This window comes from Vibrio methylphosphonaticus, from assembly GCF_023634655.1.
In the GTDB taxonomy this organism is placed as follows: Bacteria; Pseudomonadota; Gammaproteobacteria; order Enterobacterales; family Vibrionaceae; genus Vibrio; species Vibrio methylphosphonaticus.
In genome coordinates this window covers 57,672-115,342 of record NZ_JAMKMS010000008.1, presented here as the reverse complement: position 1 = coordinate 115,342, position 57,671 = coordinate 57,672, and the positions used below count along the sequence as shown (strand labels likewise).

57 protein-coding genes and 2 pseudogenes (2 of these 59 cut by a window edge) are annotated in these 57,671 nt (G+C 44.1%); 19 read left to right on the top strand and 40 right to left on the bottom strand.

What is annotated here, in order from left to right; translation table 11 throughout:
- The 3 genes from guaD to M9196_RS11395 all read left to right on the top strand — a co-directional run.
- Positions 1-720, top strand: the 3' portion of a protein-coding gene (gene guaD / locus M9196_RS11405) for a guanine deaminase (protein ID WP_250617673.1). The gene continues 633 nt to the left of window position 1, outside the view; 720 of the gene's 1,353 nt are visible here — the last part of the coding sequence; its start codon lies beyond the left edge, outside the window; it ends in the stop codon at positions 718-720.
- Between the two features lie 286 nt (positions 721-1,006).
- A complete protein-coding gene (locus M9196_RS11400; RefSeq protein ID WP_250617672.1) occupies positions 1,007-1,369 on the top strand; it encodes a YgiW/YdeI family stress tolerance OB fold protein in 363 nt (120 codons plus the stop codon).
- A 373-nt stretch (positions 1,370-1,742) separates the two neighbouring features.
- On the top strand, positions 1,743-1,925 hold the full coding sequence (locus M9196_RS11395; RefSeq protein ID WP_250617671.1) for a hypothetical protein: 183 nt from the start codon (positions 1,743-1,745) through the stop codon (positions 1,923-1,925).
- A gap of 253 nt (positions 1,926-2,178) precedes the next feature.
- On the opposite strand, the gene M9196_RS11390 is transcribed toward M9196_RS11395, so the two are convergent.
- From M9196_RS11390 to puuE, 5 genes are all read right to left on the bottom strand, one after another.
- The gene (locus M9196_RS11390) at positions 2,179-3,414 is read right to left on the bottom strand and encodes a urate hydroxylase PuuD (RefSeq protein WP_250617670.1); all 1,236 of its coding nucleotides are present in this window, start codon (positions 3,412-3,414) and stop codon (positions 2,179-2,181) included.
- Positions 3,415-3,484: 70 nt separating this feature from the next.
- Entirely contained in the window at positions 3,485-4,012 is a 528-nt protein-coding gene (locus M9196_RS11385; RefSeq protein WP_250617669.1) for an ureidoglycolate lyase, read from the bottom strand.
- A 17-nt stretch (positions 4,013-4,029) separates the two neighbouring features.
- Positions 4,030-5,016: an allantoicase gene (gene alc / locus M9196_RS11380; RefSeq protein WP_250617668.1), complete on the bottom strand. Its 987-nt coding sequence runs from the start codon at positions 5,014-5,016 to the stop codon at positions 4,030-4,032.
- 110 nt (positions 5,017-5,126) lie between these two features.
- The gene (uraD, locus tag M9196_RS11375; protein ID WP_250617667.1) at positions 5,127-5,642 is read right to left on the bottom strand and encodes a 2-oxo-4-hydroxy-4-carboxy-5-ureidoimidazoline decarboxylase; all 516 of its coding nucleotides are present in this window, start codon (positions 5,640-5,642) and stop codon (positions 5,127-5,129) included.
- A gap of 71 nt (positions 5,643-5,713) precedes the next feature.
- Complete coding sequence (gene puuE, locus M9196_RS11370) at positions 5,714-6,634, bottom strand: allantoinase PuuE (RefSeq protein ID WP_250617666.1); 921 nt, start codon at positions 6,632-6,634, stop codon at positions 5,714-5,716.
- Between the two features lie 469 nt (positions 6,635-7,103).
- Between puuE and uraH the strand changes: the two genes are divergently transcribed.
- Together uraH and M9196_RS11360 are read left to right on the top strand one after the other, a co-directional pair.
- Positions 7,104-7,457, top strand: coding sequence for a hydroxyisourate hydrolase (gene uraH, locus M9196_RS11365; protein ID WP_250617665.1), 354 nt, complete (start codon positions 7,104-7,106; stop codon positions 7,455-7,457).
- Between the two features lie 188 nt (positions 7,458-7,645).
- Positions 7,646-8,986: an NCS2 family permease gene (locus M9196_RS11360; RefSeq protein WP_250617664.1), complete on the top strand. Its 1,341-nt coding sequence runs from the start codon at positions 7,646-7,648 to the stop codon at positions 8,984-8,986.
- 312 nt (positions 8,987-9,298) lie between these two features.
- On the opposite strand, the gene M9196_RS11355 is transcribed toward M9196_RS11360, so the two are convergent.
- Positions 9,299-10,234, bottom strand: a complete 936-nt coding sequence (locus tag M9196_RS11355; protein WP_250617663.1) for a LysR family transcriptional regulator — start codon at positions 10,232-10,234, stop codon at positions 9,299-9,301.
- A gap of 201 nt (positions 10,235-10,435) precedes the next feature.
- Here M9196_RS11355 and M9196_RS11350 point away from each other — a divergent pair, with 201 nt between their 5' ends.
- Positions 10,436-10,726 carry a putative quinol monooxygenase gene (locus M9196_RS11350; protein ID WP_250617662.1) on the top strand — a complete coding sequence of 97 codons (291 nt, stop codon included), beginning with the start codon at positions 10,436-10,438 and terminating at the stop codon, positions 10,724-10,726.
- Between the two features lie 72 nt (positions 10,727-10,798).
- Positions 10,799-11,455, top strand: coding sequence for a nitroreductase family protein (locus M9196_RS11345; RefSeq protein ID WP_250617661.1), 657 nt, complete (start codon positions 10,799-10,801; stop codon positions 11,453-11,455).
- Positions 11,456-11,511: 56 nt separating this feature from the next.
- On the opposite strand, the gene M9196_RS11340 is transcribed toward M9196_RS11345, so the two are convergent.
- Both M9196_RS11340 and M9196_RS11335 read right to left on the bottom strand, forming a co-directional pair.
- Positions 11,512-12,510, bottom strand: a complete 999-nt coding sequence (locus tag M9196_RS11340; RefSeq protein WP_250617755.1) for a LacI family DNA-binding transcriptional regulator — start codon at positions 12,508-12,510, stop codon at positions 11,512-11,514.
- 150 nt (positions 12,511-12,660) lie between these two features.
- Entirely contained in the window at positions 12,661-14,100 is a 1,440-nt protein-coding gene (locus M9196_RS11335; RefSeq protein ID WP_250617660.1) for a 6-phospho-beta-glucosidase, read from the bottom strand.
- A gap of 415 nt (positions 14,101-14,515) precedes the next feature.
- Between M9196_RS11335 and M9196_RS11330 the strand changes: the two genes are divergently transcribed.
- A complete protein-coding gene (locus M9196_RS11330; protein WP_250617659.1) occupies positions 14,516-14,884 on the top strand; it encodes a SpoIIAA family protein in 369 nt (122 codons plus the stop codon).
- 91 nt (positions 14,885-14,975) lie between these two features.
- Here the strand turns inward: M9196_RS11330 and M9196_RS11325 are convergent, their stop codons facing one another.
- From M9196_RS11325 to M9196_RS11290, 8 genes are all read right to left on the bottom strand, one after another.
- Positions 14,976-15,470, bottom strand: coding sequence for a YcxB family protein (locus M9196_RS11325; RefSeq protein ID WP_250617658.1), 495 nt, complete (start codon positions 15,468-15,470; stop codon positions 14,976-14,978).
- A 394-nt stretch (positions 15,471-15,864) separates the two neighbouring features.
- Complete coding sequence (locus M9196_RS11320; protein ID WP_250617657.1) at positions 15,865-17,295, bottom strand: aspartate kinase; 1,431 nt, start codon at positions 17,293-17,295, stop codon at positions 15,865-15,867.
- Positions 17,296-17,390: 95 nt separating this feature from the next.
- Positions 17,391-17,777 carry an ectoine synthase gene (locus M9196_RS11315; RefSeq protein ID WP_250617656.1) on the bottom strand — a complete coding sequence of 129 codons (387 nt, stop codon included), beginning with the start codon at positions 17,775-17,777 and terminating at the stop codon, positions 17,391-17,393.
- 14 nt (positions 17,778-17,791) lie between these two features.
- The gene (gene ectB, locus M9196_RS11310) at positions 17,792-19,057 is read right to left on the bottom strand and encodes a diaminobutyrate--2-oxoglutarate transaminase (protein WP_250617655.1); all 1,266 of its coding nucleotides are present in this window, start codon (positions 19,055-19,057) and stop codon (positions 17,792-17,794) included.
- Between the two features lie 10 nt (positions 19,058-19,067).
- Positions 19,068-19,622: a diaminobutyrate acetyltransferase gene (gene ectA, locus M9196_RS11305; protein ID WP_250617654.1), complete on the bottom strand. Its 555-nt coding sequence runs from the start codon at positions 19,620-19,622 to the stop codon at positions 19,068-19,070.
- Between the two features lie 476 nt (positions 19,623-20,098).
- Positions 20,099-21,211, bottom strand: coding sequence for an NADH:flavin oxidoreductase (locus M9196_RS11300; protein ID WP_250617653.1), 1,113 nt, complete (start codon positions 21,209-21,211; stop codon positions 20,099-20,101).
- Between the two features lie 281 nt (positions 21,212-21,492).
- Positions 21,493-22,071 (bottom strand): hypothetical protein, encoded by a 579-nt coding sequence (locus M9196_RS11295; RefSeq protein WP_250617652.1) that lies wholly within the window; start codon positions 22,069-22,071, stop codon positions 21,493-21,495.
- 163 nt (positions 22,072-22,234) lie between these two features.
- Entirely contained in the window at positions 22,235-23,134 is a 900-nt protein-coding gene (locus M9196_RS11290) for a LysR family transcriptional regulator (protein ID WP_250617651.1), read from the bottom strand.
- 126 nt (positions 23,135-23,260) lie between these two features.
- Here M9196_RS11290 and M9196_RS11285 point away from each other — a divergent pair, with 126 nt between their 5' ends.
- Entirely contained in the window at positions 23,261-24,325 is a 1,065-nt protein-coding gene (locus M9196_RS11285) for an HlyD family secretion protein (RefSeq protein ID WP_250617650.1), read from the top strand.
- Positions 24,326-24,328: 3 nt separating this feature from the next.
- On the top strand, positions 24,329-25,891 hold the full coding sequence (locus tag M9196_RS11280; RefSeq protein WP_250617649.1) for a DHA2 family efflux MFS transporter permease subunit: 1,563 nt from the start codon (positions 24,329-24,331) through the stop codon (positions 25,889-25,891).
- Between the two features lie 98 nt (positions 25,892-25,989).
- On the opposite strand, the gene M9196_RS11275 is transcribed toward M9196_RS11280, so the two are convergent.
- Both M9196_RS11275 and M9196_RS11270 read right to left on the bottom strand, forming a co-directional pair.
- Entirely contained in the window at positions 25,990-26,376 is a 387-nt protein-coding gene (locus tag M9196_RS11275; RefSeq protein WP_250617648.1) for a hypothetical protein, read from the bottom strand.
- Between the two features lie 92 nt (positions 26,377-26,468).
- Positions 26,469-26,897, bottom strand: a complete 429-nt coding sequence (locus tag M9196_RS11270; RefSeq protein ID WP_250617647.1) for a MarR family winged helix-turn-helix transcriptional regulator — start codon at positions 26,895-26,897, stop codon at positions 26,469-26,471.
- 99 nt (positions 26,898-26,996) lie between these two features.
- Here M9196_RS11270 and M9196_RS11265 point away from each other — a divergent pair, with 99 nt between their 5' ends.
- Together M9196_RS11265 and M9196_RS11260 are read left to right on the top strand one after the other, a co-directional pair.
- Positions 26,997-27,488 (top strand): DUF2798 domain-containing protein, encoded by a 492-nt coding sequence (locus M9196_RS11265; protein ID WP_250617646.1) that lies wholly within the window; start codon positions 26,997-26,999, stop codon positions 27,486-27,488.
- Positions 27,489-27,532: 44 nt separating this feature from the next.
- Positions 27,533-27,844: a DUF3861 domain-containing protein gene (locus M9196_RS11260; RefSeq protein WP_250617645.1), complete on the top strand. Its 312-nt coding sequence runs from the start codon at positions 27,533-27,535 to the stop codon at positions 27,842-27,844.
- A 133-nt stretch (positions 27,845-27,977) separates the two neighbouring features.
- On the opposite strand, the gene M9196_RS11255 is transcribed toward M9196_RS11260, so the two are convergent.
- From M9196_RS11255 to M9196_RS11225, 7 genes are all read right to left on the bottom strand, one after another.
- The gene (locus tag M9196_RS11255; RefSeq protein ID WP_250617644.1) at positions 27,978-29,414 is read right to left on the bottom strand and encodes a glutathione synthetase; all 1,437 of its coding nucleotides are present in this window, start codon (positions 29,412-29,414) and stop codon (positions 27,978-27,980) included.
- 179 nt (positions 29,415-29,593) lie between these two features.
- Entirely contained in the window at positions 29,594-30,646 is a 1,053-nt protein-coding gene (locus M9196_RS11250) for a permease (protein WP_250617643.1), read from the bottom strand.
- A 314-nt stretch (positions 30,647-30,960) separates the two neighbouring features.
- Positions 30,961-32,253, bottom strand: a complete 1,293-nt coding sequence (locus M9196_RS11245) for an alpha/beta fold hydrolase (protein ID WP_250617642.1) — start codon at positions 32,251-32,253, stop codon at positions 30,961-30,963.
- Positions 32,254-32,590: 337 nt separating this feature from the next.
- A complete protein-coding gene (locus M9196_RS11240; RefSeq protein WP_250617641.1) occupies positions 32,591-33,208 on the bottom strand; it encodes a glutathione S-transferase family protein in 618 nt (205 codons plus the stop codon).
- 89 nt (positions 33,209-33,297) lie between these two features.
- Positions 33,298-34,329 carry an NADP-dependent oxidoreductase gene (locus M9196_RS11235; RefSeq protein WP_250617640.1) on the bottom strand — a complete coding sequence of 344 codons (1,032 nt, stop codon included), beginning with the start codon at positions 34,327-34,329 and terminating at the stop codon, positions 33,298-33,300.
- 145 nt (positions 34,330-34,474) lie between these two features.
- The gene (locus tag M9196_RS11230) at positions 34,475-35,056 is read right to left on the bottom strand and encodes a TetR/AcrR family transcriptional regulator (protein WP_250617639.1); all 582 of its coding nucleotides are present in this window, start codon (positions 35,054-35,056) and stop codon (positions 34,475-34,477) included.
- Positions 35,057-35,262: 206 nt separating this feature from the next.
- The gene (locus tag M9196_RS11225; protein WP_250617638.1) at positions 35,263-36,657 is read right to left on the bottom strand and encodes a hypothetical protein; all 1,395 of its coding nucleotides are present in this window, start codon (positions 36,655-36,657) and stop codon (positions 35,263-35,265) included.
- 729 nt (positions 36,658-37,386) lie between these two features.
- Between M9196_RS11225 and cspE the strand changes: the two genes are divergently transcribed.
- Positions 37,387-37,599: a transcription antiterminator/RNA stability regulator CspE gene (gene cspE, locus M9196_RS11220; protein ID WP_102468934.1), complete on the top strand. Its 213-nt coding sequence runs from the start codon at positions 37,387-37,389 to the stop codon at positions 37,597-37,599.
- 267 nt (positions 37,600-37,866) lie between these two features.
- Here the strand turns inward: cspE and M9196_RS11215 are convergent, their stop codons facing one another.
- The 7 genes from M9196_RS11215 to gcl all read right to left on the bottom strand — a co-directional run bounded on the left by M9196_RS11215 (position 37,867) and on the right by gcl (position 44,110).
- The gene (locus M9196_RS11215) at positions 37,867-38,124 is read right to left on the bottom strand and encodes a YdcH family protein (RefSeq protein WP_250617637.1); all 258 of its coding nucleotides are present in this window, start codon (positions 38,122-38,124) and stop codon (positions 37,867-37,869) included.
- Between the two features lie 100 nt (positions 38,125-38,224).
- Complete coding sequence (locus M9196_RS11210; protein ID WP_250617754.1) at positions 38,225-38,986, bottom strand: regulatory protein RecX; 762 nt, start codon at positions 38,984-38,986, stop codon at positions 38,225-38,227.
- A gap of 229 nt (positions 38,987-39,215) precedes the next feature.
- Positions 39,216-39,368 carry a hypothetical protein gene (locus M9196_RS11205; protein ID WP_250617636.1) on the bottom strand — a complete coding sequence of 51 codons (153 nt, stop codon included), beginning with the start codon at positions 39,366-39,368 and terminating at the stop codon, positions 39,216-39,218.
- A gap of 221 nt (positions 39,369-39,589) precedes the next feature.
- Positions 39,590-40,216 carry a TetR/AcrR family transcriptional regulator gene (locus tag M9196_RS11200; RefSeq protein ID WP_250617635.1) on the bottom strand — a complete coding sequence of 209 codons (627 nt, stop codon included), beginning with the start codon at positions 40,214-40,216 and terminating at the stop codon, positions 39,590-39,592.
- A 354-nt stretch (positions 40,217-40,570) separates the two neighbouring features.
- Positions 40,571-41,467, bottom strand: a complete 897-nt coding sequence (locus M9196_RS11195; protein ID WP_250617634.1) for a 2-hydroxy-3-oxopropionate reductase — start codon at positions 41,465-41,467, stop codon at positions 40,571-40,573.
- A 35-nt stretch (positions 41,468-41,502) separates the two neighbouring features.
- Positions 41,503-42,279: a hydroxypyruvate isomerase gene (gene hyi / locus M9196_RS11190; protein ID WP_250617633.1), complete on the bottom strand. Its 777-nt coding sequence runs from the start codon at positions 42,277-42,279 to the stop codon at positions 41,503-41,505.
- 55 nt (positions 42,280-42,334) lie between these two features.
- A complete protein-coding gene (gene gcl / locus M9196_RS11185) occupies positions 42,335-44,110 on the bottom strand; it encodes a glyoxylate carboligase (protein WP_250617632.1) in 1,776 nt (591 codons plus the stop codon).
- Positions 44,111-44,423: 313 nt separating this feature from the next.
- Between gcl and aceB the strand changes: the two genes are divergently transcribed.
- The 3 genes and pseudogenes from aceB (at position 44,424) to M9196_RS11170 (ending at position 47,840) form a co-directional block, all read left to right on the top strand.
- Positions 44,424-46,040: a malate synthase A gene (aceB, locus tag M9196_RS11180; protein WP_250617631.1), complete on the top strand. Its 1,617-nt coding sequence runs from the start codon at positions 44,424-44,426 to the stop codon at positions 46,038-46,040.
- Between the two features lie 167 nt (positions 46,041-46,207).
- The gene (locus tag M9196_RS11175; protein WP_250617630.1) at positions 46,208-46,645 is read left to right on the top strand and encodes a GlcG/HbpS family heme-binding protein; all 438 of its coding nucleotides are present in this window, start codon (positions 46,208-46,210) and stop codon (positions 46,643-46,645) included.
- Positions 46,646-46,880: 235 nt separating this feature from the next.
- Positions 46,881-47,840 (top strand): annotated as a pseudogene (locus M9196_RS11170) (FtsW/RodA/SpoVE family cell cycle protein).
- 112 nt (positions 47,841-47,952) lie between these two features.
- Here M9196_RS11170 and M9196_RS23715 read toward each other — a convergent pair.
- The 4 genes and pseudogenes from M9196_RS23715 to M9196_RS11155 form a co-directional block, all read right to left on the bottom strand.
- On the bottom strand, positions 47,953-48,747 hold the full coding sequence (locus M9196_RS23715; RefSeq protein ID WP_406707679.1) for a methyl-accepting chemotaxis protein: 795 nt from the start codon (positions 48,745-48,747) through the stop codon (positions 47,953-47,955).
- 21 nt (positions 48,748-48,768) lie between these two features.
- A pseudogene (locus M9196_RS23710) lies at positions 48,769-49,896 on the bottom strand (FIST signal transduction protein); the annotation flags it as partial.
- A 797-nt stretch (positions 49,897-50,693) separates the two neighbouring features.
- Positions 50,694-51,350: a Qnr family pentapeptide repeat protein gene (locus M9196_RS11160; RefSeq protein ID WP_250617628.1), complete on the bottom strand. Its 657-nt coding sequence runs from the start codon at positions 51,348-51,350 to the stop codon at positions 50,694-50,696.
- 193 nt (positions 51,351-51,543) lie between these two features.
- Complete coding sequence (locus tag M9196_RS11155) at positions 51,544-52,104, bottom strand: HdeD family acid-resistance protein (protein ID WP_250617627.1); 561 nt, start codon at positions 52,102-52,104, stop codon at positions 51,544-51,546.
- Between the two features lie 382 nt (positions 52,105-52,486).
- Here M9196_RS11155 and M9196_RS11150 point away from each other — a divergent pair, with 382 nt between their 5' ends.
- On the top strand, positions 52,487-52,861 hold the full coding sequence (locus M9196_RS11150) for a hypothetical protein (protein WP_250617626.1): 375 nt from the start codon (positions 52,487-52,489) through the stop codon (positions 52,859-52,861).
- 193 nt (positions 52,862-53,054) lie between these two features.
- Here M9196_RS11150 and phnE (M9196_RS11145) read toward each other — a convergent pair whose 3' ends face one another.
- From phnE (M9196_RS11145) to phnC, 4 genes are all read right to left on the bottom strand, one after another.
- A complete protein-coding gene (phnE, locus tag M9196_RS11145; protein WP_250617625.1) occupies positions 53,055-53,942 on the bottom strand; it encodes a phosphonate ABC transporter, permease protein PhnE in 888 nt (295 codons plus the stop codon).
- Positions 53,939-54,859, bottom strand: coding sequence for a phosphonate ABC transporter, permease protein PhnE (gene phnE, locus M9196_RS11140; RefSeq protein ID WP_250617624.1), 921 nt, complete (start codon positions 54,857-54,859; stop codon positions 53,939-53,941). Before phnE (M9196_RS11140) ends, phnE (M9196_RS11145) begins: the two co-directional genes overlap by 4 nt.
- Positions 54,860-54,925: 66 nt before the next feature.
- Positions 54,926-55,849 (bottom strand): phosphonate ABC transporter substrate-binding protein, encoded by a 924-nt coding sequence (phnD, locus tag M9196_RS11135; RefSeq protein WP_250617623.1) that lies wholly within the window; start codon positions 55,847-55,849, stop codon positions 54,926-54,928.
- A gap of 66 nt (positions 55,850-55,915) precedes the next feature.
- On the bottom strand, positions 55,916-56,755 hold the full coding sequence (gene phnC / locus M9196_RS11130) for a phosphonate ABC transporter ATP-binding protein (RefSeq protein WP_250617622.1): 840 nt from the start codon (positions 56,753-56,755) through the stop codon (positions 55,916-55,918).
- 271 nt (positions 56,756-57,026) lie between these two features.
- On the opposite strand from phnC, the gene M9196_RS11125 reads away from it, so the two are divergent.
- Both M9196_RS11125 and M9196_RS11120 read left to right on the top strand, forming a co-directional pair.
- Entirely contained in the window at positions 57,027-57,410 is a 384-nt protein-coding gene (locus M9196_RS11125; RefSeq protein WP_250617621.1) for a MarR family winged helix-turn-helix transcriptional regulator, read from the top strand.
- A 103-nt stretch (positions 57,411-57,513) separates the two neighbouring features.
- Positions 57,514-57,671, top strand: partial view of a multidrug effflux MFS transporter gene (locus tag M9196_RS11120; RefSeq protein ID WP_455153103.1) — the start only. 1,060 nt of this gene lie beyond the right edge of the window; 158 of the gene's 1,218 nt are visible here — the first part of the coding sequence; its start codon is at positions 57,514-57,516; its stop codon lies beyond the right edge, outside the window.

Below are 57,671 nucleotides of genomic sequence, written 5' to 3'. Positions count from 1 at the left end.
CCAGAGCAATTAGAGACCGTCGGTCAACTATTAGAAGAATACCCCGATGTGTACTTACACACCCACCTGTCAGAGAACAAAAAAGAAATCGAGTGGGTTCTGGATTTATTCCCTGAGCGGGACAGCTACTTAGATGTCTATGACCACTACGGTTTGCTTCATAAACGCTCGGTATTTGCCCATGGTATTCATCTCTCAGACTGCGAATGTGAGCGCCTTGCGGAAAGTGAATCTGCCATCGCTTTTTGCCCAACCTCCAATCTATTTCTGGGTTCAGGATTGTTTAAATTAACCAAACTCGAAGAGAAAGGCGTGCGCGTTGGGATGGGAACAGATGTCGGAGCGGGTACCAGCTTTTCTATCCTTCAAACAATGAGTGAAGCCTACAAAATCATGCAGTTACAGCAAGAAAAGCTTCATCCATTCAAATCACTCTACTTGGCGACACTTGGCGGCGCGAAAGCCCTGCATTTAGAAGATAAAATTGGCAACCTTGCCGTAGGCAAAGAAGCGGACTTTGTCGTGCTTGACCTGCATGCTACGCAGCTCATGCGCTTTAGAATGCAACAAACCACAACGCTGGAAGAAAAGCTATTTGTTTTGATGAGCCTGGGGGATGATCGTACCGTCTGTGAAACCTACATTTACGGCAATAAGGCCTATGACGCTAAGCAGCCACAATCCAAAACGCCTGAGCAAGCCGTCGTCAACCTTGTATAGAACGCTTTGTTAGAACAACAACAGCAAATAAAAAGTCGCCTCTAAATGGCGATTTTTTCATTATGAACGAATTCTGAATATTCACTTCAGTTCTCATTAATTGCGCCGGGTGCATAGTAGCACCATCAACGAAACGCTAAGGCAGCGATTTACTTGTTCAATCGACCATTTCAAAGTGAATGGCTCACTAGAAACCATCAAGACGCTGCCGACTAATCGCACTATCAGCGAATAGCGCTATAAACAAATAGCACTATCAACGCATAACGTAATTTTTGAGGCTGACATGAAAAACATCATCATCGCAACAACTCTTATCCTAACCTCTGGTTTCGCGGCGGCTAACTCAGTGCCAGCCAATGGTGGCTTCAATGGCCCAACAGCGGGCATGCAAACCACCGTTGCACAAGCACTCAAAGCCAATGACGATGCGCCTGTACAAATCACAGGTAGCATTACACAAGCTCTCGGGGATGAGGACTACCAATTTACCGATGGAGCCAACACCATCGTGGTCGAAATTGATGATCGTGTATGGCAAGGTGTTGATGTCACACCCAATGACACCGTCACCATTACCGGTAGTTTAGATAAAGATGCATGGGAAGACGCAACCATCGACGTTAAACGTATTGTCATTGCGGGCTAATTAATTCGAATCTGTGCGCAAAAACATGAACAAAGACTCCGTATAGCGGGGTCTTTTTTACGTCTGGTTAACAAAAACCATCCAAGTGTTTTCGCCTCTACCCGAATAAATTCGATGCCAGTCAAAAAATCCAATTTTTTTCTTGCCACAGGATTCGCCTACTCAAATTGACGAACCAGGTCACTAATTCAAAATAAAGCGAAAAATAAATATTTAACGCTATAAAAACCGCGTTTATAGCGCGATCTATCCATTTTGTTCGATTAACCCTATAGGGTTAATCCGTTATCTTTATTGATCCAGATCAAATCAATTATCCATAAAAACAGTAATGTTAATGACATGTTGTTAAGGTTAACAAAAAGGATTTGGCATGGAACTTAAACAAGACCCAAGGTGTTATACGGACGTTTGTATTAACGGAAAATGGTTTCATCACGATCACTGCACTACTCGAGCTTATATGCTCAAAGGTGGCAGCTCAGCGTGTATTGAGCTAGAAAAAATGCCTAAGACTGAGAATGAGTTGGTCGACTTACTTAATGACCTTTTCTAAATTACTGCTTCTAATCATCGCCGCTTAATCGCGGCGTATTCCCCCTCCCTTTCCTAAGCTCTCCTTCTACCATTCACACTAATAACCTAGTGTAAAAAAGCACCAGAACCCGCCGATTCTGATGCCCTTTATGCCGTCTGCGAGATGTATTCAGTCGCAAACTTGTACGCCTATTGCTGCGCTAGCTTGTTGCTGCAGTAGCCTGTTATTTCACTAACCTACTACTGCACTAACCTACGGCTGTACTCGCCTATTACTGTATTTGCGCGCCCTGCTCTACCCATTCACCAATTAGAACCCGTTCATCATCAGTCATCTTAGTCAGGTTACCCAAAGGCATGACTTTAGTTGTCACTGACTGAGCGACAATCCGAGATGCATTGATTTTAATTTCCTGAGGCGTATCAAGCATAACGCCCCCCGGTGCAGTTTGAAACGCGGCATGTGTCGGTGTTGCCGAATGGCACACAGTACAACGCACTTGAATCACTTGGTTAATTTTAGCAAATGAAGAGGTCGCATCATCCTTTTCAACGTCTACATTCACTGTCGCATGGCTTTCGGTATGGGCCACCTGCGGCGATGCGGGTTGATTAGCATATGGAGAGGTCACAAATGCCAATGTAATCATGCCTAGTGCGGCGACAGGGATTGTCCAAGCGAACTTTTGGCTACCATGGCGAGTGTTAAAGTAATGGCGAACCAAAATGCTGAATACCGATAAACCCGCCAATATTAACCAGTTATAGTGTGAGCCATAAGTACTTGGGAAATGGTTGCTGATCATAATAAACAGCACCGGTAGCGTCAGGTAGTTATTGTGTCTAGAACGCAGTAACCCCTTGGCTGGCAAGCGCGGATCTGGCTCGGTATTCTCTTCAATTGCCTTCACCAAATTGCGCTGTGCTGGCATGATAACAAAGAACACATTACCCACCATGATGGTGCCAATAATCGCACCGACATGAATGTAAGCGCCTCGTCCACTAAAGACTTGAGTTAACCCATATGCTGCTGCGACCAAACCAAGAAATAGCACAACACCTAAAATGACCGGTGTTTTCCCCAAGAACGAGTCACAAAGAAAACTGTACACCAGCCAACCCACCGCTAAAGAACCAATGCCAATCGCGATGGCGGTAGTCGAGTCAATACCTGAGCCAGGAGCCACAAGATACAGGTCTGCGTTTAGGTAATACACCACGCCGAGTAAGCAGACCCCTGTAATCCAAGTAAAGTACGCTTCCCATTTAAACCAATGCAAGTTATCGGGCATTTTAGGCGGAGCCAATTTGTATTTCTCGAGGTGATAAATGCCACCACCGTGAATCGCCCAAAGATCGCCAGAAAGCCCGTCTTTTGGGTTACTGCGGTTGAGATTGTTTTCCAACCAAACAAAGTAAAACGATGCGCCGATCCAAGCGACACCAACGACCATATGAACCCATCGAATTAATAAGTTCAACCATTCTGTCATGTGCGGATCCATAACATACTCCTTCTTCGCAGCCTCAATCTATGCGCTGCATTCATTCCTTTTAACCCGGCTTATCGTCGTGCTAACGCATTGTTGGGATATCATCAAGATGAAGCGAAACAAGATGTTCATCAAAAAACACTTCATCGCAGTTATGCCCATCACCCGCTCTGTCGACGACTAAGAATTGATCGTTCTCTGTCAATGTTAGAACGGGGTGGTGCCACACCCCTTTATGATAATTAACACCTTGTCGCCCATTGCTAATGAATGCTCGACATTGCGTCAGTGACGGTGTGTCCCCTTTCTTTGCTACGACAATAAGATACGGCTGACCAAGTAATGGGATAAACGCTTGCGAGCCCAGAGGGTGCCTTTCTAGCATCTCTATCGTCAGTGGGTATTTCAACGGCATGGCCTGAAATATACTGATAATCGCTTTTCCTTGCTGTTGTTCAACATCAGCTTCAGCAAGGTGATGATAGCGACGTGTTGACCCGTTATTGATCATAAAATACTCTCTATTTTCAGTCTCAATAACGTCACCAAAATCAGCAAAACGCTCTTGGGTGAGAGGCTCAATCGCTAAACGGCGGATTCCATTACTCATTATACATTCCTCATGCTTCAGTCTGCTTTGGTACCAAACAAACGAAGACGACTGACCCCTCCGTCAGGGAATATATTCAACCTAACGTGTGTCACCGGTCCAATCTCATTCACTTGCGACACAAACTCCTGAATGTCATGAGCGTTGAGTTTTTGTGCTGGCAGTAGTTCTTGCCAAAAAAGGCTCTGTGTCGCAACTTGATCGTCCGTCCCCCCTTTTACATAAGCCGCTTGAATAGAACAGCTATCAGGGTAGTTACCTTTAAAGTGTGCAGTATCCACCACCACTCGCCCAATATTTCCAACATGACCTAATGCTACAATTACCCAGTCATTACCCGGCGTACGACGACGCGCTGTTTCCCAACCATCACCCATGTTTTCACCGCGCCCTGGACCCAAAATATTGGACTTATTACCATAGTGCTCATCACTACAAACTAAAGCTCTTCCACCATGTTCTACCGCGGCGAGATCAACACTCTGTTGCGGATCAATCGCTTCCCAGTCAACACTAGGTTGGCCATAAACACGTAATCGCGCGACACCACCATCAGGGTAGATATTTAAACGAACGTGAGTAAACACTTTGTCACTGGTGATTTCATTAAGATGGTGTTGATCGCCAGATAAAGCTTGTGATGGCAAGATTTCTTCCCAGTGAGTCAATTCGGTCGGGTCTTCATTTGGGCTATAGATCGCATCAACCGATGCAGAAGGAGGGAAATTACCGGTGAAAAATGAGGTATCGATATCCAAACCCGCAATGGTGCCAGCTAATCCCAGCTTCACAACACAATAGTCGTAACCTTCACTGCGTTTACGACGGCTCTCCCAGCCATCCATCCATTTGCCATTATCGTCATAGAGATCGTCTTTCCATTCCGGCGGAGCTCTGTGCAATAAGCGCGATTTATCTGCAAAAAAATCATCGGTGGCAAAAAGCGCCTCAGCACCGAGTTTTTCATCGGCTAAGTTGATGTACTGTTCAAAATTTAAGGACATATCCGGTCATCCAATTCAATTAATCAATAAATAATAAAATGAGTGTCAGGTGATAGTGGATTAGGCCACTTTCACCTCACCATTAGCAGAAATAGCTGTCTTCCTATGACTTACATATCTCTGAGGCGAAAAAGTGCTATCTTGTTGATTTCATTAATCGCCGTAGCAAACTCAGTTTCACTATCATTGCCTAATCGCATCTCGAACGATTCAAGAATTTGGTAACGATTGGCCCCTTTTACCGCCATGATAAAGGGAAATGTGAAGCGACTTTTGTAGCTATCGTTATAGGTGGTAAATTGTGCAAATTCTTCCTTCGAGCACTGGTCGATACCCGCACCTGCTTGCTCTGAAGTCGAAGCTGCCGTGAGTACTCCGTCTATTGCTGCTTTACCCGCTAAGTCTGGGTGAGCATTGATAAGCGCGAGTTGTTGTTCATAAGGCGCCGCCAATAACACCGACGCCATTTTTTCATGCAGTGACTCAATATGGTTATCTTGCTCGGCAAGCCCTTGTTCAAAAACCGACTCCGCGACCCAAGAGCTGTGCTCATAGATATCGGCAAACCGTGCGACAAAGTCGGTTTTATTGAGTTGCGTCGGTTTGCCAAATTTAAACGGTGTCATATCTATGCTTCCTTGCGTCGAGTTGAACATCTAGTAGTGAAGGATTATCGAGTTTATACGTATCAGTAGTATTACTTTGAGTCAGCCTGATACGGGTGCGTTTTATGCCAATGATTGGCAATATCTATGCGTCGACATAACCAAACCTTATCGTGCTGCTGAACGTATTCTATGAATCGCTTGAGAGAGGCGATTCGTCCAGGCTTTCCAATTAAACGGCAATGTAAACCCACAGACATCATTTTAGGCGCACTCTCGCCTTCGGCATAAAGTGTATCGAAGGTGTCTTTTAGGTATTGAAAGAATTGCTCGCCTGAATTGAATCCCTGCGCGGTGGCAAAACGCATATCGTTAACATCGAGAGTATAGGGAATCACCAACTGAGGTTGCCCTGCTTCTGTATGCCAGTATGGAAGGTCATCATCATAAGCATCTGAATCATAAGCAAAGCCACCCTCTTCAGCGACAAGTCGACGTGTATTAGGTCCCGTTCTCCCGGTATACCAACCCAGCGGTCTCTCCCCAGTCACTTGTTGAATAATATCAATCGCTTTCCTCATATGGTCGCGCTCTTCGGATTCATCCATATATTGGTAATCAATCCAGCGATATCCATGACTGCATATCTCGTGACCAGCCTCTTTCATCGCAATAGCAACCTCGGGGTAGCGCTCAACGGCCATAGCGACGGCAAATACCGTCAATGGAATATCGTATTGTTTGAATAAGCGTAAGATTCGCCAAACACCCGCGCGACTGCCATATTCATATATTGATTCCATGCTCATATGGCGTTCACCAGAAATCGCCTGAGCACCTGGAATTTCAGACAGAAATGCTTCGGATTCATCATCGCCATGTAATAAGCATCGCTCTCCCCCTTCCTCATAATTCAATACAAAAGAAACCGCAATACGCGCTTCATTTGGCCATTTTGGGTGAGGGGGCGTTGGTCCATATCCGATAAGATTTCGAGAATAATCCTGACTCATCCAATCGCTCCTGCTAGTTCTTAAGTCCTGCAAATTTCGCCGTATAAAACCACAATGGCCAATTCACTCAATACATTTATTGTATACAATTTTTTATTTTAATGTAAAGATTTTGTTTATAAAGTTAATTTTTCTAATCATTACATTATAATTCAACAGCTTGAGAGCATAAATAACTGCTAATCACTCGTAAAAACAACAAATCACTTTAAAAATTCCGCCAGACAAAGCAACACTTTTTTAACATCAGGCTTTACTAATTGTAGATATTGTGTACATATTGTTATCAAGAGTATAAATATTCGCGATGTCGATGGTGCGCTATTGACACACGAATATTGAATACAACCATACCGTAGTTAAACATTTGGCCGCTTTTGACATGTTAAAAGACGGCAACACATACATTATCAATACAACATAGCGCGACTAAACGCGCCTCATTACGGACTTAATGCGAGTACACCTTATGGGAAAATTAACCACGCACGTTCTCGACACCGCAAACGGTGTACCGGGTGCTAATATTCGGGTAGTGCTATACCGCTTGGATGGTGATACACCCATTCAAATTCTCCAAGCTGAAACCAATTCCGATGGCAGAACCAACACGCCCTTACTGGAAGGATCAGCATTTGTAGCGGGTCGATATCAGCTCATCTTTCACGTGGCTTCCTACTTCGAACAGCAGGGCATTGAGCTCGATGATGTTCCATTTTTGGATGACGTGGTAATCCGTTTTGGGCTAAATGACGAAGCATCGCACTATCACGTGCCACTGCTTGTTTCTCCGTACAGTTTTTCAACTTACAGGGGCAGTTAAATCACCGATAATTAACGTTCTACATAAGAGAATCATTATTACGATCATTTAGTTGTGATCGCGCCACACTCTCGAAAGCAAACCTCGACGTCGTAAAGACTCATTATTAAGCATCACGCACTATGTTGATGTGATGGGCTTGGTCGTGTGCAGTTTAGGGATATTCAATACTAGAAGGACTTGCTGAAATGAACGAAAGTAAAGCAGAAACGCTCAATCAAACCCACGAGAATAGCTTTCTCGAACGATGGTTTAAGATTAAACAACATGGTTCAAGTGTCAAAAATGAAATGCTTGGTGGGGTGACCACCTTTGCCACCATGGCCTATATCATTTTTGTCAACCCGAACATTATGGCCGCATCGGGAATGGATCAGGGCGCCGTTTTCGTTGCCACTTGTATTGGTGCGGCCATTGGTTGTTTGCTTATGGGGCTATTTGCTAACTGGCCAGTTGGTCTAGCGCCCGGTATGGGGCTCAATGCCTTTTTCTCATTCACAGTGGTTAGTGAAATGGGCTATAGCTGGGAAGTGGCATTAGGCGCTGTGTTTATTTCCGGTGTGCTCTTTGTTGGTATGAGTTTTTACAAAATTAGGCAATGGATTATTGAGAGTATTCCACACAGCTTACGGTTTGCCATGACGGCTGGTGTGGGTCTTTTCTTAGGGTTGATCGGACTAAAAACCGCGGGTATTGTCGTAGAAAACCCTGCCACATTAGTCTCATTGGGCGACTTTACCAAGCCTGATGCGATTCTCGCAGCGATGGCATTTTTAATCATTGCCGTCTTGAGTGAGCGTAAAGTCTTTGGCGCAGTATTGATTGGTATTTTGAGCGTCACCATAATCGGAATGATGCTAGGTCTCGTGCAATACAACGGCTTCTTTGCGGCGCCGCCAAGCATTGCACCGACTTTTCTTGCCATGGATATCAGTGGCGCACTCAATATTTCAATGGTCAGTGTGATTCTCGCCTTCTTGTTTGTGAACATGTTTGATACGGCAGGCACGTTAATGGGTGTTGCTGAACGCGCGAACTTAGTCAACAAAGAAACAGGGAAAATAGAAGGACTCAGTAAAGCGCTGAAAGCGGATAGTATTGCTAGTGTGGCGGGTGCATGTGTGGGTTGCCCACCCGTCACCAGTTACGTAGAGAGTGCGTCTGGCGTTGCAGCAGGGGCTCGCACAGGCTTATCTGCTATCGTCGTTGCCGTACTATTTCTTGCCGCTATCTTTCTTTCTCCATTAGCAGGAATGATCCCTTCTTACGCCACCGCTGGCGCGCTAATTTACGTGGCGTTTGTCATGATGAGCAGCATGCAGCATGTCGATTGGAAAGACTTCACTAACGGGGCGCCTGCAGCCATTACCGCTCTAATGATGCCGCTGACCTTTTCTATCGCCAATGGTATTGCACTGGGTTTCATTACCTATACCGTTCTTAAAGTGTGCACAGGTAAAACAAAGGACGTCTCTATTTCCATGTATGTATTAACGGCGGTATTCATCGCTAAGTTAATCTACATTTAATCGATAAGCATTTGAGTGTAGAAAACGAGAGGGCGAATGCTCTCTCGTTTTTGTTTCAACAAGCCGCGATTTTCAGTGTAAATTGCACATCGTGGTGGCACTTACTCAGCGATGTTTATACATCGATATCATCTCAGGAGAAGTCGATCAGGGCATTTTTATGTTCGGTGTTCCCTTGTTTGACGACTAGAACGTTCATCTGACTAACGCTATTGAGATGTTCAGCCGACGGTTTCATGTCATCAATAACATCATAATCTTGGTTCTAATCCATACTTTCGGTTCACGCCTTGTGCTATCCCCTAGTTTTGCCTATCCAATTTCATTTGGCTCAAACACCCCTTTGTCTATTAGCGCAGATAAGATCGATTGACTCTTGTCTCGAAACCTATCTCGTAATAATCGGACCGTAGGCGTAATGGATTGACGACTTGGGCAGACTAACCACAATTCTGATGGCGTTGGCTTATATTCTGGCATCAAATTCACCACTCGCCCTGCGAGCAAATCACTCGACATATCAATGCACGACTTAAATGCGATACCTTTCCCTTCGACACACCAACGTCGGACAAAATCGCTATCGTTAGATGCTCTATTGCCTTTTAACTTGATTTTGTAGTCACGCTCGCCATCATTAAACGCCCATTCATCTTGCAAAATATCATGCAATTGATAGAAGAGCGCATTGTGATTGAGCAAATCTTGTGGGGTCCGGGGTACGCCATGCTTTGCCAAGTATTCAGGGCTGGCACACAACACTCTTGGGGCTTCACTAATCTTAAACCCGTACAAATTCGAGTCCAACTTGGGCCCATAGCGCAATGCCATATCAACCGCATCTCGATAAAAATCAATATTGCTGTCACTGATATGAGTGCGCAGTGACACATTAGGGTATTCCAGTAGAAAATCATCCAGCCAAGATGCCACAATATTACGCCCTAAGTCCGAAGACATGGCGATTCGCACTTCTCCGTCAATGATACCGAGATCTTCTCGCATATTGAGCTTAGCTTGTTGCAGCATTTTCAATGCTTGCTCACACTGTGGCAAATACCGTTCGCCAGCTGAAGACAGCCGCAAGTGACGTGTGGTGCGCACAAATAATTCTGCACCAAGTGACGCTTCAACCCGCTTAACAGCGGCACTCGCGGTGGCGGTTCGCATATCAAGGTTTGTCGCAGCAGCAGTAATACTGCGTAGCTCCGCCACCTTTAAGATAACGTGTAGATCTTCAAGCAGCATATACACTGACTCCTACTCAATTCGTTTATTCAATGATGCTCCGCACCACCCTTACACTTTATTATCAAATAATTTTTGATAATAATTCAAATTATAGCCTCTTTATAACTATCAATCTTACTATTACTATATCCCGACACAAACGCCTTATTCATACTCAAAGCCGCTAATCACTTGCGCCTAAGAAGACGAGAACACACTATGACGTCACTCACTATCGTTGCCAATATTATCGCTAATGAAGATAAAATTGAGTTGGTGAAAACCGAATTATTAGCGCTCATTGAAGCAACACGCGCCGAAGAAGGCTGCATCAATTACGACTTGCACCAAGACAATAACAACCCCGCGCACTTTACGTTTTATGAAAACTGGACGTCACCAGAGCTGTTGCAAGCCCATTTACGCAGCGCTCACATTGCGAAATACAAAGCGGCAACTGAAGGTGCCGTTGCTAGCTTTACACTCAATGAGATGACTCGTATTGGGTAATGCTGCAATAACGCTGACTCGTTTTATTTCTTACTCTTTTTATTCTTAACTAATTTTATTTCGGAGATGACCATGCCACATCCCATCATTGCAGATTTAGAGCAACGCTATACCGCCAAACGCTACGATGCGACCAAGCGTATCCCTCAAGATGAATTAGAGGTCATTTACGAGGCAATGCGACTTTCAGCTTCTTCAATTAATTCACAGCCGTGGAAGTTCATTGTCATTGAAAGTGATGAAGCCAAACAGCGCATGCACGATACGTTTGTTAACAAATTTCAATTTAATCAGCCTCATATCAAAGCAGCGTCACATATTATTTTGTTCGCATACCACCCTAGCTACACCCGCGATGATTATGCAAAAGTCGTCGATAAAGGCATTGCCGATGGCCGTACGACACCAGAGCAACGTGAACAAGCCTTTGGTGGTTTTGCCTTTGCTGAACTGAACACTGATGAGACGGGCGATACTTCAAGCTGGACTAAGGCGCAAACCTACCTCGCGCTAGGTAATACCATGCATGTTTTAGCACGCCTAGGCATTGATTCAACGCCGATGGAAGGGGTAGATCCAGAGATGATCACTGAACTGTTTAAAGATGAACTCGGAGGCTATCAATGTGATGTGGCCTTAGCGATGGGCTATCACCACTCGGATGAAGATTACAATGCATCCCTACCTAAGTCTCGCTTGAGCCGTGAAGCTGTATTAACGGTTTTATAACTCATATCGCTTCCCCAGGCCGACACCAACATGATGAACAGTCTCTCAAGAGATGGTCATTTTGACTCGGTAGGGGACACAATAGATTCTCTAATCACTAACGAGCCCGATATTGAAATTGATTGGGCTCGTTCATTCTCTCCCAAGATACGCAGTATCGCCACCTGAACCATATTGCCCAACGGCACACTGACCGAGCTGAGGCTAGGTGATAGATACTCGCCCATATTGCTGTTATCAAAGCCGGCAATCGACATATCTTTTGGTAATGACAGCCCAGCATTGTTTAAAGCACGCATCGCCCCCATCGCCATGTCGTCATTGCAAGCCAATACCGCTGTCGGTCGTACAGCACACTCAAGTAACTGTTGTACCGCTAGATACCCCCCTTTCAACGCCCAGTTGCCGCATTGCTCAAAGGCCTTATGAATGGGTAAACCATGGCTTTCCAACACATCTCGATAGGCGCGATAGCGCTGTTGATCCGTCCCTGAGTTTGGGTTGCCACGAATGATTGCAATGCTGCGATGACCGTTTTGCACTAGGTGCTCCATCATTAAACAAGCACTTTGATAATGATTGGTTGTAATCGCGTGTTGAGGGTGATCGGATACTGGGCGATTCAGAACCATGATCGGGGTCGTGGTGCGACTAATGATCTCCGATAGCTCTTTCTCATTTAAGTATTTCGAATAAACAATGATGCCAGCACACTTCATGTCTAAAAGAAAATTAATGGCATCCCTTTCCTCAGCTTTACTGTGCTTCCCATCTGTCATCACCAATTGATGGTTCGACTCTTCACAAAATGACGCCGCATGATTCATCAGCGTTGAAAAATAAGGGCCATCAAACAAGACATTACTCATAACAAAGCCAATGAAGTTGGTTTTTCTCATGGCCAGATTTTGCGCTAAAATATTGGGGCGGTAGCCGGTTTTCTGAATCGCGTCAAACACTCGCTTTACGACATCCGGTCGCACGATATTTTTCTTGTTCAATACCCGTGATACGGTCGATTTAGAGACTCCTGCCTCATTGGCGACATCCAGCATCGTTACTTTCACCACCAATTCCTCTTTATTCGATTGAAAACGCCCGCTAAACGCGGGCGTAGCATCTGATAAGCTGTGTGCGCTAATTTTAACGATATGCGTTAAGTTTACTTATATGCGTTAAAATTAACTTTGAGAGTTCAAGTTAGCCTACAGTGCTTCACCATTAGAAGCGATCACCCCTTGATACCAGCTAAATGACTTTTTCTTAGCACGGGCAAGACTACCCGACCCATCGTTATGCTTATCGACATAGATAAAGCCATACCGTTTTTTCATTTCACCCGTGGTAAACGATACCAAATCAATGCATCCCCATGGGGTATAGCCCATTAGATCCACGCCATCAATACAAACGGCTTTTTTCATTTCGGCGATATGTTCACTCAAATAGGCGATGCGGCTGTCATCGTCAATACTGCCATTATCCTGCACGTGATCCACCATACCAAAGCCATTTTCTACGATAAATAGCGGCACCTCATAACGTTCATAGAGTGAGGCAAGGCAATAGCGCAAGCCAGTCGGATCAATTGACCAACCCCAATCACTGGATTCGATAAATGGATTCTCAACCGAGTTTTCATGACCGCCATCCATACTCTCTTCTGTCGATTGCTGCGACGTAGAATCTAGTGTATTCGACATGTAGTAACTGAATCCAAGATAGTCAGCTTTGCCCTGTTTCAGAATGGTTTCATCTTCAGGGTCCATATCTATAGTATATCCTTTGATTGCCCAATCACGCTTTGCATAGGCAGGGTAGTGACCTCGCACCATCACATCGGAGAATAAATACCGATCACGCATCGCTTGCTGCGCGAGCATCACATCGGCGGGTTTTGAAGATCGCGGATAAAACGGCACCATGGCGCACATGGCTCCAATCTTCATCTCAGGGTTAATGTCATGTCCTTTACTTACCACCAACGCACTCGCCACAAACTGATGATGAACGGCTTGATACATTGCCTCTTCCGGGCGCTCAAATTCCGAAAACTTCACCCCTGAGCACATCCAACCAAAAATATCGGCAGAAACGTTAACTTGATTATTGATCTCGTTAAACGTCATCCAATACTTCACTTTATGCTTATAGCGCTCCATGACCACAGTAGAATAACGGACAAAGAAGTCGATCATTTTACGATTCATCCAACCACCATATTCTTTAGCTAGATGATAAGGCATTTCAAAATGACTCAGAGTGATAACAGGTTCTATGCCATGCTTAATCAACTCATCAAACATGTCATCATAATACGCCAATCCTGCTTCGCACGGCTCTAGCTCATCCCCTTTAGGGAAGATGCGAGTCCAAGCAATGCTGGTTCGAAAGCATTTAAACCCCATCTCAGCAAACAACTTGATATCGTCTTTGTAGCGATGATAAAAGTCCACAGCATCTTGATTCGGGTAGTGTTCGCCTTCTAGTACACCGTTAGTGATACGACGTTGAACACCATGCTCTCCAGCGGTCAAGACATCCACCACACTCACGCCTTTACCGTTAGCGTTCCAGCCGCCTTCTAGCTGATGTGCTGCCACCGCACCACCCCATAAAAAATCACTAGGAAAAGTTGTTTTCATACTTTGACTCACCAAATTGGTTGAATTAATCCGAGCGTCACTTCTGTGTCGGAGCGAAATAAACGCACTCTCTTTAACGTCAACATTATTTCTGAAACCGGTTTCAACAATACTAAAAACAATAAAGTGAGAACTAGGTCACATTGGAATGTCGATAATGTGAATGCGCCTATGCACGGTCTTTTGGGATTCTGACAAGCGGCGAATCAGCGCTGTGTCCGTAGTGACATGCCATTGCACGAAAACGTGTCAGAGTCATTGATAAAAGGGCGAGTGTCTTGGTCTGTCAGAACAGCCGTTTTATTTAGTGCCCAGCAATATAGCCATGAGTTATTGGCACGATTGACTCAGTCACTGCTATGATTTACCGATACGCTAAACACAGCGACACGACCGACAAACAAGAGTAAGTGTTATGATGCATGTTGAAATTGATGAGACAAATGGAATTGCGATTCTGTCACCTGATGACAAGTTATCGACCACCGATTTTAAAGCAGCTTCGGCGACTATCGATCCTTACATTGAGCGTAACGGTAAGCTAAATGGTTTAATAATTTCGGTCGAAACATTTCCAGGTTGGGAGTCATTTCGTGACCTGAAATCTCACTTTAGTTTTGTTAAAAACCATCATCAGGAAGTCAAGAATATCGCGTTCGTGACTAACTCGGTACTTGGTTCAATAGGGGAAGGTATCGCAAAGCATTTCATTTCTGCGCAGATAAAAACGTTCAAATATAACGAACTCGATTTAGCCAAGTCTTGGATACTTTCAAGTCGCTAAGTTTGCTCTCACACACTTAGCGACAATGGCCTGATGCGAGCCTCACATTATAGGGCAAACTCAGATAGCTTCGGACACGTGTGCATACACATTAGCTCATTTTTGATACTGCGTGCTGCTCTACAATGAACGCGATCGCTTCATCATTTAAGCAAGATTTACTAACGTATTGACGCTGCTTACCCATATGAAAAATAAACCCTAAATCGCTTTGTGTAAGCTGGTCGATGTCATTCCAAGCAATATTGCGGGTGTTGTTAGCATTTTTATACGTCACACCGTTAGAGTTAATCTGTAATACGACTTTGCTACCAGAGCTCCTACTGAATGTTTGTCGCCATAGCCACCAAGTTCTCTTAAAGTAAACACTGAGCGCCTCAACGACACTCAAAACAATGAAGAACCAACCAATGTAACTACTAGGCAATAGCTCAAATTTAACTAAAACCACGCCAAAAAGAAGAAAAAGTACGCCTTTTAAATAAGCTTGGGGAAATTTAGTCGGTAGACTCGTTTGATCATAACACTCTGCAAAAAAGGGTTTATCGAGGGTGTACTCTGTGGTGAAACTCAAATCTTTAGACATATGAGGCTACTTAACGGTTTTTTGTGAGTGTGTATCCCATGCTGCGATCTCGCAACCGAAGTAGTATATCGCTTCTCGATACTTATCTTTAGCTATTTTGCTGCTCTTTTGTAAATCAATAATACCGGTAGGATCGGTGCATTCGATAGACACTTTCGACGCGATTCAAAGCTGACAACTTGTTGAGGAGAGAAGGGCCTCAAAACTAAAATAGCTGGCGACTCAGACACACGGTTCTAAACCCTGTGGTTAGACTAGAAAAACACCTTCATTCTCTGTATGGAAATGGCAGCGTACCGATGGGTACACTGCCATTTCGTGTCATTTTTTATTACTTGCTATGACGCTGTTTGACTTCCGTCAACACAAGCCGCTACAACAAAATAAAGACGAGTTATGCCACTTTCACTGCATTAGAACATTCGTCAACGGTGTCAAAAAACTCATCATGCAACGCGCAAATTGCGGCGCGATATTCTTTGTTTCCCACCACAAACTGTACGTTTACGTTTCGCATTGAAGCGTGCAGAGCCACGGGGGTAATACCGTTGTTCATTAACGCCAATACGCCTTGAGCCAAGGATTTATTGGTATCAATCTGCGATCCAATAACGGATATTAACGCCACCATCCGCCCTTTTATTTCTGCGCTTGGGTAACGCTTTTCTGCCTTATACAACACTTTATTTACGCTTTCCTCACTGCCACCAAGATAGTAAGTCATTGAGTTAGCGTTCATTTCCTTACCAACTAAGTTTACGTGCGCATCAGCAATGATCTGCATAAGCTCATAACTGACATTATCAATCTGCCCAACCATGGTTTGATCGAATAAATGCAGTGCAAACACTTCCTCTTTACCGGCAATAATTTCCACTTTATTCGCCGTTGGGCGGTGACCACCACTAATTAATGTGCCCGAATGTTCAGGCTCGAAGGTATTTTTAATCTGCAGTTCAATGTTGCTCTCTCGTAATCCCGCTGCTGCATTAGGATGAATCGCTTCCATCCCAAGGCTAGCGAGTTGATCGGCCACATCGTAATTAGTGTGACCAATCGGCAATACCTTCTCTGAACCCACCATACGGGGGTCAGCCGAGCTTAAATGGTATTCTTTATGAATAATGGCAAGATCAGCATTGGTGATCGATGCAATTCGGCTGAATGTCATTTCGCTATAACCACGATCGTAAGTAGACATAAGCCCTTCACTACACGACGCATAGCCAGTCACAATAGGCAGTTCTTTGCTAACATCGATATCGCTAAATACCTCACGAATATGATCATCTAGTTTCTGAGGGGTTTCTGAATCCCAACCAGACAAGTCGACGTATTTGGCATTAATTCCCAAATTTTTTAATTTTAGCGCTGTATTATATGCGCTGTGAACTTCTCCTATCGACGCTAAAAATTCGCGGACTTGCGGCAGATAATGGCGTAATGAGAATTGCCCGTACTGGCAGGTTTCTAGAATGTTTGAGATGCAGTTTTTTGCCTCTGAGAGACGGGAGCGAATAAATTTATCCGCGCGCATGCGGCTCATGGGATCAGCAAACATATGTTCATTGGTCAGCAACATTCGCTGCTCTACATAATGAAGAGCATCTTGCCACTTCTCATCTCTCTTCGCGACTAATTGATAAACGCCCGGTTTACTGGTTTTTTTACATTCAAGTAGCGCATCTGTCATTCCACCATAAGCGGACACAACAAATACTCGGTTATAACGGTGTTCTGGGGCAGGATACAAAAAGATATTTTCGAGCACAGCATCAAATGCTGTCATGGAAGTACCGCCGATTTTCTCTACGGTATAAATCATAAGGGAGCCTTAATAAAGTGATGGTTAGGTTACAAACGAAAGCGAGTGAGGGGTTAACCTCACTCGTTATAACAGGGTGAGTCTGACCTATTGTCTTAATCGACTAGGGGATAGACACCATTTTCGTCATGCACTTCTTTCCCAGTAATTGGCGGGTTAAACACACACGCCATCACCATTTCTTTGTCTTTATAAGCTCTTAAGTAGTGCTCATCATTTTTGTCTAGAATGTAAAGTGTGCCAGGTTTAATTGGGTATGTTTCGCCATCTACGACTTCAATCTCGCCTTCGCCACTCATGCAATAGACCGACTCTAGGTGGTTTTGATAATGAATGTGCGTCTCGGTATTCTCGTAGATCGTAGTAATATGGAACGAGAAGCCCATCTTGTCATCTTTGAGCAACATGCGGACACTTTCCCAGGTTTCCGATGTCACTCTACGCTCGCTATCGCGACACTCATCTAATGTTCTTACAATCATCTTTACTTCCTTGATTAAGATGCTTTTTTAAAGCGTTTCGCGACAACTGATTCAACCGCACTTTCAAAAATAGACAAACCTTGATTCAATTCTTCTCGCGTGATTGTCAGAGGACAAAAGAATTTTACTACTTCATCATTGGGACCCGCGGTTTCAATGACCATACCGTTATCAAAACAAGCTTTGGCGATATCACCCGCAAGCTCACCGTTATGGCACTCGATACCAATCATCATGCCACGCCCTTTTTGCTGAACAAAAAGTTGCGGGTGACGCTGCAGATTACGTTGAATAACGTCTGATACATCTGCAGAACAGCGGGCAATATGAGTTTCAAGTTGATTATTGGACCAGTAGGTCTCGAGCGCTTTTGTCGCGGTCACAAAGGCATGGTTGTTGCCGCGAAATGTTCCGTTATGCTCACCCGGCTTCCAAATGTCTAACTCAGGGCTGAGTAGCACCACCGCCATTGGCAATCCATAACCGCCGATAGATTTTGATAGCGTCACCATATCAGGTTTGATTCCTGCTGGTTCAAAACTAAAGAAGGTTCCTGTTCGACCGCAACCCGCTTGGATGTCGTCGATAATCAACAAAATATCGTGCTGCTTACAGATTTTATTTAACCGCTGTAGCCAAGTAGTCGATGCGACATTCAAACCGCCCTCACCTTGCACCGTTTCCATCAGCACCGCCGCAGGTTTATCCATACCCGCAGAGTTATCACTTAACATGGTTTCAAAGAGTTTAAGGCCGTCTATGTCAGCATAACCTTCAAAGGGAATACGCGTAACGTTGTTTAAGCTCATCCCGGCTCCCTGACGGTGATGCTGATTCCCCGTCGCAGCCAAAGCACCTGCGGTACAACCGTGAAAGCCATTTGTAAATGCGACGATTGAGCTGCGCCCTGTCACCTTACGAGCCAACTTCAGAGCGGCTTCTACCGCGTTAGTTCCCGTTGGACCAGTAAATTGGACCTTATAATCCAGCGATCTAGGCGCCAAAATATAACGCTGAAGAGCGGTTAAAAATTCAGCTTTTGCGTCGGAGTGCATATCGAGGCCATGCGTAATGCCATCTTTCTCGATATATTCTAGTAACGCCTGTTTAAATACCGGGTTGTTATGGCCATAGTTCAGTGATCCTGCACCAGCAAGAAAGTCTAAATAACGCTCCCCTTTATCAGTTTCTAGCCAGCACCCTTTTGCCTTGGTGAACATAACTGGAAAACTGTTTGAGTAAGATCGTACTTTCGATTCTTGCTTGTTAAAAATATCCATGATAGACCGCTTAATTTCCTATTTTTTGAGTGTTTTTCAGAGGGATTCGATACAAAAATTCTGTGTCGTGCTCCCCCTTAAAATGAATTTGTTCGTCTAGAAATGTACTGACTTCACCTTGTGTCCCTTGTTGCGAATCAAGTTTTTTAAACAATGCCCATGACGCGCCATTATCTTTGGTGATCGTCGTTTCTACGGCCACGACAGAGCAAAGTATGTCTCTGTTGAGTAAGTGGCTAAGCATGCTAAAAGCAAGCCCTTCGCCTCGATAATTCGGCGAAACCGCGACTTGCCAAACAAATAACGTATCGGGATCGTCGGGCTTTCGATAAGCAGAAATGAACCCCGCAATGTCATCACCGTAGCGGGCGATAACACAAGTTCGACTAAAGTGTGTAGATTGCAAAAAGTTGCAATATGACGAGTTCACGTCGAGGGGAGGGCAGGCTGCAATAAGACCAAAAATATCATTTCCATCATCGCCAGTCGGCTCTAAAAACGTCCATTCCTTACTTGGTTTTTCACTCGTTTCGGGATACATCACCCAAGGTGCTGATGTAATCATACGCAGATACATTTCCTTTGTACTCTAAGTAAAAATTCGCCTTTATTAGTTCATAATTAGAGAGTCAAATCAAAAATAGACGCTTTAAAAGCGATGTTTTGTGAGCGGCAACGCATAAATAAAATATATACATACACATAAAACCACACAAATGTGGTTAGAACTCTAATCTTTTTTAATTGGATTTTTGAATATTTATTGTGAAACCATCAAAAATAACGAAGCGCACCGTTCAAAAATGCACCTGTTTATGGTGATTTTTTTGAACGCGTAATTTAAAAACAAGAAGTGAGTCGCGCTGAATATAACGCTAAGAAATCAGAGGACTTTGTGTGTGACTCGCGGCAAGTCTGAGTCGCGTTGAAAAAACAACACAAGGCAGTCACATTGAGGAAAGTAGTTAAGTTATGACGTGAATATGTAAAATTAAGCATTTTCTTATAGCCACATCATAACTTGGAGAATAGCAATAGCGGCTATAATACGGCGAGTTGAGCTTTTCTATCCTTATTTACCACACAAAAATTACCACGCTTTGTACGACATTTAGAACAACGCTCGCATTCAACCGGTGAGCGATCACCCGTTTGCCAACGTTTAATCAGGTGAGGCTCAGAAAGAAGCGGTCTTGATAGCGCAAAATATTGAATATTGGTATTAGCGGCGATCGATTCAATGGCATCGATATCCGTTAAGCCACCTACCGTAATCACTGGCACACTGACTTCTTGACTAATGACATCACCATATTCATGAAAATACCCTTCTTCTTGAATGGTATAGCCATCATAAGATTGTCCAATCATGGTGTCTGCTTTGCCGTGAATATTACCGGAGATAATAATGGCATCCACACCGACATGTTCGAGTACTTTACAAACTTCCTGAGTTTCATTAAAAGTTAAACCGCCAGCAAAAAACTCCGATGCGGTTAGCTTGACCAGGATTGGGAAAGCGTCGCCAACCTGCTGCCTTGTTTGTTGATAAATTTCCAGCAGAAATCGCATGCGATTATCTAAACTACCTCCATATTCGTCGTCTCGCTGGTTGTAGTATGGGCTTAGAAATTGGTTAATCAGGTAGGTGTGCGCGGCATGAATCTCAACCCCATCAAAACCAGACTGTTTCGCCCGCAACGCCCCTTTAGCAAACGCTTGGACTATATAGTCAATATCTGACTTTGTCATCGCCGAGCCTTGAGTCTGTGTCCCTAACTCTGGGATGTCACTAGGGGAATAAATGACACGCTCGCCAACATTGTAAGTTGTCTTCGTGCCACCATAGGCCAATTGCATCACAATTTTTGAACCGTAGTGATGGACACGTTCTGTGAGCTTTTTGTACTCATCGATAAAAGAGTCATTATAGATACCCATCATTCCAGCATTGGGTTTTTCTTCTTCAACAATGTTGGCGTAACCAGTAACAATAAGCCCTACTTCGCCTTGGGCTAACTCTTCATAAATGGCATATAGCTTATCGGTCATATGGCCAGTTTCCGTCGCCATATTTTCCCATGTTGCGCTACGTATAAAACGATTTTTAAGTGTCATGTTGCCAAGGCGTGTTTCTGTAAACAAAGTGCTCATTTTTCCTCTCACATTCGGTCATACGCCCCACCTCCTTTTTAATACAAAAAGGACAAAAAGAGTGACCATTCACATAGATGGCCGAACTTTTTATCCTTTCATACACGAGGGTAAAGGCTGGCGATGATTTTCGATGGGCGATCATAGCGGCAATAGTCTTAGTGAGACTTAATCTAGATTAAGATCACGTAAACTATTGCCCGAGAAAAGGAACAAAAATACGCTATGTAGAAATAGCAAAAGGGAAAATGAAAGCGAATCAGCGCAACTAGGTGTAGCGGCTAGAATCTAAATCCTAGTAAGAAGCTAACCGTTGTCGCGTCAACGCCTGTAGATTCTTGCTCACCTTCAATATTGAGTGTTTCTATGCCAGCAAAACTTGCGTGAATGTTGAAAACAAGACGCTCATTAATTGGGTATCCAAGCCCCAAAAACGGCATATATTTTCGTTCAGTCAGTTGATACAATTCTGTGCTTATTACCTCAGAACCCACCGTACCATACGCGTCAGCGCTCATGTCTAAAACCATCTGCGTCACGCCTAGTTTCAAAGACAACCCTTCCATCATCGTGTCAGAAAATTGATAACCTACGTAAAGTGTACCCTGCTGGCTAGAGCGCTTTTTGGTGTACGTGCCGCTACTAATTGGCGCTTCGTTAAAAGTACCTGTTTCATAATTATCGGTCGTGCTTAAATTAATCTGAGCGCCAAGTAAGTAATTGTCATAAACCAGACCCTCAATCCCCGCAGCAAAAGATTTATTGGTATCCACACCCGCATTAAACTGAAAGTTGTACGCACTAGCTGGCACGCTCATTATCAACAGGCTTAGCGGTAAGCTGAGTTTGCAAAAATTCACTTTTTAGTCCTTTAAACATTGGCAACCTACTACGAGAAGCCCATAAAAATTAGCGCATATAAAGTCAAATTATAGCGTACATTTAGCTATTAAAAGAACTACAAATATCAATTATCCGTATGAAACTACAACTGATTCTGTGCGTTTTCTTAATTATTCTCCCTCAGCCTTCGCGTTGTTGAAAAGCCGTTAGCAAGTAATCAATAAATACCTTTTTACGCTTAGGCATAAGCTTTCTTTCAGCATAGACAAGGCTCACTGACACCTCTGGCATTTTATAGTCAGGTAATAAACTGATGAGACGCCCAGCTTGAAGATGCTCACGGCAAATAAACTCCGGCAGTACTGCTATTCCTAAACCATCAATACACGCCGTCAAACAAGCACTGATCGTATTGACTCTCAATTGGTAAGGCAGATCAATTTGTACCGATTCGCCCCCTTTCAATTGTAAATGCCATTTAGGTAAACGTGCCGCTTTGTTAAACACTTCAATCATTTTATGTGGTGACGTCAAATCATGATGGGTTTCAACGAGACCAAACTGCGCTAAATATCTCGGACTCGCCACCAGTACACGCGACGAGGTGGTTAAGTAGCGAGACACCAAACTCGAATCAACCAACTCACCAATTTGAGCATAAAGATCAATCCCTTCTCCAATGACGTCTACTTCACGGTTAGTCAGCTCCAAGTTCATCGTGACATGAGGGTAGGTCTTTAAAAAATCGTGAATATAAGATGCAAGCACCTGATGACCTAATTCAACGGGTAACACCACATTCAACTTTCCACGCACTAAGTCTTGGCTCGCTGATACCTGTATCTCTGCTTGATTCATGATCTCAAGCATTTGAACGCTCGACTGATAAAACTGCTCGCCTTCCGGAGTCAGTAGCAAACTGCGTGTTGACCGTGTGATCAACCTCACACCTAAATACTCTTCGAGTTCAGCAAGTTTTCTACTTACTGTTGATTTAGTCATATTCAAAGCTTCAGCTGCATGAGTAAAGCTCCCACAATCAACCACTTGAGTAAATACACTCACGGTATTTAGATCCATAGAGCTTCTCCATATCACCAATTAGTAAGAATTTTGCAACAGTGTTTCTCTTTTTTCCCATCTTATCAATTAATGGCAATCATTTACAATTTGTTACACCTAACGTCCGAAACAATGAGTAACGCTATGACCAACAACACCCCGACTTCACCAGTAACCACCGCGAAAAAACGCAATAAAGCACCGCTGATTGCCACAGCGGTAATGCTATCACTGGGTTTACTAGGAAGTGGTTATTGGTTTGGTTACGGTCAGTACTTTGAATCAACAGATAACGCCTACCTACAGGGTGACATTACCAATATTAGCCCTAAGGTGTCTGGTTACATAGTGAAGTCCTACGTCACCGATAACCAACTTGTGAAAAAAGGCGATCTACTGGTTCAAATCGATGATCGTGATTATCAGGCGACACTCGATCAAGCCAACGCACATTTATCCGTCATCCAATCTAGCGTGAATAACCTGATCGCTCAGCAAACTCTACAACGCAGCCAAATCTCTCAAGCAGAAAGCCGCGTTGATTCTGCTCAAGCAGAGTACGACCGAGCATTGCAACAGTCGGCGCGCTCTCGTAGCCTTCATCAACGAAACTATGCCTCACAAGATGAAGTAGACAGCATGCTAGCACAGCAAAAAGTCGCCCTTGCCGTTTTAGAAGAAGCCAAAGCCAATGTGGTTGCCAGTAATGACCAAATGAGCGTCATCGCGAGTGAAATTGCCCAGGCAAAAGCCTCGGTAACCGAAGCGCAAGCACAGCAAGAGCAAGCACAACTCAATCTTGATTACACCAAAGTATACGCACCAACCGATGGCATTATTGGCAAGCGTAGCGTACGAGAAGGCTTACTTATTCAATCTGGTGCTCCGCTCATGAGCCTAGTGCCGAACAACAATGTTTGGATTGAAGCTAACTTTAAAGAAACACAACTCAATGGCATCCATAAAGGTCAAAGTGTCGAAGTCGAACTCGATGCGTTTCCAGGTCAGCCTCTTAAAGGGGTGGTCGATAGCTTTTCCCCTGCAACGGGTGCTAAATTTGCCCTCCTTCCACCAGAAAACGCGACCGGCAACTTTACCAAGATCGTGCAACGTGTTCCTGTGAAAATCATCATCACCGATCAACACCAATTACAAGACCGCTTATTACCCGGATTATCTGTTGTCGCCACGATTGACACTAGAGGCTAACCAATGAGCAGTACCGCGACTATCGCCTCGAGCAACCCAAGCGACAGCCAGAATAATGACGTTTCGACACGCCATTGGATCGCCCTGTTTGGCGGGCTAATTGGCGCTTTTATGGCTATTCTGGATATCCAAATCACCAATTCATCACTAAAAGATATTCAGGGGGCACTCTCCGCGACTCTGGACGAAAGCTCTTGGATTTCAACGTCCTACTTAGTCGCTGAAATGATCGCGATCCCGCTAAGTGGCTGGCTATCCAAAGCACTAGGCAAACGCCGATACCTAACGTGGACCACCACTATATTTACCTTGTCGTCATTGCTGTGCTCATTTTCATGGAATATGACCTCAATGATTGTATTTCGAGCCATGCAGGGCTTCAGTGGCGGCGCGTTAATCCCGCTGGCTTTCTCACTCGTCATTCAGTTACTGCCACTCAACAAACGAGCTGTAGGCATGGCGCTATTTGGCGTAACGGCCACCTTCGCCCCTTCCATTGGCCCCACTTTTGGGGGGTGGCTAACGGAAAATCTGTCATGGCACTACATCTTTTACATCAATATTCCACCAGCGCTACTCGTCATATCAATGATTCGTTACGGGCTCGATGATGAAAAACTCGACCTCGGTTCGCTTAAAAAAGCCGACTGGTTCGGGATTGTGACGATGGCTCTAGGCTTAGGCTGTTTAGAAGTGGTCCTAGAAGAAGGCAACCGAGAAGAATGGTTTAGCTCCGGATTCATTATTGGTTTAAGTATTATTTCCACCGTCAGCTTGGTCTACTTTGTGATTAATGAACTGCAACATAAAAAGCCATTGGTCAACTTGAGGCTACTTAAAGACAGTCAGTTTGCCATGTCTTGTTTAGCCTATTTAATTTTAGGAATGGCGCTGCTTGGTTCGATCTATGTATTACCAATGTATTTAACGCAGATTCAGCAATATAACGCGATGGAGATAGGAGAAGTCCTCATGTGGATGGGCTTTCCACAATTACTTATCTTTCCGCTGGTACCCAAGCTCACGCAGGTCATTAAACCGAAATACTTGGTGACGTTTGGCTTTGCTATGTTCGGATTTAGCTGTTACGTCAACACGCACATGACTGTGGATTTTGGCGGGCAACAACTGATTGTCTCCATGCTACTTCGCGCCATTGGCAGCCCATTTATTATGGTGCCGTTGTCTTTAGTCGCTATGAAAAATATCAGTAAGCTGGATACACCGGATGCCTCCACGTTAACCAATGTAATGCGAAACCTTGGCGGGGCATTTAGTATCGCCATTATAGCGACCTTGTTAGATAACAAAACCCGTGAGCACTTGGGGCACATCAAAGAATCTTTGCCAAGCGTAAGCCAACTGGGTTGGCAAACCCTGCACCAGCAGCAAGCCTTTTTTATGCAATCTGGCAGTGACGCAGCCACTGCAATGCACCAAGCTCAAGCGACTCTATTGGCGACGATGCAGCGCGATGCGGCAATCATGGCCTATAACGATGTATTCTTAATGATGACGGCATTTCTTGCCTTTGCTGCAGTACTTATTTTGAATATGAAAGATTAACGCCACCAAAAACGAACAAGGCGTTAGCGAACTCTACCTCGCTAACGCCCTAACATCGAATTATTGATAAAGAAGCGATGCAAACTGAGCGAGGACGCTTAGTTTGATGTTTCATCCGTATCGCAATCAGTGCAACTTTGCAGCGCAACCTCATGCTCAAAGACAACGACATCACTACCTTCTTCTAATAGCTCTGCGATTTCATCTGCGACTTCTTTCTCGTCATCCGCTTCAATTTGGCTTACCAGTTCTTCTGCTGAGTAACCGAAAAAATTCAATAATAAGTATTCACGAGCTTCGTCTTTAGTACACGTCACATTTACCGAAAGATCGGGGTCAACGCTATCTTGCGCAATAATCGATGCAATTTGCGCGATAACATCGTCTTTCATCGCAGCCGTTAACCAACCAAGATCAGTACTAACAATAGTTTTTTTACAGTTAAAACAAGGCAGTTGATGAAAGTAATATTCAAAATCAGTCATAGGTAATTTCTTCTTTAAGTGTTGTATTGCGAGATTATGCGCGTTTTCTAGAAAAATACTATCTCATTAAACATTGAATCACGTCATTCGGTTTATTCTGCATTCAGATTTTTGACCATCTTTCTTGCGACGTGCTGGAACACTTTCAATTCATCTTTAGATATACCATCTTTCATTTTTTCGAACATCGCCTCATCCACACCAGAAATTTTCGACATGATCGCCTGTCCCCCGTCAGTAACACGTAAACACTGGCTACGTTTATCCTCTGGATTAGGCTCTTTCATGATCAATTCTTGCTTAATCAAACTGCTTAGTAGACGTGTCACTTGCGCCTTATCTCTATCTAAAAAGTGCGCAATATCAATGGCGGTACAACGTGGTTTGTTAGTCACAATCTTAAGTACACGTACATGCATTGGGGCAATATCCAAGTCCAGTGCTTCGATTTGTTCCTGTACATTTCGCTTTAGACTGTGAACCAACTTGAACACGCTATCTAGCGATTTTCTATCCGACATACGATCATTCCTTAAATAATATAGTTGACACTATCAACCAAAAGACTATAGTTGACATTATCAACTTAATTGAATGTAATTTCAAGATTGGAGAACAAAATGAATACACAGACCGTGATGCTTCAGTCAGGCATTGAAGAGAAAAAAACACCCATGGTTCAAAAGATACTCGTTGTACTTAGCATGATAACCCTAATGGGCGGAACGCTGACGGGTGTGATGACTTATCTCAATTTAGGCTATACCGAAACGTTCTTTGCTGACTGGGTGAGCTCATTTCTTACCGCCGCGGTCACCATAATACCGCTGGGCTTAACCATGATGGTGTTAATGACAAAAGGTGCGGAAAAACTGCTGCCAAATATGACGATAAAAGCTCGCGACGCACTCGTGGGGATCATCATGGCCTGTGTTATGGAATCAGGCATGGCGTTTACTACTGCGCTGAACAACATTGGTTTAGACAACCGTACCGAGTTCTTCTCTGCATGGTTAGACGGACTGCTTGGCGCACTGCCCGTGGCGCTAGTGTTAATGCTCACTATTTCAATGACGATTAAACCTAAGATAGACAAATTCTTAAAAAATTAACGCCGAAACACATAATTAAACGATATAACGAGAGGATAACCGAGATGACTTCTACCATTAGAAAAGACAAACAATACCGTATCACTATTGAAGAAATAGGTAGCGATCCGAAGGCACCACAAACCCTTCAGTTTGAGTACCAAGATCGCGAAGATTTGTTCATGGTGATCGATAAACTAAAACAAGGCAGTGGCTTAGAGCCAAATACGGCGACCAAGGTTGGTGTTGCATTACGCTTACTTGGTCCAGTGATGATGCTTAACCGCAAACACCCGTTGTTCGCTGATTTTATGCCGCACTTCAAAAACTTCATGCAAAACCTAAAAAGTACGGTAAAAGAAACAATGACACAGTAATAACCTATCACCAATGAAACAGAGGGGCTGGAGTGCCCCCCGTTTTATTCTGTTCGCAATTAAAACCTCGGCCGTCATCCAATAAAGAAGATACATGATCGTTTGCACTGATGATTTATGAATTCACTTTGGGTCAATCGATAGCAATTAGAGAATCGAGAACGCCTAATCCACTGTGCACGCCTCCCTCAAGCGCATCACTAGGTTTACTTCTAACCAAATACCCTGCGTACCCATTATTTGATGACAACGGCTCACCTCGTCTATGAATAGTAAACATACCAATTTCACTAATCATATGTGGGACCGTCACGCATTCACCATCTTTTATAGTAGCCACCGGATTTGCACGGCTTTTAGGGTATAAACGCTCCATCAGTGCCCAAGCTGAGTAATCCTCTTCCGTGAGTTGCTTCAATTTAGCCTCTATATCACCGCCAAATAAACAGTGACCACCACCTTCCCCTTGGTTTTTCAGCACCCATTTTTCCGTTGATCCTGATGCTATTACATTCACAGAGTCTTTATCTACAGGGCGCATTTCACCCACAACCGACAAAAGCTGTTTGGACTCTTCGGGCGATAGACTAAATCGAGCCAATTCTGATTCCCCCATTTGAGTCAATAGCATTTGCACACGCTTACTCGCAGCCAAGTGCTGACTAACAGTGGCGCTTACCGCGACTTTATGTTTTTCGATAAAAACTCGTGTTTTCATCAATGATTCACAGCAAGATTGCTCATCAAGATCATGAGCAACGTAGTCTGAGCACTGATAACCCGCTCTAAAATATACGACATCAATGTGACCAATACCCTGTAAATGCAACCGATGGTCTTCGCCAGTTGACAGTTGGTCATGAAGCTCTCTAAACGTTCTCCTCACCGTTTTTACGCCCATTCGTCTTAATTCTGACTCAAGCAAGAACTGATCAAATATATTGTCTTCATCTTCTTGGATAACAGTTAGAAACACAGGTGTACGAGATTCACCACTTTCAAAGCATAATTCATGAGCAACCTGTGAAATGCCTGAAGCTAAGTTCTTAATGGCATTATTTTCAAGCAACTGTCCATGAGAAAAGGCGTTACGTATATCATCAAGTTGCGAATACTGTTCACGAACAAAATCATGCAATTGATGCACTTTTTGACCAAATGGCCCCATTCCTGCCGCAATACCATTAAATTCAATAATTTGAGGACCATTGACCTCATCATCCATAAAGTCGGTCCGAAGTATTAAAAGCGGTGTGCGTAACACCTCCGCACTCGGTGCATGAATGTCTTCATACATATTCAACAACGCTCGAAAAAACGGGTCACTTTGGGCAACAGGTTCAATGGATTGTTTGATGAAATCATAATCTTCTGATATTGAACTCAATAACTTACCAAACAATCCCACTGTCGATGTTAAGTGAGTAAAGAGTTCGCGCTTGATCGGAACCGGAGTCATGGTAAAGGGCACATGACGAGCTGTATTTTTCGACTGCTTAAACATTAGTTGCTCAAACATTGCTCTTTCAACCGTTTCTCTCACCACAAATTTAGGGATGGTTATGCTCATTAGGCACCTCTCAAGTAATTGAAATTCACAGCTACTGCAACGACCTGCCTTAAACAAAGCATAATCATTGGGTAAGTGCCCCACCTACGAAGATGCAGTATGAAGGCAATTATGTCGTGTTTCTTTTAGTAATGAATACACCGCTCAGAAGAAATCTTCTGAGCGGTGGTCGTGTCACCTTAACCAAAGATGAAGCTGTATAAGAACCCTGCACCAATCGCCATCGATAGGATAACGACTAAGAATGCAGCTATCATTTGGTTACGGAAAATAGCTTTAAGCAAGATAACTTCAGTAAGACTTGCCCCCGCGCTACCAATAATTAGCGCCATTACAGAACCAAGTGCCATACCTTTCTGAACCAGCGCCATACTTAACGGGATAACCGCTTCCGCTCGAATATACAATGGAATACCAATTACCGCAGCGATCGGGATGGCATACCATACATTGTCACCTGCGTATTCGGCGATAAGGTCAGTTGGAATAAACCCATAAATAAACGAACCGATAGCCACACCAATTAATAAGTATGGGAGAACTTGAACAAAATCAGCCCATGTCGTGGCCCAAATACGCGCCCAGCGACTTGGCGCTTTAACTGTTGTGTCTTTGGCTTTCTCTGTACCGCAACAAGAAGACTCTTCGATCGCGCTTGTTTGAGCTTCAGTACCACAGCAAGATGATGGTGCTTCAACAGGCTCTGATGTACAACATGACGTGCTCTCTTCCTTCTTCGGCTCAGAAGAACAACATGATGCAGCTTTAACAGAAGACTCGTACGCTTCAGGTTTAACATACTTCTCAAAACCAAGCTTCTCTAAAATGTACCCCGCCGTGACAGAGACACTCATAGCAATCGCAAAGTAAAACAGCGCGACTTTCCAACCAAATGTCACAACAAACAAGCCAATAATAATCGGGTTCAGAAGCGGACTCGCAAACAAGAACACCATCATTGGACCAAAACCTGCTCGCGCTCTTAACAGTCCTTTTAGAAAAGGAATCGTTGAACACGAACAAAATGGCGTAATAGAACCTAGGAACGCCGCGATGATGTAACCTTTGCCCTTCTTGGAGCTTAATATCGACTGAACTTTCTCAGGCGTCATGAAATCTTGAATAATACCAACGACGTAGCTGATAACGAGAAACAAGATAACTAATTCTGTCGCAAGAAAAGCAAACATGCCTAATGCTTCTTTTCCCATGTCTATAAATGTAGGACTCATAATTTTTTAACCCTTCATTTCGATTTTTCTGGAATTATAGACCTGAGAGGTAGCATGTCAACAGATATTTCGCAAAATGTCGAAATATCACCACTACGGTTAAGCGTAAGCGATGTAGAGGTTGAACGGTTGAACGGTTGAACGGTTGAACGGTTGAACGGTATTGTTGAGATATTCGATAACAAAAGGGAATGAAACACGAGAGCATAGTGCGAGGTATGCCATTAAACCCATACACTGCAATAAAAAACGCCGCTAACGCGGCGTTTTTTATTAGTCGTTGCTTTACTCTCAGAGAGTAGATTAACAGACGATTACTTTGGCAAGTTATCCAGCGCCTTTGCCATCGTCATCAAACGGTCCAAAATACGTTCACCGTCTACCCCAATCCCGTTGTGCTCATATTCATTAGTAATCCAAGCTTTTGATAATGGAAGCTCAGCCAACGTTTCTCGGCTGTAATTTAGCTCTACATACATGTCATCCGCATAGACCGCACAAGCGACGGGGACGGTATTCTGGCTCAGTATTTCAGCGTTATATAATTCACACCAATCTTCTTTCTTTGCCAATAAGTGGGCGGCGTCACGCAATGGCTTTAAGGTTTCTAATTGATCAAACATCCATGGGTAAACCATTTCACCAGTAAACCAAAATGTTTGTCCCGACTGATAATTAAATACCGAGTACTTATCGCGGACTCGATGGGCAGACCAATTAGATGCCGTCCCTTGGCAGTAGATCGACTCATGCAAAATCGCATAGATAGGGTTGGTAAGATAAGCTTGCTCTTGCTGCATCTGATTCAAAAAGCTGTAGCTCAACTGCTTCTGCCCTGCCACTTGTATAAAGGCACTCTCCAACATCAAATACAGTGGCATATTGGCGCCACCACGCCCCAGATTAATACCAATCAATTGAAACTGCTCAACGGTAAATTGCTGACCATTTGGTAATATCACGTCATTTTCAAGCAAGTACTGCGCAATATCGCAACACATCGATTGAGCCTTAGGGAATTGAGCAAAAAACGCCTTATTCTTGTCGGTTACTCGTTGATAGGTTGCGTGATACACGTCATCGGCATGGCGTGAAATGGACGGGATCCCACCGGTCACATAGCAACGCAGTAAACTTTGTGGAAACAGGGACAAATACGTTAGCGTACAAAACCCGCCAAAACTTTGCCCTAACGTTGCCCACTGTTTAACGCCAAACTGCTCACGAATTGCTTCTGCGTCTCGAACAATATTGTCGGCACGAAAATGTGACAAGTAATGAGCTTGTTGCTCTGCGCTAAGGTGCGCTAAGGATTCTTGATTAATCACAGAACTATTGCCTGTACCACGTTGGTCTAGCAATAACACTCGGTATTCTTGTAGCGCACGTTTCAACCACCCCGACTCGCCACCTGCGCGAGGCGAAGGAAAACCCGGTCCACCTTGAAAATACACCAGCCAAGGAAGATCTTGACAGTCTTTACCCAAATCAACAAGTTCACGAGCAAAGACTTGGATCTGCTCACCGCCCTCATCTTGATAACTTAACGGCAGGGTAAAAGTATGCTGGCGATACAGCGTGGTTCCATCAATAAAGCTCGATTGCACGTCACTTTCCTTTTTATCACGTCGTGTGTTTGTGGCTGCCTGGTAAACTAAAGCAACACTTAGCCAAAAATATTACCATTAATTTTGCAGGAAAGGGGGAAGCGAATGTTGTAAGACATTGCAGAGATGAGAGGGTTAACCCACCCAACAGATGGAATACACGGCGGGGCTATCAATAAAAGGAGAGGCGGCGTACTTTGGCAATTCAGGACATAGCCCTGATGGAAAAGAAGCAAAACAAGCCGTGGTTAGCTTCTTTAATACCTATAGGAAAATGAGCAAATCCCCCCATACCTGCATCAATTGGTATAGGGGAAAACCGTGGTAAATAACCCCATTACGAATGACGAGCTTCCACCTGATCCGCTTTATTAAACGCTTCATGAGTCGCAAGTTGCTTGGCATAGCGCTCTAGATTTGTAAAATGCACTATCGAGCCATTGTTCACCAAGTTTTCAACGATAAACGACATCATGATGTCAGCGCCTGTTAAGCGATCGCCAACCAAGTAGGTTTTTCCTGATAAGCTTTGATCGAAGTAGCTCAGCACCTTCAACGTTTCTGCGTCGGCATAGTCAGCTAAGAAGTTGGTTTTGCAGCCGTCTTTAGTAACAAACAGCTTTAACAGTAACGGCAGCATGGCGGAGCTTTCGGCAAAATGTAGCCATTGCGAATACTCAGTATATTCACGCGTGCCGCGCTTTGGCGCTAAGGCACCCTGACCATATGTATCAATTAAATATTCAGTAATTGCACCCGATTCGGTGACAATCAACCCATCGTCTTGTAGCACCGGAGACTTACCCAGTGGGTGAATACTTTTAAGCTCAGGCGGTGCCAAAAATGTCACACTGTCTCTTTGGTATGGCTTAACTTGGTACTCCACACCCAACTCTTCGAGTAACCAGATAATGCGTTTAGAACGTGACTTATTTAAATGATGGAGCGTAATCATAAAATATCCCTGTGTCTGTTTCGGCGTTTTTCACGGTAATATCATGCCTCATACTGGTGATTCCGAATACGAGGCGTTTGATATCTGTGTTATTTCGGTTGATTAACTTGAATCACTAACTTCCCAAAATTTTTGCCTTCAAGTAGTCCCATAAAGGCTTCAGGCGCTTGCTCTAGTCCATCGACAAGGTGTTCACGATATTGCATTTTCCCTTCTGCTAGCCACGCCGTCATATCTTGAGCAAACTCATTGTAACGATGAGCGTAGTCGTCAAAGATAATAAAGCCCTGCATCTTAATTCGCTTAACAAGCAGTGCCCCCATCAACGCTGACATGCGATCCGGCCCTTCTGGCAGTGAGGTCGCGTTGTATTGAGACACTAACCCACACAGCGGGACACGTGCTGCGGTATTCAATAGCGGCAATACCGCATCAAACACTTTACCGCCTACGTTTTCAAAATACACATCAATGCCTTTGTCACACGCCGCCGCCAGTTGCTCAGCAAAGTCTTCCGCTTTATGGTCGAGACACTCATCAAAGCCAAGGACTTCTTTTGCGTAACGGCATTTTTCTTCGCCCCCCGCCACACCAACAACGCGACACCCTTTCAGCTTACCGATTTGTCCAACCGTTGCGCCTACCGGACCGGTCGCCGCCGCCACAACTAAGGTTTCACCCGCCTTCGGTGCGCCAATATCAAGCAGTCCCATATAAGCGGTAAAACCAGGCATACCCATGATGCCTAATGCAAACGAAGGGTGCGTCGGATTTTGACCTAACTTAATGAGACCTTCACCATTTGATACACCGTAATCTTGCCAACCTGTATAAGCGAGTACCCACTCACCCACTCGAAAATCAGGGTTATTGGATTGCTCAACCTGACACACTGTCGCCCCAACCATTACATCATCAATCTCTACCGGATCTGCGTATGATTTTGCTGCGCTCATGCGCCCACGCATGTACGGGTCAAGTGACAAATAGATACTGCGAAGTAGCATTTCATTGTCACCGATGCTTGGGGTATCCGCATTCTCAATTCTAAAATCGTTTTGCGTCGGTGCGCCAACAGGACGAGAAGCCAATACAACACGGCGGTTAGTCACTTGAGTCATTATGTTATTCCTTTATGTCAGGTTAAGTCGATCTGGCTCATAGAATTAGACCAGTCGTCTAGTGTGCATATCTAAAAATCCCGCCTTATTACTGCCCCTCCATCATCTGGAGAACACAGCCCGTTAGGCGGGTAATGTATAGGGGTTAAACCAAAAGCTGTTTGGTCGTAATAAACGCTTGCTCTAACCCTAGTTGATCTTGAGTAAGTTTGCTCATTAAGCTTGCGCCAAGCCAAAGTTGATAGATAACCTGCGCGGTATTTTTGCTATCAACCACGTTAATCGAGCCATCTTCAGTGCCTTCTTGCAAGCACTTGGCGATCGCTGCCACGACACGATTAGCGCCAAACAATAAGGCCTCTCGCATGGGTGTCGAGAGATCGGACACCTCTGCGCTGAGTTTGACCACTAAGCACTTGTGGGCATTGCAGCTACCACCTTCAACGCTTAGCCAACGGCCAAAGTAAGCTAACACGCGATCAAGCCCACTGCCTTCCCCCAATTCTAGAATGCTATTGATGCGTTCTAAATACTGTTGGAAATAGTCTTCAATTAACGCTTCGCCAAATTGTTCCTTCGATTTGAAGTAGTGATAAAACGAACCTTTCGGCACATCAGCGGTTTTGAGTAGTTCAGACAAGCCAACACTGGTAAAGCCTTTCGTTACCACTAATTGGTAACCGACATCCAAAATATGCTGGCGTGTATCGTTGGTTTTTATGTTCATGAGGCTAGCCTATTATAAAATAGACCAGTCGTCTAGTTTATGGTGCGGTGTGTGCGATAATTTATCGATACGTTAATCACGCTTATCTTGCATACAAGCTAAACTCAACATGAAAAGGCCTCGCGTTTGGAAAGCGAAGGACATAAAAAAGGTAAGGCTAAGTGCCTTACCTTAATCAACAAAATGCGGTTATTACAATGTGGTTATTACTTTGTTAAGTCAGCCCAGCGTTTGTAAATTTCAATCGCAAATTCTTCATCAAAAAAGTTAAGCGAAAAGGTTTGGTGATTCACATCATAGCCCACAAGCATATGTTGATTTTCAATCGACTTAAACATCACCGTATCGGTATCATCACCTAATTCAGTCAACTTAATGACCACCGCACCTTCACCGTTTATTTCATAAGATACCGTTCCAAACACTTCGTCAAATTTGCCATTCTCTTGGTTGAAATCAGTAAGAGTAGCCTTCTCTGTGCCGTACTCAATCTTAACCATCATCGGGTCAGGTGACTTGTTATCGGATTCATCAACAAGGAAGTAATGCGTCTTGTTGACCAGTTCATCGTCACTAAAACGACCATCTTTAATCAATGGTTCTTGTGCCGTCACACCTAAATCGCGATCACCGATTGGCACACCTAACGCGATATCATTAGAGACGTAAATGAACTGATCAGTCTCACTTTCGTCATGGGCTCGCACTTCCACTTGATCACCTGATATTGTGTACTCGCCAGTAAAATCAAGGGCACCGTCTTCTTTGTATTGCTTGACTACGCCGTCTTCATACAAAAACGTTTGTACACCTTCATCGTCACCTACGAAATATGCAAAATTCAAGCTCGCCCCATACACAGGTGCAGGCTCTCCTTCTACTTTATGCTCTAAAAAGTCCTCGAGTGAACTTACGCGTGGAACATCTTCAGCGATAGGGTTGCCACCATCGTCGTTTTTGATATTGACCGTTATATCACTGAAATCTATATTAGGATCTTGCCCTTCAAGTTGCTCGACTAATACTTTTGTCGCCTTAGCCACACTAAGCAATGACTCACTCTGATCCACATCGTCCTGATACATAAGCTGACTTGCAAGAGTACGTGCGTATAGGTGCACTTTAGCATTGCCGTTATCTACATCTACGTAGTCTTGAGTGAGGGCCTCAACCTCCACGCCCAACTCGGCAGCAATATCGGCTAAATCGGTCACATCACTCATAGCGGACATCGTTGAGAATGGCGTGATATTAGTTTCACCTTCCGCCGCGCTCATCGAGTAACTTCTTGGGCTAACCCCCACGGTATCGCTGTCTGAAGACACGCCACCTACCACATGCGCCGTCACCAAGTACCCTTTATATTGATTAGGTAAGGTGAATACCCCGTTTGAATTGGTTGTTGTTGAATAAACACACGCAGCCTCTGAACGTGGCTCTTTTACGGGTTCTTTTACACAAATCATCGCATTATTAATATACCCATCAATGACGGTGTATTTCTCACCATCAACAATAACACCCGGTGATTCAGACTCACTGCCACAGCCAGCTAATAGTAGAGTGGAAATTGACAACGCCAAGTAAGATATTTTTTTCATTTTCTGCCTTAAATATTTCTTTGTGAATTTAACGTCAATATTTTGCAAGAAAAAACAATATTTTAAAAATAACAAACACAAACAGAAACAATAAGTTACAAATAACTCCATGAAATATATTATTCAATTTAATTACAGATCAATATGGTATCTTATTAGTTAGGTTTCTATACCATATAAATGAACTAGAATTAAGATAGTATACTAAAGAATATTAATATAGCGTGGTGATAATTGAGTGTTTATATTACCCACCATAACGTTATAATCCCGTATTTTGACAATAAGCTGTGGCTATTCTTGTCTTATTCAGAAAACAGTAAAGAAGAGACCGCAGCTAGAAGCTTTACGTCTTGTTAGCGATATAACATTGTCACGGCTGGTTCATGTCGCTACTGGTTCATGTCACGACCATATCACTACTCTATCACCACGCATCTTTCCATGTATGATGACAGAATAGTGATATGGTCATTTTCAACAAATGAAAGAAAAGCAAAAAAAAGACTGTACAAAAAGTAAACAATCTATACTATAGCGCTCAGTTGTTCAGAGAGTTATTAAATGCAGCATCGAGTACAAGTAAAACTTCCACTACTAAACCCTGGTTTTGTAGTTAGGCGTTTCCCTTTTATTTAAGCGTAACATGATATAATTCAACCAATTAACATGCCATAATGGCTCGTTGATATTGAACTTTTCTTAAATCAAATGAATAAGGGGCATCACATGTCTAACACAACAACTGGTACAGTAAAATGGTTCAACGAAACTAAAGGTTTCGGTTTTCTAACTCAAGATAACGGTGGCGATGATGTATTCGTACATTTCCGTGCTATCGCATCTGAAGGTTTCAAAACACTAAACGAAGGCCAAAAAGTGTCTTTCGAAGTAGAGCAAGGTCAAAAAGGCCTGCAAGCTAACAACGTTGTTGCTATCTAATTAGCCACAACGAGCGTTCGCTTCAATGAATGCTCAAACGAATTAGTGAAAGGTCGCCGTTGGCGGCCTTTTTTGTGTCTGTTGTATTTTTTATGATGTCTCTTTTATGACATATCTTTTGTGAACGTTATATAAGTCTGATTCGCAGAATACGAGACCTAAGTTGATTGATAACGCAACGAGAGTAGGCAACCCTTACTCCCGCCACGCTTCGCTCTATCCCTAACCCATTTCCTGTAATCGAATCAAGCCTGAAGCCTCATCACTCTACTGGTTGGCTTGTTCATGGTGCTTTGTTAACTGCTTGTGCAAGCTGTCTTTAAGCGCCATTCGCTTCACTTTAAGGATATGCATATTTTCATCGTCGATTGGGCTACCAGAAATTTCTAGCTGGCGAATATCATAATCAAGCTGATGGTACTGTTGAAGGTCAGCTTTAAATGTCGGGTCATCATGGTTAAGTTGAACAATGTCGAGTTTGAGTTCTGGAAAATCTAAAATAAAAGCATGATTTTCATTGAGCATTGGCATTCCCTCTTCCGGCTAATTATTTATGAGTATAGAAGTTCTCAGCGCGCAGAAATGTGTCTTAAAACGCAAAGCCAAACATTATTCGACCGTTGATTTACTGTTCCGCTTCACTCAATGCAAATTGAATCTCTTCCGAGGAGTACCCCTTACGGCTCAACATGCCATAGGCTTTACTGCGTTCTTTACGATTGGTTAGATCGTAAGCTTTCTTCTCTAACTGCTCTAAGCATTGCTGAAAGAAATCAATCTGTTCCGACTCAGTTAAACGATTGACCACCATCTCTAGATCGGAAATATCAATCTTTCTTTGCCTCAGCTCTTGGCGAATCACAATCAGTCCTTTGCCTTTGCGTGCCAGCTTTAAGATCTCTTTCTCGATGTCGGCTTTTTGAGCCTTAATCTCCAACTTAGATTGAAGTTGACCCGAATCGGCGTGTTGGTTAACCGCTTCTTTCACCTGAGCAAAACTAAAGCCGCGATTTTGCAAGGTAGTGAACAATTTCTCTTTGCTCATCGTGAATGCTTGATAATAGTGGTTTACCCTATCATTCAAAATCGTTTGTTCATCAATGGCTTTGTCTGCTTTTACCACATCGATACATTCCAAAATAAGCGCGTCTGGCAACCCTTTAACCTTCAATTTCTTAACGATATAACCGGACCCATACTCCCCCATAAATGCTCGCTCAATAAATTGCAGCGCAAAATCTTTGTCTGACTTTAAATAGCCAAAGTCTTGCAGCTTGGCCATTGTGTCTGCGATCCATTCTTCATTGTCTGTTTTGACTCGCAACTTACTCAGTAACTCGCTTTGCGTCATGTCTTGGCGACCAAGGTGCCACAAGGCTGAATTCATCACGCTTTCAATTCGCGTTGCTTTTTTTATTGGGTTTCGATCGTTACTCAAATTTAATCATCCTAGTTATCCATTTCGCTCAATGAAGATCAATCTAGGTCGTGTCACCACAACCCTTCACCCAACTTAGCGTAAGATACCCAATAGTCATAACTAAAACGCTTTTCTTTACCCCAAAAATGAAAAAGGCAGCCTGAAGGCTGCCTTTTAAAATCAAATACGCTAACAATTATGCTTTTTGAAGGTCACGTGCTGGGTAAGTCAGCGTCGCGCCATCCACTTTAACGTGAACGTAGTGACCGCCAGCGCTTGTGCCAACTACTACCATTTGACCCAAATCCACACCTTTCGTTGCTACTACTAGATCATCAATTGCGAACATGTATACACCTTGAAATAAACAAATAAAAAATGAACAACATTTATGCGCGCATTAAACCAGACCAGTACCCTGTGGACTAATCAGATTATTTGTCGTTTCGATTAAAGAATCTTATTTCGTGGTGGATCGTTTATTCTCGATTGATCTCTGCCTTGAAAGTTAAGCTGGCTGAGTAAAACGGCGCTTTCTAACGCTCTAAGTAGCGGTTACATCACTCATCATTAAACCATCAAAGATTGGCTACTTTTCACCCCGCACCCTTGAATTACAAGTTGCGTTAAAAATGATGCCGCTTGCTCATAATCCTCATCGCTGAGCGTCGGCTTATCCATCACACTGCCGATTTGCCAGCTGAAATCGGCGTAGGTTTGTGTGGCTGCCCAGATGGTGAACATTAGATGATGAGGGGGAACACGCTCCATTAGCCCTTGTTCAGACCAGGCTGTAAATTTATTGATGATCATCTGAGATTGTTTGAAAAGCTGCTCTCGAATGCCCTCTGGCAGCACTTTTGCGCCAGACATCACTTCGCTAGCAAATACACGTGAAGCGTGTGAGTGGTCGCGTGAAATCGTCAACTTAGTTCGAATATATTGGCTTAATGCTTCAACAGGGTTATCTAACTCTTCAATGGGGCGAGAAGCTTCCAACAAAGGTTTAGTCACGGTTTCTAATACCGCACAATACAATTTGTCTTTAGAACTGAAATAATAGAAAACATTGGGCTTAGGAATGTCAGCCGCTTTGGCAATATCGGCCATCGTGGTTGCGGCATAGCCATGCGTGGCAAACTGCTCACTGGCAACTTCGATGATCAAGTCCTGATTCTTTCGTCTTATCCGTGACATTGCTTTTCCTGCATACCGACTATTCGTGTTTCATGGTAATGATTTAGTAACAGAAATCCAAGAGATATAAAAAGCATCCTAGACATCAACGCACAAAATAATTTGGTATTACAACTATCTAGCACCGATTCTAACTAGAGAATATACCCCCTAAATTAGGGTGAGGGAAAAAATCCCGCTACGACTCAAATCAATGCCTGTTGACGTAAATGCCTTTGCTATAAAGACGTTTCACTATTGATTGAGCAGGAACGGGAACGCGTATAAAAGGAGACGAAACTACGCGATTGAAACCCTTATACTCAAACTCTACTAAGAAATAAGGGCGCGTGCGGAACTGATGTATCATTACCCTCAACGACGAATATCATGCTCAGAGCGCTGCTCTATCGCCTTAATCAGCGCGGAGTGATCCCACTCTTGTCCTCCCATCGCGGCACATTCATCAAATAACGTTAATGCAGTCTGGGTATTGGGAAGCGCAACTTGCAGCTCTTCCGCCCCGGTCAAAGCAAGGTTAAGGTCTTTTTGGTGCAGCGCAATCTTAAAGCCCGGGCTAAAGGTGCCTTCCACCATACGCTCGCCATGCACCTCTAATATTTTTGAGCTTGCAAAGCCACCGAGTAGGGCTTGACGTACCCGTGCGGGATCTGCGCCGGCTTTAGACGCAAACACCAAGGCTTCAGACACCGCTTCAATATTAAGTGCGACGATAATTTGGTTGGCAACTTTACAGGTTTGACCCGCTCCATTATCTCCAACTAAGGTAATGTTTTTCCCCATCACTTCAAATAATGGACGGGCGGCATCAAATGCGGCTTGGTCGCCACCAACCATAATACTTAGCGTACCGTTGATGGCGCCTACTTCCCCGCCAGATACTGGCGCATCGAGATATTGAGCACCGCTTTCCTTCACGCGTTTAGCAATGGACTTGGTTGCCATCGGCGAGATGGAACTCATATCTATCACCAGTTTTTCATCACGGCTTTGAGCCAGACCCTGCTCTACGCCATTGTCGTCAAACAACACGGCTTCTACTTGCGGTGTGTTTGGCACCATAATGATGACGACATCAGCCAGTAATGTCGCTTCTTTTGGCGAATGACAGACTTGAGCACCTGCGGCAACGAGCTCTGCGGGCGGTGCATTAAAGTGATCAGAAAAAATCAATTTGTACCCTGCTTTTTGCAGATTTTCTGCCATGGGTTTACCCATGATCCCTGTACCAATAAATGCCACTTTCATCATTTGTTCTCCTTAACGTTGTCGTCGTTTAATGCAACCTAGCGGTACTCATTTAACCAATTTAAGCCTGCTTGAGTCGTGGTTTGTGGCTTATATTCACAGCCAACCCAACCTTGATAGCCAATGTCATCGAGATAATTAAGCAAGTAGGTATAATTAATTTCACCGGTACCCGGCTCGTGTCGACCCGGGTTATCAGCAAGTTGTATGTGTGCGATCTGCGCGAGGTTTTTTTGTATTGTCGGGGCTAAATCGCCCTCCATGATCTGCATGTGATAGATGTCGTATTGCAGATGCAAATTATCACTGCCGACCTGCTCAATAATGTCGTTAGCTTGCTCGGTGGTATTGAGGAAAAAGCCTGGGATGTCTCGTGTATTTATCGCCTCAATGACCAGAACGATGCCCTGCACTTCCAATGCTTGGGCGGCAAAACGCAAATTACGAATAAAAGTGCTTCTCGCTTGTTCTTCCGATACACCATTAGGCACAATACCGGCAAGACAGTTCACCTGTTTGCAGCCAAGCGCCTTGGCATATTCTATCGCCAGTGGTACACCCGCCTGAAATTCGTTTTCTCTGTTTGGATCAACCGCTATCCCTCTCTCCCCCGCGTCCCAATCACCCGCGGGTAAATTAAACAGCACTTGTTCTAAGTTATGTTGGTCAAGCTGTTGTTTAATCTCCTTGGCCGACTCCCCATAAGGAAAGAGGTACTCCACCCCGTCAAACCCCGCATCTGACGCGGCAGAGAACCGCGCCATGAAGTCCAATTCGGTAAATAACATCGATAAGTTTGCAGCAAATTTAGCCATTGTCTGTTCCTTAATGTCTTAGTTTCTTAGTGCGTTAACGCAATCCAATGCAATATCACTGATGACGAGGTAATGCGGTAGGCGCATCCGTTATCGATTCAGATAGGGCTTCAAATTCATTAATGGCATTAATTTCCACTCCCATCGCAATGTTCGTCACACGCTCTAAGATGACTTCAACAACAACGGGGACTCGGTGAGTTTTCATTAATTCTTGCGCTTGCAAGAAAGCGGCTTGCATCTGTTCGGGATCAGTGACTCGAATGGCTTTACAACCTAAGCCTTGTACTACGGTTACATGATCAACGCCGTAGCCATTAAGCTCGGGAGCATTTTGGTTCTCAAAAGCCAGTTGGACACAGTAATCAATATCGAATTGTCGCTGCGCTTGACGAATCAGCCCTAAATACGAGTTATTCACCAACACATGGATGTATGGCAAATTAAACTGCGCCCCTACGGCGAGCTCTTCCATCATAAATTGGAAATCATAATCCCCTGATATCGCCACAACGTCGCGTGTTGGATCTGCCGCTTTAACACCTAGCGCGGCAGGTGCTGTCCAGCCTAAAGGTCCCGCTTGACCGCAGTTAATCCAATGACGTGGTTTATAAACATGAAGAAACTGCGTCGCAGCTATCTGCGACAAACCGATGGTACTGACGTAGCAGGTGTCACGACCAAACACCTTATTCATCTCTTCATAAACTCGCATGGGTTTGATGGGGACTTCGGTGTAATGCGTTTTCCGTAACATGGTGGCTTTACGCTGCTGGCACTCACTTACCCATTGATTTCGATCTGGCAGCCTTCCTGCATCGCGCCATTCGCGTGCCACTTCAACCATCATTTCCAACGCGGCTTTGGCATCAGAAACAATACCGAGGTCAGGGCAAAAGACTCGCCCTATTTGAGTGGGTTCAATATCAACATGCACAAACTTTCTACCCTCGGTATAGACATCAACTGATCCGGTATGACGGTTGGCAAAGCGGTTACCCACACCGAAAACAAAGTCTGAGGCTAACATGGTTTCATTGCCGTAGCGGTGGGCGGTTTGCAAACCCACCATGCCCGCCATTAGTTCATGATCGTCTGGGATAGATCCCCACCCCATGAGCGTAGGTATGACCGGTACCCCAGTAATTTCAGCAAACTGTTGTAGCAACTCTGAAGCGCCCGCATTGATAACACCACCTCCAGACACAATCAGCGGGTTGGATGACGCACACATCATTTCCATTGCTTTTTCAATCTGTGGACGAGTGGCCACCGGTTTATAAGGTGTCAGTGGTTCATAGGTGTCGATATCAAATTCAATTTCAGCTAACTGCACGTCTAATGGCAAGTCAATTAATACTGGTCCTGGTCTACCTGAACGCATTAAGTGAAATGCCTGCTGAAAAGCGCGGGGAACTTGCGCAGGCTCCAACACAGTAGTTGCCCACTTAGTGACGGGTTTCGCGATCGATTCAATATCAACCGCCTGAAAATCTTCTTTATGCAGACGCGCGCGTTGCGCTTGTCCGGTAATGCACAAAATAGGTATAGAGTCTGCCGACGCGGAGTACAGTCCGGTAATCATATCGGTGCCCGCGGGACCAGATGTACCAATACAAACACCAATATTACCTTGTTCAGTTCGCGTATAGCCCTCTGCCATATGAGACGCTCCCTCAACATGCCGCGCCAAAATATGCTCAATCCCGCCAAGTTTATTCATGGCAGCGTACATAGGGTTGATTGCCGCTCCCGGTACACCAAAGGCGATGGTTACCCCTTCTCTTCTTAATACTTCTACCGCCGCTTCAATAGCTTTCATCTTCGCCATGTTACTCTCCAATTCAGATTGTATACAATTTAATATTGTTTTGTGTACTATGAATCATATTGGAGATATCGCAAGTCAAAAATCTACATTTTTGCAACATAGAGCATTGGCACTAAGTGATCACTAACCACACAAGCCCTTACCCACATAGCTTTACATTAACTATCTTTATATAAAAATAATTTTCCTACATTTTTAATGAAAAATAATTGTTAAATACCCTTTGATTGTTCACACAAATTAAAATATAAGTAGATTAATTAATGTACTTTTGTATACAAAATCAAAAGACATTGTTTAAAGGAGACGAGTAATGACAATAAATAACGTGAAGGAAGAAACAACGATGCACAGTATCCAAGTGGTGGGTACGACTTTACCGCAAGGATACCAAGACATTTTATCCGATGGCGCGCTGTGCTTCTTATCCTCGTTAGTCGATAAATTTGGCCAACGACGTGATGCCCTACTTGGACAACGTGAAACCATGCAAGCGCAATATGATCAAGGCGTCACGCCTGATTTTCGCTCGGATACTAAAGCTATTCGTGATGATAAAACGTGGCAAATCACTCCACCACCTCAGGAGCTGCTTGATCGGCGTGTTGAAATTACCGGCCCCGTTGAGCGAAAAATGGTTATCAATGCTCTCAACTCTGGTGCCAAAGTCTTTATGTGTTGTTTTGAAGATGCGTCGTCACCAACATGGGAAAATATGGTTGAAGGACAAATCAATCTGCGCGACGCCAACTTGGGCACGATCAATTATTACGATCAAGCTAAAGCAAAGAATTACACATTAGACACCAAACCGGCGTTACTTATTGCTCGCCCTCGTGGTCTCCACTTACCCGAAAAGTCCATTCGGTTTGAGCAGCGAGCTATTCCTGGCTGCCTGATGGATTTTGCTTTGTATTTTTTCCATAACTACCAAACTCGCGCAGCAAAAGGACAAGGTGTGTATTACTACCTTCCTAAACTAGAGACCATGGAAGAAGCTCAGTGGTGGGATGACATATTTTGCTTCACTGAACGTTATTTTAATGTCCCCACGGGCACCATTCGCGCCACCGTGCTCATAGAAACATTGCCAGCCGTATTCCAAATGGATGAAATCCTCTATGTCATGCGACACCATATTGTGGCAATGAACTGTGGGCGCTGGGACTACATATTTAGCTACATCAAAACCTTAAAAAACCACGCCGACAAAATCCTACCAGACCGACATGGCATCGGTATGGATCAAGCCTTTCTTAAAGCCTACAGCCAATTATTAGTTCGAACTTGCCACGCGCGAGGCGCACTTGCTATGGGAGGCATGTCTGCATTTATCCCATCAAAAGACCCCCAAGAAATGGCGACAGTGACGCGCAAGGTTATTGACGACAAACAACGTGAAGTGCTCAATGGCCATGATGGTACTTGGGTGGCGCACCCTGCATTGGTTGATTTAGCCATGTCGACTTTTAACGAACATCTTAAGGGGCAGCCAAATCAAATCCATTTCCCTAGCCCTACACATACCATTGATGCCAAGCAATTACTCACCCCTTGCACAGGCACTCGAGATGAGGCAGGGGTCAGAAAAAATATTCGCATTGCGTTGTACTACATTGAAGCTTGGATTCAAGGGCATGGCTGCGTGCCGATATACGGATTAATGGAAGATGCCGCCACCGCTGAAATTTCAAGAGCCAACCTTTGGCAATGGATCCACCATGCAATAGCGCTAGATGATGGACAAGTGTTCACTCAAGCACTCTTCCATCGCTGGCTCTATGAAGAACTGCACACTATCAAACAGGAAGTTGGCGAGACACGCTATGCTGCTGGTCGTTTTGTTGAAACAGCTGACCTTTTTTATGAACTATCAACGGCAAAGACATTCGCTAACTTCCTGACCCTTCCAAGCTATCAACTGCTGTAGGAGCCAACCGCTTTAATGATCAAACGCTCGACACTCCACGTTAGTGACCATTAAAGCGATTCGAAAAGTAGGCATGCAATGCAGGAACTGCTTCATGCCACTTTCTTGATGCCATCTTTCAATAGTGAGTAGCACCACGATAAACGCGATAAAACTAGGAGATTGACATGGGAAGTTTAACGCTTAAGCAAGCACTGACCATTACAGATGGCGCTTTCGGCGCAGGAGAAGAAAGCCACAGTGCACCACTCACGGTCGCGGTTCTCGACAGTGGTGGAAAACTCATTACCCTGCAGCGACAAGATGGCTCAAGTATGATGCGACCTGACATAGCGATTGCTAAAGCTTGGGGAGCGCTAGCGCTTGGTTGCTCCTCCAGAAAATTGGCACAAGATGCCGATTCCAGGCCAGCCTTTATTTCAGCTATTAACGTGCTCGCGCATGGCAATATGGTACCCGTGCCTGGCGGGTTATTGATTCGAGATGCGGAAAAAACGGTGGTTGGGGCAATAGGCGTCAGTGGCGACTTATCCGATCTCGATGAGAGTTGTGCCTTAACTGGCATCGACTATGCCAATTTATATTGTGATGAACGGCCGAGTTAAATCACGGTTATGGTTCAATAAAGAAAAAGGTGCTCATCGAGCACCTTTTTATGCAAATTGACTGACCTGTCAATGTACAAGCAATAGATTCACATTTTTACCGTGGCTAAATTGTTAATGTCCCTTAATTGTTAATAGTTGTGGCCATATTCGTGCCACTTCACCGGGCAATAAATTGAACAAGTACCTGTTCCCTCAACTTGATTTATCCATTGTAATAGCTATTTTGGCGCTCATGCTGCTTAGCACCATCGCTATATGGAGCGCCAGTGGATTCAGTGAATCTGTGATTACTAACCACCTCATTCGATGCGTTATTTCGTTAGCTTGTATTGTCATTATGTCGGCCATCCCCGCGAAACAATATCGCCGCTTTTCACCTTACCTATATTTGGTCACCGTGAGCCTGCTCGTGGCAGTGGTGTTCGCTGGCGACAGACGAATGGCTCTCATCGCAGGCTTTCGTTTTCAGCCCTCCGAACTAGTTAAACTGGCCATCCCTATGATGATGGTTTGGTTTGTACAAAGAGATGGCGAGCGAGCGACCGGCACCCGAATTTTCTACGCATTACTGCTCACTGCCGTTCCGACCTGATTGATATTTGTTCAACCGGATCTCGATGGCGTCATTTACATGGTGTTTGTGCTGTATTTTGCAGGCATGAGTTGGAAGATTATTGGCGGCTTTGTTGGCTTAATTGCCACTCTCATTCCACTGCTATGGCTCTTCGTTATTGAGACCTATCAGAAGAAGCGAATGCTGCAATTCCTGAATCCAGAAAGTGACCCGTTAGGGGCTGGCTATCAAATTATCCAATCACATATCGCCATTGGATCTGGTGAGATAACGGGTAAAGGTTGGGCGAATACCACGCAAAGCGCACTGGGGTTTATTCCCGAAAGTCATACCGACAAATTCCCATTGTTCCTATGCAGAAGAATGGGAATTTGTCGGCTGCGTACACTGTGGATCTCGTACAATTGCCATCACGCCTTTGGCAGACTGGTTTGTGGTTCGTTAGCGTTGAGCTTTTTCCTGTACGCCTTTATTAACACCGGCATGGTTAGTGGATTACTCCCCGTTATGGGCAGCCCACTGCCTTATTTTAGTTATGGTGGAACCGCTATGATCACCCAAGGCACCTACTTTGGGATTATTATGTCCCTGTGTCGAGCACCATCGCGATTCACTTAGTGCTATAACGATCAATGTCACCGAGTTGACCGTTATAACGTAGCCCCATCACCTTGTTTATTTCTCAAATTTATAATCCCACACCGGCGTGCTGACCTATTCTCCTGAGACACTAACCCACTTGATTGCGAATGGTTTCCACATCTTGCTGGTGTTGCTGCGCTCTTGCTTCCATCTGTTGTAGTTCGGTTGAGATATTATGGCTATTTTCGAGCAGTCGATTGGTATCACGGGCTAGGCTGTCGATGTCTTGGATAGCAACCGCGATCGATTCGGTTTTTTCTGTCGCATCGTGCATATGCTGGCCTACGGTCTTTACCACATCGGCAATCGTGTCCATTTGTTCAAACAGAGCATTAACGCTCGATCGAGAATTATCCAATGACTGCTGGGTGCTTTTCGCCAAATTACGCACCTCATCGGCAACCACGGCAAAGCCACGACCGTACTCACCTGCCCTTGCGGCCTCAATACTGGCATTAAGCGCTAACAGGTTAGTCTGATCGGCAATTTTATCAATGATCGACAATACACTGCGCAGACTTTCCGCTTCCTTCTCCACTGAGGTAATATTTTTCTGCAACGCAGACACTTCGCTTTCTAGTGATCGCACGGTGCCACTAAATTGATTGGTATCTGCCGACAGCGCCGAAGAGTTGCTGCCAATGTGGTCAATGTAGCTAATGGAATTTTGAGTCAGTTCACTGGATTTATTTGCAACACTCATCGCCTTGATGGAATCTGAGAGTGAGCGCTCTTGAATACGCATCATCAGTTCATTGGAGCGTAGCTTCAGTTGCGAGAAGTAATTAGCGTAAGAAGCATAATCGGTAACAAATTGACCGTGAGCTTGTTCCACACCTTCCCTACGTCGACTAAAGAAAATGGCACTCAAGGTTTCATTAATGTTTACCCCAAACAGCTCACCAAAAGTAGAAAATCCCGCGACAGGAAGCGAGTTAAAGTTACTGAGATTATTCAATTCCCGGCTATTATTTAATCGCCTCAGGATGCAATCGAATAAAATACCACCAACCAGTTCATCTTCATTAATTAACTGTCTAACAAAATCTTTATTCGTTTGTTCAACAAACGCCGTCTTTCGCATTAAATGCAGTTCAGTTCCTAATGGAGTATCACAATAAAAATGGACCTTTCCTTCCGATATATCAATATTAGCAACCGAACGTACGAAATACTCACCTTGCACTTTTACCGCAAAGGTATAGTCCGATAAAGACTGTTCAACCTGATCGACTCGACAACGAAAATGACTCGCAAGCTCGCTGAGAAAACCTTGTATTTCCATGGTTGTCGCAGACAATACACCAGTCACGTAACGCAAAGACGGATTAGCATCACCAATTAACCAAGAGCGCCCTACTGGCTCAAAGTTTTGTGTTTTAAATAGCTGGAATTGATACTCAGGGTTGAGCTTAATAAAACACAACAAAGCGTGCTGATGGCGCACTGATGTTCCATCATGAAAAGGCGCACTATCAAAGTTCAAGCTTCCTGCGGAAGTGCCGCCAACAAAGGGGACCGGGAACTTCCCCGATTGATACACCGCTTCCATCAGCCAATTTTCACTGTTTGTCAGACCATTTACCAGCGTCATTGAAAAACAGTCGCGAGGGTCCAGTGGGAACGCTAACTGAATATTGTCGAGATGCTTTTCGATTTCCAGAACACGAGCTGAAGGCTGTGCATGGCTAACGCCACGTTGAATATCATCACAAGGTAATGGCATTGTATGAGTATCGACCCTCCCAATAAGTTCCGCTGAAAACAGCTGAAGTACCATGGTTTTGGTTTGACCCGTGTCTAAATACAAGTTGTTATGACTAGAAGATAATTCACCCGCCGTAGAGGTAAGAATTAAAGGTCCGTCCACCATTCGACTGAGCACACGGTGGAGCTGGCTAAGATCATGGCCATGAGGAACAAAGCCAACCCCGAATACTGGCTTGTTACCATTAAACAATAAATCACTCGAATCCAATGACGACACCGATACCACGTCAAGGTTAACAACTTTTATTACTTCGTCGTTCATGGATTTATTCATATCCATGTTTTTTTTCCGAAACTTGAACAACATTCGATTCCCTAAAATATAGAACAGCAAATTGATCAATATACATTGACACATTTAATATTAAGCACATCACCTTATAAAGCAAGATGTATAATCAACTCCCACCTTTACCGTATGGATTGATTTATTTACTATTAAAAAATATATCATTCTATATATTACCTTCTTAGATAAGCTCAACGCATCTATAACTAAGCGACAAAATAATAAAAATCTTTAATAACAACCTGTTAATTTACCTCTTAGTGAACAAGCATTAAAAATACCTCACCACCACCACCCATTCACCGTGAGAATTACACACTAATGATTTATTTGCGCGGGAAATTATTATTATTTTCAGAGATTATTTTAGTTACCAATTGATACAATTAAGTTAATAGAAATGAAAGGACACACCACAAGTCACCAACCCAAAGCCCACACTTTAAGGTCCCTCAGTAATGACAACGTACAGAGCAAATGTTAGCGCACAAAAATAGCCGTCATTTTCTAGAAAAAGGCAAGCTTCACCAGCGTATTGCAAACGTACACTTGGTAATTCATTTCTACGTTAAGTGAGTCATACGGTCTGGTAGATCCTCGTTTTCACGAGGAGGACTGTCTAATTTGGGTTGATTAAAGGGCAGCACCCTAAGCGCTCGCTATCCAAGCATTACTATTGCCCTTTGTTCTCTTTTAAACTCAAACTCTGGGAACGCCATGACAATACCAGTCTTTAATGCCTGCGACATTAAAGACTAAATGCGATGGCCTTAATCAGGCATCACGACCAGCCCAAGTGGTTCTAGCAATTGCTCTTGCTGCCACGAGCAAATTTTCACACCCGTCAAGTCAACTCGTCGCGGATCCAACCCTTCTAAATCAACATGGCACAAGTTAGCATTTTGAAAACGAAACTGAGACCATGCATCAGGGGAAAACACACCTCGGCTCAAGTCTGAACCTGTAAATGACGCACCTTGAAAGTTAGCGCCTACCCAACGGTTTTCGAACAAATCGCATTTTTCAATAACCGCGCGCTCGAAGTTAGTGTAAGACAGATTACAGTCGGTGATATAGGCTGAGCAAAAGTACATTTTGTAACTCACTTGATTGGCAAATCGAGCCCGTGAAAAATTGGCGCCTTTTAAATCACACTCGCGAAGCTCAAGCCCAAAGCAGTCAGCGCCTTCAAAGTTACACATGGCCATTTGACACTGCTTAAAACTGGCGTCTTTCAAGTTTGCGTAATCAAAGTGGCACCCTGTTAGATCTGTCGTCTCAACAAATTTACAGTGAATAAACGCGCTATCGCGTAGATCGGCTCTAGAAAAGTCGCAATGAGTAAACTGACAGTGTTCAAACTGATGATCAGACAGGTCTTGGTTAGAAAAATCGTGGTGTTCGAAATGTTTATTTTTCAAAATCATGTTAAGTGCTCCTACTTACAGAAGAAGACTAACATCCGACCATCTGATTTCATAGAAATAGAAAACCATTATAATCAACAGCTTAACATGCACCAAAATCGCCAATTTAAAGCCCCTAGCGAGCCGTTTAAGCTAGGGGCTTTCATTCGTTAATACGAGCGGGTTTTGAAAATAATTTCTGAGCTCTTCGGGGCTAAGAGAGCCTTTTTAGTTTCATACCTAATAACACAAAGCTGATACCTTCAATTAATAACGAGATCCCTATAAACGTCCCCAACAGTGCGGTCGAGAATGCCGGGTCGTCGAGTAATAAAAAAAAGTACCCACCAATCGCTACCGAAAGTAAACCACTCGCAATAATGATGCCTCTGCTAGGTAAACCTTGATTGCCAAGACCAAAAAACACTCGAGTTAGACCATTTAGAATCATGACTATTACCATGAGCATGGTAATAGTCACTAGCCCAGCAAGTGGTTTGAAGAGAATAAATAAACCACCAACGATATACAGTACAGCACTTAAGACATACCATAATTTGTCCTTCCACGAATGAATAGACAAAGTATGGTAAGCCTGTACTAAACCACTAAAAAGGAGCACCGCGCCAATAATGGTTGAAATTGTCACACCAGCAAGTATTGGCAAGCTCATCGCTCCTATTCCTGCCAACGAAATAATAAGCCCGACGATGACGAAATATTTCCAACCTTTTGACAAAAAATCAGAGCGTGGGGATTGATTCGAATTTTCCATTAAGCGCCTCTTAACATATGCAGAAATTACATAATGAGTCTAGTTCAAGAAAATAATGTCGTTGGTAAAATGAGAGCGCTGGATTACAAACGGAAAAGTCGTAAAAACTTAATTGGTTCATGATCATAAAAGCATCATTAGTTGTTTGGGTTATCGCCTATTGCGCCCTTAATGAAAACAAACGATAGTAATTCAAAGGATATCCATTGCATTCCCTCATAATCTCCCTAAAGTAGATGATGAATTAGCAACTACAGCGTAAACTTGGGGCAGTAGAATCAGATGAAATGCGGCTAAGCGCTTCTCATCAAAAGCCACCAGGAATAGACATTGCCACGCTAAGCGGCGGTGGTTAGTCCCAGTTAGAAAAGGAGAATCAATAATGACTCATGAAACAAAGACAATGGAAGTACCTGTCGCGATAGCTGATAGGGTTCAAGCTTTGATTGATGCCTTTGAAGCCAAAGAGAAGTTTAACGCCGAGCGCCAAGTCATCGTGAACAACTTTCTGTCTATGGACAACCTGAGTTGTGAAATGGCCGTTTATAGTCTGGCTCAAGATGAATTACTCGATACGCTGCGCTATGTGTATGAGCTCTCCGGCACCAACAGTCGATTTGTCAAAAACATCCTGACTCAGTCTAGAGAGAACCCAAAGAAAATGCTCTCCGACGCACAACGCTCCTCCGCTAAGAGCCTACTGTTCAATCTTCTCAATGATCCTTCGGTTATCTCTGCGATGAAAGAAACGCAGTAGCGCTTCATTTCCCAAGACCAATAGACCGACGCAAAAATAGAAGAAGGCTGGAACAAGGTACTCCCTGTTCCAGCCTTTTAAGCCTTACGGTTACTTATTTGCGCAGAGGTTCTCTATTCTTTGCAGAGGTTCTCTATTCTTTATCGTCGAGCTTACGTGCGCCAACTGACATGTTGGATGTTAAAGGCTACACTTAAGACCTTTTTCCATACGACGAATTACTATCAAATAATGGGATGTTCTCGCCAATAATGTACTTCTGACGCAGCATGCTCGATACCTTATCCATAGCCATAACGATGACCACCAGTAGCAAAGTAATAAACGTCACCACATCCCAGTTCCACAAGCGCATATTTTCTGCATAAACCAACCCGATTCCCCCCGCACCAACAAAACCCAGTACCGCTGCTGAGCGAGTATTCGACTCTAGCTGATATAAAGTGAGCGCTAAAAAGGTCGGAAATGATTGGGTAAAAATCCCAAAGCGATGCTTTTGTATATGATTCGCGCCTAGTGAAGTTAAGCCCCTAGTTGGCTTTCGATCGACGGCTTCATGACTCTCGGCAAATAACTTACCAAACAATCCAAGATCTTGAATAAAGACCGCCATTACGCCAGCGAGTGGACCCAGTCCAACCGCACGGACAAAAATCATCCCCCAAATCGCCATATCGACACCACGAAGCACATCAAATATGCGTCTAATAAAAATAGCGATAATCGCAAAAGGCCCTGTCATAAAATTACGTGCCGCGAAAAATGAGAGTGGCAGAGCCACAACAGACGCAGTTAACGTGCCACCTAGTACAATCGCTAGCGTGATGCCAATCTGAGAAAAGTAATACGCAAACGGCCAATTCCAAAAATCGCGCCAAATAAACATATGCACAAAATAACTACTAATTTTGCTGTTGCCCATATGCCACTGCTGTTGTGTTACGCCGAAAAATGCAAAAAATGTCAGGTAATAAACCACAACAGCCAAGGCTGCGATAATGATGACGCGTAAATAACGCCCTTGGCTTGCGAAGATTTCTTTATTTTCTTGTTTTACTTGTTGTAGCGTTAACGTACTCATTTGATCTCTCCGCTGATAACTCGCTTGCGTAAAAACCCAGACAACATATCAATCAAGGCAACAACCATAATGATGAGCAGCAATGTCATACTGACTTGGTCATTACGACCCAAACTAATATTCGTCATTAATTCTTGCCCAATGCCCCCCGCGCCCACTAAACCTAGAATGGTCGACGAGCGAAAGTTAATTTCAAACCGTAAAAAGACATAAGAGAGAACAATCGGCTTAACCTGAGGCCAGAATGCGAACCTTACACGCTGCAACGGGCTCGCTCCTGCGGCCGTTAACCCACGAATCGGTTTATCGGAGACGGTTTCAATGGATTCATAGAAAAGTTTGGTTAGGCTTCCAACCGTATGCAGCGCCAACGCGACAAATCCCGGAAACGTGCCCACACCATAAGCCATCACAAACATGACCGCCCACGCCAACTCTGGCATAGTGCGCAGAAACGCGACAAAAGCGCGCACAGCCATACGAACAGATGGCGGCGCATAACCGTTACCTGCCGCGAGGAAAGCCAGAATAATCGCGATAATCGACGACACAAGTGTCGCGGCCATTGCCACATTCAGCGTCTCCCAAAGCAGCGGAAGCTGAATAGGTAACCGATAGCCCCAATAGATTAGAGAGCCAGGCACCGCGTGACCAGCTTCATCTCGCCCGGCAAACAAAACATCCCAAGACAGATTCGGAACCGTATCCAAGATATAGTCAAAAAGCGCGGGGGCATTGTGAATAATTTGACCAAGACTAAACTCGGCAAAATGCCCGGAAATAAGATACAACACCATAAACATGGCAGACCACATGAATGCGTCCATTTTCTGCTTACGGCGAATCTGTTGGTAATAGTGTTCAAACAACATGATGTTAAACCAAAAATGAGTAGCGAGGTCAGGATCTAAATCCATTCCTGCCCCGCTATAGGTGGGGAAATACGTTATCGTGGCTGAAACGAATTATTGTTGAAAAACGTATTATCTCTGAGCAAACTTAGTCGCTTTCACCAAATCGATGATCGACTGATACTCTGCAACACTTGTGTCAGCAAGGTGCAACTGCCCACCAGCGGCCTTACTAAAGCACTCATTATCTTCTTCGGCGAGCTTCTTCACTGCAGCAACCAAATCCTCTTTAAACTGAGGTTCGAGTTTGTTGCTGACAATTGTCGGTCCGTTGGCAATTAGGGGGGACTCCCAAATAATGCGGATTTTATCCATCAATTTAGGATCGTGACTCATGTAACGCAGTAGTGCACCCGCGGTATAGCCTTGCTTAGCATCGCCTAGCATTGACGACCAAGTTACCGCAGCATCAAACTGTCCATTAAGTACACCAACAATGTCTTGCTCATGGCCGCCGGAAAAGCTAACGGATGTAAAATAGTTATTGAAGCTATTATCCATATTTCCGCCTAAGCGAGTCTCCAACTGATTGTTAGGAATAAGAAACCCAGACGTAGAGTTTGGATCTGCGAATGAAAAAGCGGTGCCTTTAAGGTCGTCAATAGACTGATATGGGCTGTCCTCTTTAACCAGAATAACCGAGTGATAGCCACGCGAGTCATCACTGTTATCCACGGTAATACCCACCAGATCGACAGCGTTAGGATCATTTAGGTAGATTTCCGCATAAGACTTAGGCGACATGTTAATCACGAGATCAATTTTTTCGCCCAGCAGCCCCTGAATGACGGCGTTATAGTCCGTTGAATTTCGTATGTTCGTCTTTACGCCCAACTCTTTATGGAAGAACGTTGCGACACACTGATTATCACCAATTTGTGCTGCCGCATTTTGCCCACCTAAAATGCCGAGGTTAATTTCATTTGGTGCTGACGCCTGTGCGTTAAAAGAAAGGGCTGCCGCAATGGCACAACCGACTGACAAGAGCTTATTCATAGTTTCTTCCTTGTTTATTGTGATCGCTGCTAACCGATATAGCGGCCAGCAGGAGAATATTAATGATCAGCCAACCTGATCGAGTTCATCACCGTACAATCGATGTAAAACATCATCATTAAGACCGGACGGATGTCCGTCGTATATCACTCGCCCTTTTGCTAAACCAATGACACGCGTGCAGTACTGCTGAACCAATTCAATGGAATGAAGGTTCACCATCACGGCAATGCCGTCATTACTGACTTTTTGCAACGCTTCCATAATTCTTACGGTGTTTTTGGGATCGAGAGATGCAACCGGCTCATCCGCCAGCAAAATTTTTGGGTTCTGCATCATGGCACGACAGATGGCGACACGTTGTTGCTGCCCTCCCGACAAATTTTCTGCTCGTTGAAGTGCATAAGGCAGCATGTTTAACCACTTCAACAAATGAATGGCTTCTGCTCGATCTTCATCGCTAAAGACTTTAAATAACGACTTAAATGTTGAAGTGTGACTAAGGCGTCCAAGCAATACATTTGAGATTACATCAAGGCGGGGAACGAGACAGAAATCTTGAAAAATCATGCCACAATGTGTTCGCCAATCACGAAGCTCCTTGCGAGTCATCGACAAAACGTTATCCGTAGATTGGTCTTTGTGAACATTTAAGATTTCACCGCTTGTCGCCGTAATTGTGCCGTTAAGGGTGTGCAATAACGTTGACTTACCCGCACCAGAACGGCCAACAACCGCGACAAACTCACCGGCATGCAGCGTAAAATCTATGCCATCTAGCACCACTTTGTCGTCTTGATACGACTTGGTAAGTGCTCGAGTCTCCAGCACCTTACGCCCTAATAGGGGTGTGACTACATTACTCGTTTCACTGACAACGGTCAGGTCCGGCGCAATCATCGCCATAACGTTTCTCCGAATCACCTTCATTTATTTGACTGCTATTTCAACGCAAATAGTTGACGGTTTTTCGATGTTTTTATGACTATGGTGTGAACGTTATCAATAGACGACTTCAATATTTTGCTCTGCGACATTGAGCAAAAAGCCAACCTTCCCGATAAAATAGTTGACTAAATCAACCAACAACCCGACAATTGTTGACTACGTCAACCAAATATCTCAATAACTCATGACAACATACCGAGAAATCAACCATACCTTGCGCGAAATTCGCATGAAGACTCGTGGAAAAATGGTGGCGGAAGTCACTCGTCAAAAAGTGGAATTTTCTCCGCTTGAGCATAAAGCGATGAGTGATATTCGGGATTTTAAAGGGGCTTCACAGCAAATGCTCGTGGAGTCCATGAACCGCGACAAAGCACAAATTGCCCGTATCGTCGCGCGACTACATAAGCAAGATTTGATCATCAAACAGGCAAGCACTACCGACAAACGTTCAGTCGAACTCATGCTAAGTGACAAAGGGTTAAAACTACTCGAGCGATTAGACGAGGTCGAAATGGGCATGATCAACGATATGCTCACCGGTTTTTCGGACGACGAATCCGAAACCTTGCGCACCCTTCTTAAGCGTCTTAACGACAACCTTGCTTATTAGTTAAGTCCCTATAGCGCTTATCAACTATAGATACTATCAACTATCAACCCATTCAAACGTACCCAGAACAAACGCGTTCATGTCCGTATTTAGGAGTCATCATTTGAAACAACCTCAGCCTGTACTAGGACAGAAAGGCATGCTTTTCTTTCTTGTCATCATTAGCGCCTTCCCTCCACTCACTATAGATTTGTACTTACCCGCATTGCCGCAAATGGTCGACATATTTAATACTAACCAGTCTATGGTTAACTTAACGCT

Coding starts and splice junctions, on each gene's coding strand:
- M9196_RS11225 (WP_250617638.1), bottom strand. CDS start 36,657: ATGAAAAAAATATCTTACTTGGCGTTGTCAATTTCCACTCTACTATTA.
- M9196_RS11355 (WP_250617663.1), bottom strand. CDS start 10,234: ATGCTGCTTGAAGATCTACACGTTATCTTAAAGGTGGCGGAGCTACGC.
- M9196_RS11275 (WP_250617648.1), bottom strand. CDS start 26,376: ATGACTGATTTTGAATATTACTTTCATCAACTGCCTTGTTTTAACTGT.
- M9196_RS11125 (WP_250617621.1), top strand. CDS start 57,027: ATGAAGACTCGTGGAAAAATGGTGGCGGAAGTCACTCGTCAAAAAGTG.
- puuE (WP_250617666.1), bottom strand. CDS start 6,634: ATGAGTCAGGATTATTCTCGAAATCTTATCGGATATGGACCAACGCCC.
- M9196_RS11325 (WP_250617658.1), bottom strand. CDS start 15,470: ATGTCTAAAGATTTGAGTTTCACCACAGAGTACACCCTCGATAAACCC.
- M9196_RS11290 (WP_250617651.1), bottom strand. CDS start 23,134: ATGGATCTAAATACCGTGAGTGTATTTACTCAAGTGGTTGATTGTGGG.
- M9196_RS11385 (WP_250617669.1), bottom strand. CDS start 4,012: ATGAGTAATGGAATCCGCCGTTTAGCGATTGAGCCTCTCACCCAAGAG.
- phnD (WP_250617623.1), bottom strand. CDS start 55,849: ATGAATAAGCTCTTGTCAGTCGGTTGTGCCATTGCGGCAGCCCTTTCT.
- M9196_RS11360 (WP_250617664.1), top strand. CDS start 7,646: ATGAACGAAAGTAAAGCAGAAACGCTCAATCAAACCCACGAGAATAGC.
- M9196_RS11150 (WP_250617626.1), top strand. CDS start 52,487: ATGACTCATGAAACAAAGACAATGGAAGTACCTGTCGCGATAGCTGAT.
- uraH (WP_250617665.1), top strand. CDS start 7,104: ATGGGAAAATTAACCACGCACGTTCTCGACACCGCAAACGGTGTACCG.
- cspE (WP_102468934.1), top strand. CDS start 37,387: ATGTCTAACACAACAACTGGTACAGTAAAATGGTTCAACGAAACTAAA.
- aceB (WP_250617631.1), top strand. CDS start 44,424: ATGACAATAAATAACGTGAAGGAAGAAACAACGATGCACAGTATCCAA.
- M9196_RS11215 (WP_250617637.1), bottom strand. CDS start 38,124: ATGCTCAATGAAAATCATGCTTTTATTTTAGATTTTCCAGAACTCAAA.
- M9196_RS11155 (WP_250617627.1), bottom strand. CDS start 52,104: ATGGAAAATTCGAATCAATCCCCACGCTCTGATTTTTTGTCAAAAGGT.
- M9196_RS11285 (WP_250617650.1), top strand. CDS start 23,261: ATGACCAACAACACCCCGACTTCACCAGTAACCACCGCGAAAAAACGC.
- M9196_RS11230 (WP_250617639.1), bottom strand. CDS start 35,056: ATGAACATAAAAACCAACGATACACGCCAGCATATTTTGGATGTCGGT.
- ectB (WP_250617655.1), bottom strand. CDS start 19,057: ATGGATATTTTTAACAAGCAAGAATCGAAAGTACGATCTTACTCAAAC.
- M9196_RS11320 (WP_250617657.1), bottom strand. CDS start 17,295: ATGATTTATACCGTAGAGAAAATCGGCGGTACTTCCATGACAGCATTT.
- gcl (WP_250617632.1), bottom strand. CDS start 44,110: ATGGCGAAGATGAAAGCTATTGAAGCGGCGGTAGAAGTATTAAGAAGA.
- M9196_RS11335 (WP_250617660.1), bottom strand. CDS start 14,100: ATGAAAACAACTTTTCCTAGTGATTTTTTATGGGGTGGTGCGGTGGCA.
- M9196_RS11300 (WP_250617653.1), bottom strand. CDS start 21,211: ATGAGCACTTTGTTTACAGAAACACGCCTTGGCAACATGACACTTAAA.
- ectA (WP_250617654.1), bottom strand. CDS start 19,622: ATGATTACATCAGCACCTTGGGTGATGTATCCCGAAACGAGTGAAAAA.
- M9196_RS11250 (WP_250617643.1), bottom strand. CDS start 30,646: ATGAGTCCTACATTTATAGACATGGGAAAAGAAGCATTAGGCATGTTT.
- phnE (WP_250617625.1), bottom strand. CDS start 53,942: ATGAGTACGTTAACGCTACAACAAGTAAAACAAGAAAATAAAGAAATC.
- M9196_RS11260 (WP_250617645.1), top strand. CDS start 27,533: ATGACTTCTACCATTAGAAAAGACAAACAATACCGTATCACTATTGAA.
- alc (WP_250617668.1), bottom strand. CDS start 5,016: ATGTCCTTAAATTTTGAACAGTACATCAACTTAGCCGATGAAAAACTC.
- uraD (WP_250617667.1), bottom strand. CDS start 5,642: ATGACACCGTTTAAATTTGGCAAACCGACGCAACTCAATAAAACCGAC.
- M9196_RS11265 (WP_250617646.1), top strand. CDS start 26,997: ATGAATACACAGACCGTGATGCTTCAGTCAGGCATTGAAGAGAAAAAA.
- M9196_RS11270 (WP_250617647.1), bottom strand. CDS start 26,897: ATGTCGGATAGAAAATCGCTAGATAGCGTGTTCAAGTTGGTTCACAGT.
- M9196_RS11390 (WP_250617670.1), bottom strand. CDS start 3,414: ATGGATCCGCACATGACAGAATGGTTGAACTTATTAATTCGATGGGTT.
- M9196_RS11350 (WP_250617662.1), top strand. CDS start 10,436: ATGACGTCACTCACTATCGTTGCCAATATTATCGCTAATGAAGATAAA.
- M9196_RS11280 (WP_250617649.1), top strand. CDS start 24,329: ATGAGCAGTACCGCGACTATCGCCTCGAGCAACCCAAGCGACAGCCAG.
- M9196_RS11315 (WP_250617656.1), bottom strand. CDS start 17,777: ATGATTGTAAGAACATTAGATGAGTGTCGCGATAGCGAGCGTAGAGTG.
- M9196_RS11205 (WP_250617636.1), bottom strand. CDS start 39,368: ATGTTCGCAATTGATGATCTAGTAGTAGCAACGAAAGGTGTGGATTTG.
- M9196_RS11395 (WP_250617671.1), top strand. CDS start 1,743: ATGGAACTTAAACAAGACCCAAGGTGTTATACGGACGTTTGTATTAAC.
- M9196_RS11240 (WP_250617641.1), bottom strand. CDS start 33,208: ATGATTACGCTCCATCATTTAAATAAGTCACGTTCTAAACGCATTATC.
- M9196_RS11195 (WP_250617634.1), bottom strand. CDS start 41,467: ATGATGAAAGTGGCATTTATTGGTACAGGGATCATGGGTAAACCCATG.
- M9196_RS11400 (WP_250617672.1), top strand. CDS start 1,007: ATGAAAAACATCATCATCGCAACAACTCTTATCCTAACCTCTGGTTTC.
- M9196_RS11345 (WP_250617661.1), top strand. CDS start 10,799: ATGCCACATCCCATCATTGCAGATTTAGAGCAACGCTATACCGCCAAA.
- M9196_RS11340 (WP_250617755.1), bottom strand. CDS start 12,510: ATGCTGGATGTCGCCAATGAGGCAGGAGTCTCTAAATCGACCGTATCA.
- M9196_RS11330 (WP_250617659.1), top strand. CDS start 14,516: ATGATGCATGTTGAAATTGATGAGACAAATGGAATTGCGATTCTGTCA.
- phnE (WP_250617624.1), bottom strand. CDS start 54,859: ATGGATTTAGATCCTGACCTCGCTACTCATTTTTGGTTTAACATCATG.
- M9196_RS11255 (WP_250617644.1), bottom strand. CDS start 29,414: ATGAGCATAACCATCCCTAAATTTGTGGTGAGAGAAACGGTTGAAAGA.
- M9196_RS11160 (WP_250617628.1), bottom strand. CDS start 51,350: ATGATTTTGAAAAATAAACATTTCGAACACCACGATTTTTCTAACCAA.
- M9196_RS11200 (WP_250617635.1), bottom strand. CDS start 40,216: ATGTCACGGATAAGACGAAAGAATCAGGACTTGATCATCGAAGTTGCC.
- hyi (WP_250617633.1), bottom strand. CDS start 42,279: ATGGCTAAATTTGCTGCAAACTTATCGATGTTATTTACCGAATTGGAC.
- phnC (WP_250617622.1), bottom strand. CDS start 56,755: ATGGCGATGATTGCGCCGGACCTGACCGTTGTCAGTGAAACGAGTAAT.
- M9196_RS11235 (WP_250617640.1), bottom strand. CDS start 34,329: ATGACTCAAGTGACTAACCGCCGTGTTGTATTGGCTTCTCGTCCTGTT.
- M9196_RS11210 (WP_250617754.1), bottom strand. CDS start 38,986: ATGAATTCAGCCTTGTGGCACCTTGGTCGCCAAGACATGACGCAAAGC.
- M9196_RS11175 (WP_250617630.1), top strand. CDS start 46,208: ATGGGAAGTTTAACGCTTAAGCAAGCACTGACCATTACAGATGGCGCT.